This is a genomic window from Sorangium sp. So ce321, from assembly GCF_051530195.1.
Taxonomy (GTDB): domain Bacteria; phylum Myxococcota_A; class Polyangia; order Polyangiales; family Polyangiaceae; genus Sorangium.
Genome location: NZ_CP150329.1, coordinates 1,613,104 through 1,668,418, shown reverse-complemented (window position 1 = coordinate 1,668,418; position 55,315 = coordinate 1,613,104). Strand labels below are relative to the sequence as shown.

Here is a 55,315-nt window from a genome sequence, read left to right as displayed (position 1 = left end):
AACGACGTCGCGGCGGCCGCCGCCAACACGGCCTATGCGGTCCTGCGCGTCGATCCGAGCGTGGATGGCGCGGTCGAGCTGGCGCGGAGCGCGATGGCGGCCATGTCGCGGCTCGCGGCGGGGCTCCTGGCGCGCGCGCCGGGCGGCGCGGTGGCGTGCAGGGCGGGCTGCGACCATTGTTGCTATCAGGCGGTCGGGGTCACGCCGCCGGAGGCGCTCGCGATCGCCGATCACCTGAAGACGACCTTGCCGGACGCGGAGCTCGCGCGCGTGGCTCGGCGTGTGTCCGAGCATCACGAGCGGACGCGAGACATGCCGTCGGCGGAGCGGTTCTCGCCGGACCACCCCTGCCCTTTCCTGGCGTCGGGGCGGTGCTCGATCTACGACGTTCGGCCGCTCTCCTGTCGAGGCATGAACTCGCTCGACGCGGGAGAGTGCGCGACAAGGCTGCGGGACCCGGAGGCGCGGGCGGCGTTCCTGGCGAGCGGCGTGGGGGGACGCTCGTTCATGGAGCCCATCCGCGCCTTCCATGCCATCAGCGCCGGCCTGCAGCTCGGCCTCTCCGAGCTCTTCCGCCTCGACATGCGCCCCCTGGAGCTGACGGCGGCCATGCACCTGCTCCTGAGCGGGCCGGGATCGCTCGCCGACGCGTGGCTGCGCGGGCAGCGCCCCTTCGAACCGGCGCGCGGCGCCGACCAGGGGAAGGACCCCGGCCTTGGCGAGCCCAGCGCGGCGCTGGGCCTCGCGCCCGGCCGGGATCCGTGAGCGCTCAGGCCTTGAGCTCGGTGAATTCGCCCGGCTTGGTGATGCCGGCCTCCGCGTCCCTGCTATCGAATTGACCCCACGTCTCGACGGGCCCGCCGTCCGGCGCCTTGCAGCCGACGGCGTTCATCAGCGTCACGTAGAGCTTGTTGATGGGGACGTTGCCTGTGTTCGAGCCCGTCCCGAAGCCGACGCTCGTGTCGTCGCCGGTGCAGTCTGCCTCGCTGTTGCCTGTGCCGAGGTTCCTGCCCTCGAGGTTCACGACCTGGCCCTGCTTGAGGTACCCGCCCGCGCTGCCGGCGATCACGATCGGCAGGTTGTTGGTGTTGTGGGCGTTGCCGTCGGCCAGCTCCGGGAGCCACATCGTGGCGGTGTTGTCGAGCAGGGTGCCGTCGCCCTCCACGATGCTGTCGAGCAGGGTGACGAGCCGCACGTACTTGCTCGCGTACCAGGCGTCGATCTCGGCGATCATGTCGAGCACGCCGTTCTTGCAGGTCCCGCCCACCTCGAACGACCCGTTCCGGTGCGAGAGGCCGTGGTGGTCGGCGTCGTGCTGGATGCCGTCCCAGCCGAAGGTCACGTAGCCGGGATACACGAGGATGATCGACCGGTTCATGTCGCAGATCATGCTCAGCGCGATGAGGTTCATCATCATGTCGCCGCCGGCCGTGAACGACTTTGCGAGGCCCCCGCCGAACCCGCCGCCCGAGCTGGCGGCGTCGACAGCGCTGGCCGTGACGCCGTTCGCGGTCGCCGTCGCGTCGTTGCACGCCGCGGGCGTGAGCTTCTGCTCCGTGCTGCGGAGCAGGTCGAGCCAGTCGCTGACCCGGCGCTGGTCGGCCTTGCTCATGTTGAGCGACTGGTAGCTCCGGAGGTCTTCCCTCACGAGATCGATGGCGCTCTCCCCGCGCTTGACGCGGTAATCGCCCTCGGTCGTCGCCCCGCCCCCGAACAGCCCGGTGAGCTGGTTGTACACCGTCTTGGGGTTGACCACGGCCGGGAAGGCGGTGTTCGGCGCCGAGAAGGAGAGCACCTCCTTGATGTTCGTGCTCGCCGAGCCGACCGAGAGCACCAGCGGGCTCGTCCCGCCGGGGTTGATCTGCTTCGCGATCTCGTGATCGAGCGAGTGGGACGTCGCGTACCGCGTCTTGTCGTCGTTGATCAGCGCGCAGGTGAGCTTCGAGCCCATCGCCTGGTCGTGCGGGTCGATGGTCTGGATCTCCGCGTAGGAGTTGAACATCTTGAGGCCGCGCGGGAACAGCAGCTTCGACGCGAAGGGGGTCAGCCCCGCCAGCGTGGTGCCTGCGAGGTGCTCGGCCGTGAGGGGGCCGCTCTCGATCTTCGGGAACCAGCGGTTGGTGAGGCACCCGTTGTGCGTGTAGAAGATCACCATGCGCTTCGGCGCCGGCGCGGGCTGCGCCTTGACCTCCTGCTCGTGGAGCGAGCTCAGGAACGGAGCCGCCAGCGCGGCGCCTGCAACACCCTTCAGAAAGACTCTGCGCTTCATGGGCCTACTCCAGTTCTACGGCTCGGGTCCGGAACGACTCGGACTGCGTGAGGTCCGTGACGAGATCGAGGATCGTGTATCCTCCGGCGGTGATCTTCGCGGACAGGTCGCTCACCGTGCACGAGTCCAGCGGGTGACCATCGCGCTCGTAGGCATACGAGACCCACTTCTGCGCGTACTGGCGCTGCGCGTTCGGTGAGGCCGCGAGCTTCGCCATCAGGTCGGCCGGGTTCGCGACCTTCACGGGCTGCCCGTCGATGAGCACGTCCGCGACCGTGTCGATGGGCGCGCCGGTGGACGCCTCGTGCGTCTGCCACCTCCCGACGGCGTCGTACGCCTCCATCACGAAGCCTGGCGGGTTGATGAAGTTGTGGTGGCACGCGGCGCAGGCGGCGCCCGCCGTCTGCGCGTCCACGCGCTTGCGGTTCGTGTCGAGATCTGCCCCTTCCGGCAGCGGTGTCTCGAGCGCGCCGGGGGGTGGGGTGCCCGGGTCGATGCCGAGCACGTCCTTGGTGATGAACACGCCGCGGAGGATGGGCGAGGTGCGGTTGTACGACGAGTACGTGTTGAGGAAGCCCACCCGCGTCAGGAACCCCGGCCGCTGGGTCGGGTCGAGCGTGACCTCCTGGAGCTCGGCCCCGAAGTTGGCGGGGTCGAGCCCGTAGAGCGGCGCCGTCGCGGCGTTCACGAAGGCGGTCGTGCTGAGGAAGAACTCCTGGAACGTGCCGCCGCGCGTGAAGACCACGTGTTCGAAGAACCGCTCGGTCTCTTCCGCCAGGATCGGGATCAGGGAGCGATCGAACACGGGGAACAGCTTCGTGTCCCGCTGCGCCGAGTCCCAGCGCGTGTTCGCCCCGAGCTCCAGGTAGTACCGGTGGAAGCCGGCCACCATCTGCTGGGCCCTCGGGTCATCCAGCATCCGCTGGGCCTGCGCCAGGATCTGCTCCGGGGTCGAGAGCTGCCCCTGGTCGGCGGCCTGGTTCAGGGCGTCGTCCGGGATCGTCCCCCAGAGCATGTAGGAGAGGCGAGACGCGACCTCGTGGCTCGAGAGGGCGAAGCGCCCGGCGGTGTCGGGCGCCTCCGTGATCTCCGCGCGCTGGATGAAGGAGGGGGAGATAAGGAACATGTACAGCAGCGCCTCGGCGACCTCCTCCGGAGCTCCGTTGGGGGTGATCTCGGGGCCCTTTGCGGCGATGGCGTCGAACCTCGCGACCTCCGCCTGCGTCAGCGGCCGGCGGAAGGCGCGCCGGCCGAACTCGACGATGGTGTCGTGCAGGCACGCGGCGCTATCGGCGGTGGGGGTGCACTTCAGGAAGTTTCTCTTGAGCGCGGGATCCGCCATCACCTGCGCGGCGATCATCTCGGCCACGGACGTGTAGGCGCTCCAGCCGAGGTCCGTGAGGCTGCCTGCCTGATCCGTCGCCAGCAGCGTCGAGGGCGCCGCGTCGCCAGAGGCCTTCAGCGCCGTGACGCCGAGGAGGTCGCGTACCGTCCTGTCGTACTGCGCGTTGGTCAGGCGCCGGATCTGGGAGGTTGACGCGATTCCGGGCGTGCACTGCGTGCCCCCGTTCGGAGAGCCCGGCGAGCCCGGCTTGCCGCCCGTGCCTCCGGTGGAACTTTCCCCGCCCGGCCCCGTGTCGACGGGGTCGTCGCCGACGGAACCTATGCATCCAGCCGCGAACGTTGCGGCGACGATGATGCCGCTCCTCCAGGTGTACATGGCGCTCACCTCAGGTGTTATGTCCGGCTCCAGGAGCCGGACAGAAGCAGCGAGGGCGGTTTTTGCGACCAGCACGAGAAGGCTGGTTGAGACCCTGCGCCTCGCTTGAGCATTGTCTCATTTCATCATGATGAACGGCAATGCCTTATCGGGGGAGGGCTCCCGTTTTTTGAGCGAGACGAGCTGGTGCCTCCTCGAGAGATCCGGGGACATTTCGGCGTTCAGCCTTATTTGGCGTTCAGCTCAAGAGATATCCGGGGGACATTTCGAGGTTCACCCTCAAGAGGCATAGGGGGACGTCTGGACGTTCAGACTCATGATGGGACCCACTCTGCGCCTGCGCAGCGCCGTCTTGCGGGCGCTGTCGTCCACGACTCGGTCCCTGACATCGGCGACGGCGACCCGAACCTGGATCGGGTTGCTCACGACGGTCTAACGAAAGAGTTCAGCTGCGCGGCGGCCCTCGCCGAGCCCTGCGCTGCCAGGATTCCCGAACCGCCCCGTCAGCTGCAGCGATTCATTGGATGGCCCGCTCGGGAGCGCCGCCCGGCATCGCCAGCCGCTTCCGATGCGTGGCCGTCCCGCCCAGGGCGACCACCTCGTACCCGAGCCGCTCGTAGAACAGGGCCGCGGCTGAAGTATCCGTCCGCAGCACGAGCTCAGCGTACCGCCCTGTCGCGTGCGCCTCCAGGGCCCGCACCAGCTGCTGCCCAATCCCCTGCCGCCGCATCTCGGGGAGCACGTAAAGCCGGCGCAGCCGCCCCACGCCGGGGGCGGCCGTGTACGGGTCGGCGGTCAGGCCACCTACTCCCACGAGCCGCCCGGACACGTAGACGCCGACCAGCAACTCCCCGGGCCCGTCGAACCGCGTCGCGCCCGCCGTCCACTCGGCCACGAGCCGTGCCACGAACCGGAACCCCTCGCCGGCGCTCGCCTCGAGCAAGGGCGCGACCGCGTCCGGGGACAGCTCGCGAATGGAGCGAAACTCCGGTGTACTCGGATGCATGTGACCATCCAACGTACCGCCGTTCAGCAGCGGCCGCATCAGGAAAGCACCAGGCAGCACGTGGCGATGAGAGGCAGGACACTGCAGTCTACGACCAGGCGCGGCCGCCTGCTGCAACGGCTTGCTGGGCGGCGCCCGCGCGCTCTGGGCTGCCAGTCGACGTTCAGCGAAACAACTCTGGATTGTGTGCTCGGAGGTCAGTGAGCCTTGAGTGGATGTCTTCCGGAAAGACCTGATCCGTGGTGTGGGCAAGATCCTCGAGAGTCCACCAGCGAAGCGCCCGAATGCCCTCGCGATCGTGCTCAACGATCTGGTGGTGAACGACGTCAGGTTGAACGCCATCGACCACCAGGAAGAACTGCTCGAACTGGCGGATCGGGCGCCCACGTGCTTCGTACTCTGTCGTCCGCTCCCAGAGGGGCTTCAGGACGACCTCAGCGGCGCCGAGCTCTTCACGGGCCTCGCGGGCGGCTGCTGCTTCGAAGTCCTCCCCATGGTCAAGACCTCCACCGGGCGTCGCCCACCAGAGACCCCTGTGGTCCTGGTAGTGAAACAGAAGCAGGCGCCCCGACGAGTCGAAAACGATGAGGCGCGCAGCTCGACGAAGCATAACATCCACCATGCTTCCTCCACGGCCGCCCAACGACACGGCGGTGTGCGGCAGCGCCGCAGGCGAGGTCAGCACCACCAGCGCCCTGTTGGGCAGCTCAAACTTTCTCGATGCGCTTGACCCCTTTGAAAATGTCAAGAAGCCTCTCCAAGTCAGACGGATCGCTCGTGTAAACGATATCTCCTCTGCTGGACGCAGAAGCCATTACCAAGGCATCGATGGTGAGCTTCGACCCCTTTCGTTCCGTATCTTCGCCCAACGCCGCGAGTGCTTCACCTGCCGCTTTCGCCTGTGCATCCGTGAGCGGATCTAACCGCACTGATCGTAAAATTTCAGCTCGATGCTTTGACCATCCGCGCCACCACTCCGCAAGAACAACCTGCGGCACGAAAATGAGCTTGTCGTCTGCTGTGGCAGTCGCGACGATCCTCAACAGGTTTGCGCGGCGACCTTCCAATGCGATGAGCGCACCAGAATCAAACGTAAGATTCGGGCCCATGTTACGATGCCCAGCTCTTGCGGATTGCCTCCATCTCCTCCGGCGTCACCGTCGCAGCGAATTCACCGAGTAGCTCTTGGCGGGCTTGCTTCTCGGAAGAGGACGCGGACACTTTGAGCCCAAGGGCTTCGATCAGCGGTCGTGCGCTCGACGTGTAGTACTCAACTGTTCCGTCTGCGCGAAGACATTTCGCAATTTCTGCATCGTTTTCAACCAACGAGATGAGCTCGGCAGGACTGACGAGCGTCAAGTGAAGCTTGCCCACTAGCAGAAGCTCGGGGGATGAAACGAACTCCGTCTCGAATGGGGCTTCCCCTGGCTCCCCCGGAAATCCTTCGAGCACCTCCAAGAGGTGCATATCACGATCATCGTGCTTGTACCGAACCGCAAGCACAAGCGGCTCGTCAAAGCGCGTAGCGTGCGCAGCGATCAGCCTCCGAAGCGCCTGCTCGTTGATCTTGGCGATATTTGCGGCGTTCATGGAGGAAGCATACGACGATGGGACCTTCGGCGCAACATAGGTCCGCCGGGGACGGCTGCCTGCTGGGTGCGTCCTCGCGCGCCTCGTCGAGGTCGGCCTTCTGTCTGGTGATTAGGGTCCTAAAATACTAGTGACATGTGAGCTCCTCGGGAACGGGTGCCTGCCACGTCCTCGTGAAGACCGGCCCTGTGCCCAACGTCGCAATCAGCTGTGATGCACTACGCAACTCGCGCCCGCCCCGCGCCGATAAGGGTCAGTGCGGGTCCGACGAACCGCCCCTACGCGCGCAGGACCATCCATGACCCTCATGCCCCACGCACTGCGGGGGAAAATGCCAAGAGCAGCCACTCCTGCGTTGGTCTCCTTGACAAGGCGGGGGTCGCCGTCAGGTACGCTACCTTTCCACGATGCGTGGGTGCGGCACGGACACATCCAGCGCGTTCGCGAGCCTGACGAGCGTGCCAAGGCTCATGCTCTGCCGCCCAACCTCGATCGCCTGCATGGTCCGCAGTTCGATCTCGGCGGCTTCCGCGAGCTGCTCCTGAGTGATGCCGCGCTGCTAGCGTAGACGCCGACTGGCAGCCGGCAGGTCAAGGAAATCCGATCTGCTGGATCATTATTCCGAACCCGCAGGTGCGCTAACACCTCGGGCGGCGTGGCCGAACCCCGCGCAAACGAGGTCCGACATGGAAACAGTACGTCTACGACCCGACGGGGGCCATGAGATCGATCCGCCCTCCCGCCGCCGCCCCCGCCCCGCTGCTCGCAGCCGGCTCGCCCGCGGCCCGCACCAGCCACCTCAGCCCGCCGTCTACCTCGACGCCCCCGCGCTCCTCGAACAGCGCCCGCTCATCCGCAGCACCCTCCGCGCCCGCGGCGTCCTCCCCGCCGATCTCGACGACCTCACGCAGGACACCCTCCTCGGCGCATGGCGCAGCATACGCGCCGGCCGCTTCCGCCCCTCCCCCGCTCTTCCCCCAGCCGACCCCCTCCGCACCTGGCTCGCCGGTGTCGCCTCGCGACAGGCTCGCCGGCCGCTTCTCCTCCGTTTTCCGCCGCTGACGCCGGTCCAGCCCGGTTGCCGGTCGTGCGCCACGCCAACCACGGCGCGGATGCCGGACTGTCCTCGACAAGGCATCCGGCGTTGCAAGCTTCTCGTTGCGCTCCCTGGCAACATGCAGGCGTCCGCGCACCGTGCGCTCCTGAAGCTGCGGGAGCAGACCGACGTCGATCACCACGCTAACGCAGCGTCCGTCAACGGCCACGAGCTCACGCCCAAGGCAACGAACCAGGTGCTCGACGGAGCTCGGATCCGTACAATGGGTACATGCACATCGACGACCTCATGGCGCGGATCCGCCGGCTGCCATGGTCCAAGCGGAATAAGCTGGATGAAATGGTACGCGCGCTGGAAGAGAACCCGAACGAGACGGCTTCCGCGACGGAGCAGCAAGCGGCCTCGAGCACTGCGCTTCGACCGGTGCGAGGACTCCTGCGGGATCCTGGTCCAGCTCCCTCGGACGAAACGATCGACGAGGCGCGCCGCGAGCTCTGGGCCAGGTTCCCCGTCGTCAAAGGCTCGTGACCTGACAAGCACGCACTGGCACGAGACCGCCGATCCTCTGGATTTCCTCGGGAAGCTCCTCGTTGCTCACGGGTCTGCCCAGATCACGCGGACATTGTATGCCCCATGAGCCGATCGGCGGTGACGAGGTGGATGTCCTCGACCTGCGCCTGCGCGACCAGGATTCGACCGAAGGGATCCCTGTGATGTGGCGGAAGCCCGGCGACCTGGAGGGCGTGCCGTTGCTCGATGGGCAGAGAGCGGTGGTCGAGGGCAGCCATGCGCGAAGGGATGTACTCGGCCGGCGGCACGGGAAGCGAGAGCTTTCCGAGCGCATGCTTGATAACAATTTCCCAGGCCGACGCAGCAGAGACGTAGACGTCGTTGTCCTCTGCGACGAGCATCTCCACCACGTCACGCCGGATCCTCTCGGGTTCGGCGACGAGCCAGAGCCAGCAATGCGTATCGAGAAGCAACCTCATGTCTCGCCGTCGAACGCCCGCTGCAGGTCCTCCGGTAGCGGCGCGTCGAAGTCATCGGCGACCTGGACCTTGCCGCGATCCATGCCAAGCGCAGCGCGTCTGTCGCGTGGCGCAGCCTTCTGCTGGGAGGTGATGAGCACGATCACCTCCGCCGGCCCTTCTGGAAGATCGGCGGGAAGCTCGAGCTCGACGCGGCGATCCGCGGGGATGACAATGGCGATCTTCGCGGCTTGCATGATACTTCCTCCGGCTCCCTCGCGGCTGCGGTCAGTCTAGCGGCAACGCTCCCCGACGTCACCCGCCATGCCCGAGGTGGGCCGGTCTCCACCACCGGTGCGACTCGAACCTCCCTGAAGATTCCGCGCAGACGACGGCCACACGCTCGTCGACGTACCCACCGCCCCGGAGGCCACGCTCGTCGACCTGGTGCTCGGCATCCCCGGTGCGACCTCGCCGCGCGATCGCGCCGCGCGACATCGCCCGCTTCTTCGAACCCATGCTCGCCCACCTCGTGCACGAGGAGCTCTGGATGGCGGCGCTCGACGTCCACCACCGCGTGCGCGGCGTCCGCATGCTCTCCCGCGGCGGCCTCGGCGGCACCCTGGTCGAGCAGGCCGACGTGCTGCGCGCCGCCCTCGAGATGGCCGCCACCTCGTTCGTGCTCTGCCACAACCATCCAAGCGGCGACCCCAAGCCCACCGACGAAGACGTCTTCCTGACCAACGCCGTCGAGCACGCCGCCCACCTCATCGGCGTAACCCTCGACGATCACGTCATCGTCACCCCCGCCGAGCGCTTTTCCTCCGTCTTCCTCCGCTGACACCGGTCCAGCCTTCGGTCCTGCGCGACGCCAACCAACGCGCCGGTGAAACAGCCTGTCCCCGACTGGGCATGCTGGCGCTGAAGCTTCGTGCTGCGCTCCTTCGCGAACAGGCAGGCATCCGCGCACCTTGCGCTCCGCAAACTCCTACGGGCCTGGGATGGGCCCGCCCATTTCTACAGCATCTCGGCTGGCCGTATGCTGTGTGCGGGTATCCATCCCCGATCGAGGCGATCGGCAGTTTGCCGCACGGCGTGCGATTCGTTGTTGCACCACACCCTCAAACGAGAGCCGAGGGCCCCTTGGTGGGTGAGACCTGTAAGTATCTTGCGACGGCAGGCAGACGCTGAGACGCGACTTGGCCAGGCGGTGCGCCGGCACAGGCAGGTGACGGCTATTCCTTCTCGATCTCCTCCAGACGCAGCCGCCGGTGTCCCTCGAACACCGTCAAGATCCGGATGTCGTCACCGGCGACGCGGTAGATGATTCGATAGGACCTCAGGAAAACGTCGCGGACGTTGTTGCGCCCGAGCTCCGGCACAACGCGCTCCCCGACCGGCGCCATCGCGACGAGCTCCGCCTGCTCGAGGAGGCGCGCGATCCAGCGCGCAGCAGCCTTCCGATCATCGCGTGCAATGAAGTGAAAGACGGCAACCAAGTCGTCGCGTGCTCGTTCCGTCCAGACTACGGCCACGCGATCGGCCCAACCTCGCGCTCCAGCGAGTCCATGAGCGCCTTCGTGTCCATCACCCGGCCCGCGGCGTCATCGGCCAGCCCCTGTGCAACGGCACGAAGGAGGCGCACGCGGTCGTCCTCGTCGGTACGTGAGGGATCAGCCTGATCGCTCCTCGGGGTGGTGCGCTCCATGAGGTACAGGGTAGCGCGCAGGCCCCTGCATGAGCAAGCGGCGCCCCGCAGCACATCCGCCCACGCGCCCGCTGCGGCGAGTGGCCGGCCCCCCCGCCGCCACGCTCGTCGACGTGCCGACCGTTTCGGAGGCCACCCTTGTCGACCTGGTGCTCGGCATCCTCGGCGCGGCCTCGCGCGTGCTCGGCATGCACGGCCTGCTCGAGCTCGGGCGCTTGATGCCCCACGCGCTCACGCAGCGGACCGAGCTCACGCTCCACGACGCCCGACGGCTGCTCACCGCCCTCGAGCTCGGCCGCCGCGTCCACGCCGCCGCGCGCTCGCGTCGCACAAGGCGCCTGCGCAGCGGCGCGTCGACGCCACGCTCCCAAACGACCATCGCTACCGCTGTGCGAATGAGCTGGTCGAGTGTCGAACCATGTTCATGCTTCCCGAGCGGCGAAAGATCGCTCGGGCGCAGGCAGATGTGGAGGCTTAGAGCGCACCAGAGATCCGCGACCCCTGCGGCGCCTCACGACGTCTCCCCCGGCGCCACGCGACCAGGCCAAGGCCGAGCAGCGCGGCGAATTGCCAGCGTTCCGAAGAAGCACGAATGACGCTGCAGGAACAACCCGAACTGCCCTGGTCCGTGGTGCCACCATCCGCGCCCCCCGATCCACCGGAGCTGCCCTCGGACCCGCCGCCAGTCGATCCGCTGCCGGTCGCTCCGCTGCCCGCCGATCCGCTGCCAGTCGCTCCGCTGCCGGTCGCTCCGCTGCCAGTCGCGCCGACGTTCTCCGAAGACGAGACGGTATCGCACAGCTTGCCAGTTCCAGGAGGGGGCTCGCATACGCCGTCGTCCGGGATGGTTTCACCCGCCGTCCCAGCGAGACGGAAGTAGATGCCGTACCTATCTTCGTATCGCTGATAGTGGGGAGTGAACTTCAACGTGCTATCGGAGTCCGTGTTCCGCAGCGTGAACTCCGCCTTACCCGGGGTTTGAACCAGGTTGTTCTTGATGTCGGCGATCCACTCGTTGATCGTGATGCCGTTGTTGATGCCGATGGTGTCTTTGATGGTAACACCAGGGGGAATGGTAGCCTTCGCAGATGCCCACTGGGGCTCCGACAGCATACTTTCCGTCCCGAGACCGGCGCTCAAGACGACCGGTCCGTAGACGAACGCCACCGCATTGGGGTTGTCGGGGAGCCTCGACACCTTCACCTCCATCGGCAGCGTGATCTCCACCTTGTCTCCGGGCTTCCAGGTGCGACCTACCGTGAGATAGCCGTCCGCTTCCGTCGCGTCGCACGCCTGACCGTTGACCGTGATCGTCACGGGCTGGCACGAAGCAACCCAGGAGGGCTTTCTGAAGTTGATCGTGACCGCATCGGCCGGGGCGGCGGTGATCTCGAAGACTGCCTTGTTGGAAAGAGGGAAATTCGAGGTCTGTTTCAACGACAGACCCCGCGCGGACCAGGTCAACGTCGAGCTGAGGAACATGTTGACGTACAGATCCGTGTCGTTATGGAAGTACAAGCTGTCATTGAGCTTGGTATAGTTCTCCATACCGGTCCCGTTGCAGCACCAGAAAGTGTCCTCCGGCTTGCCGAACAGCTTGAAATACCCTGTTCCCATGGGTTTGAAGTAGGTCGTCATTCCGTTCGTCGGATTGACGGCAGACATGATCTCGTTGATATGGGTCTGCTCGTAGTAGTCGGCGTACTTGACGTCCCCCGTGGCCTTGAAGAGCCCTCTCGAGAGCTTCAACATGTTGTACGAGTTGCACGTCTCGTTGTTTACATTGTCCCTCTGCGCGTCCAGCTTCCCGGGTTCGTGAAAATGCTCGAGCTGGCTGTTCCCACCGGTGACATAGGTGTGGTCCCTCAACACGATGGTCCAAAACTTCTCTGCCGCGGTGTAGTAGAAGTTCTCCGTTTCGCCCAGCGTCCGGTAGCGGTTCAGGGCGCCGATGAACTTGGGGATCTGCGTGTTGGCATGCTTGCCCGGCAGGACGTTGGTGCCTTGAGAAATCGGGGTGAAGAGCGAGTCCTCGTCGAAGATGTGGGCTGCCGCCAGGTGGTTGGCGTTGTTCGTCAGCCTGTACAGGTCGTACAGGCAGTCGTTCATGCCGCCGTACTCGACGCCCAGGACCTTCTTTCGAAGCTCCGCGTTCCAGGCCGAGCTGCGATTGTAGGTCCAGTCCCCCAACTTGCTCGCGATCTCGAGGGCTGTTGCATTTCCTTCGAACTCGTAGACGTCGATGAGGCCTGCGATGATCTTGTGCATCGTGTACCATGGCGCCCAGCTGGAGCCGCTGGCCTTCCCCTCGACGACGTCGAAATGCGTCTCCGGCGACGCGAACAGGTATCCTCTGGGGCTCGCGTCTTGAAATGACTTCAACTGGCTGATCGTGTAGTCGAGCTTCTGCGCGATGGCGGCGCTTTGCTCCGGGTCGGAGCTCTTGAGCTGTTGGTACGCTCGCGCCATGGCGGACATGTAGTGGCCTACCGTGTGCCCGCGCAGAAGGCTCCAGCCACCCTCCCACCCGCCGTAGAGATTGAGGCCCGACGAGCTCCCAGGGTCCTTTCCTTGCGACACCGCCTTGAAGCCCGCGACAAGTCGGCTGGGGTCGAGGCTCATGATGTACGCGAGCTCTTTCGAAGAGATGTTCTGGTAATACGTGTCGGTCACGCTCACCTCGTCCAGCTCGAACTCCTGCAGCTTCTCGACGGGGTCCGAGGCGGACGCCACCCCTGGAGTGAGGGCTCCAAACAGAAGCGAAACAGCCAACGCGGTGGCGCCCGAGAGCGAGCGCCGGTACTGCAAGATTCTCTTGCTCATGATAGCTCCTTTCAGATCCAGATCTCGAATGCGTTGTATCAAGAAAATTAAAAACGAGACCACGCCGCGCCAGACAGCGACGAGGCCTCCCGTTGATTCACTCGGCGACCGTCGCACCATCGCGCTCGAGCACTGCCCAGACCGCTCTCCGGGGTTGGTAAATAAATCATGGGATCGATGCCGATGGGCTGCATGCTGACGAGGAACGCCGCGCCGCGGGCGAAGGACATGCCCGCGAGCGTCACCAGGAACGGGGGCAGAGAAGACCGATGGATCAGGTGCCCCGTCATCGCGCCGAGCGAGACTGACACCGCGAGGCCGACACAGGACGCCAACAGCGGGTGGCAACCACCGGCTACCAGCGTGCCCACGAGGACCGTCGTGAGCGCGACGACGGAGCCGACCGATAGGTCGATACCCTCGACAGGATGACGAAGGTCATGCCCACCGCGCCGAGGCCCATCGCCGCGTCACCCTTGATCAGGTCGACCAGGAAACGCAGGCAGCGCGCCGCGTCATAACAGACCAGCACCCCCGAGTAGAGCGCGATCTGGAGGGCCGCGGTCTCCATGAGCGGCAGAGCCCAGGATGGCCAGGGACATCCTCCGTGACACGTGGCTCTGAGGGTTCATGCTCCTCAACACAGATTACGCCGTCCCCGAAGGTTGTGATCCGGCCACGTCGCCAGCACCGCCGGATCTTTGAAGGAATCATCTCCGGTGAACAGCACTCGAGATTTCACCACAGCCGCCGAACGAGCGCGGCATGCCGTGTTCTCTGGTGGAGCCCCCTCGGCCCGATGCCAATCCCCATCCTTCAGCGGATCGCTCCCGCGACGACCGAGCGAACAGAGTTGGTGCGAAAAATAGATCAGACGACGATGGCCTCGGAACGCGTGGCGACCCGAGCAAGACGCAGCAACGAGGATAACCCTCGGCGCAAATGTGAACGATCACATGGCGACCGTCAATTCCAATCGACAGGTCCGTAAACTACCTCGATCCCGGGGAGCACGAGGCAGGCGGGCTCGTCCGGAGCGCCGCGGCAAGAGGGGCGGGCGCCTTCCGCGATCATCGCCGGCCCGATCGACGAACTCGAGGCCGAGCAGCGCATCGGCAGCTGGCGCGCGAGGCGGCGCGTGGCGTCCGCATCGCCCGATCGAGGCCGCGCCGCCGCGCGCCGGTGGTGGCGGCGCTGCATCGCCTGTGTGACCGCGGCCCCATGCCCGCCCCTCTCGACGCGGCGCCCCGGGAGGAGACCTGTCTGCCATCGGGGCGCGAGGGCGGTCGCCGGCGGTCGTTTCGAGTTGACATCGCTTTTGTGAACGTTCACATTTCGTCTCCGGGCCCCGCTTCGGCGCTGCCCAGGACTGGGGTCGTCATGCTGAGGCAGGAGCAGCGGCGTAGGGCTGCACGGCCACGGCGCGTGGGCAGCTCGTGGCGGATGGTCGGGGGGCCGCGGCGCGGCCGCGAGGTCGGGCCGCGCGACGCCGGGCGAAGGCCGCCCCTCGGTTCTGACGCGGGCGCCGGCCGAGCGGGTGCGGAGGGCCGGCCCCGCTCTCAGGCGGTGTGGCTTCGCGCCGGGGCGGCCGCGCCCCTGCGCGAGCGTGCCCCGGGCCCCGGCAAGGTGTGAGGCTCTCGGACGTTGAGCTTTCTGCCGACCTCGACGATGGCAAGGAGCGCGGGCACCAGCTCCTGGCCGAGCGGGGTGAGCTCGTACTCGACCGAGGGCGGCGAGGTGGGCATGACGCGGCGGCTGACCATGCCCTTGGCCTCGAGCTCGCGCAGGCGCGCGCTCAGCACCCGCGCCGAGATCTGCGGGATGTCGACGCGCAACTCGCCGAACCGGCGCGGCTGCCCGCTGAGCGACCAGATGACGTTCGGCGCCCAGGCCCCGCGCAGGAGCGCCATGCACACCGTCAGCGGGCAGAGGGGCGGCGGGGGGACGCGATTTTTTCGCACCGGCAGTGCCATGGGTAACCCCGAAGATACCCCTTTTTCAGGTATCTCGCACCTGGCTAGTATCCAAGAGTAACTTCGCGCGCTAGCTTGCTGGTCTCGATGGCGCCGGCCCCGAGCGATCGGGGCTGGCGCGCCGCGGCCCTCGCCGAAGCGACGGGCTTCGCCGGAGCGCGCGGGGGCCTTCGCCGACCCCCGCGCCCGCCCGGCCCTCGCCGCCCCGAACGCCCGGGGGCGCGTCGCGGTGGCGGGGTCGTTCGGGTATCTCAACAACACCACATGATTCGAGGGATGCTGCTATGAAATTGTATTTCTTTCCCGGTGCCTGCTCGCTGTCTCCGCACGTCGTCGCCCGCGAACTCGGCATCGAGCTGACGCTCGACAAGGTCGACCTCGCGTCCAAGAAGACGTCGTCGGGCCGTGACTTTTTGGCCATCAACCCGAAGGGGTACATCCCCGCGCTCGAGCTCGACGGCGGCGAGGTCTTGACCGAGGGGCCGGCCATCGTTCAGTACCTGGCCGACCAGAAGCCCGAAGCGAAGCTCGTGCCGCCGCCGGGCACGATGGCTCGCTACCGCGTGCAAGAGACGCTCGGGTACATCAACTCTGAGCTGCACAAGACCTACAGCCCGCTCTTCAACCCGAAGACCTCGCCCGAGCAGCGGCAAGAGCGCGAAGAGTACCTGCGCAAGCGCTACGGCGTGATCGAGGCGGCGCTCGCGAAGGGTCCCTACCTGTTCGGCGAGCAGTTCACCGTGGCCGACGCCTACCTTTTCACGGTCACCAACTGGTCGAATTTCGTCAAGGTCGACCTGTCGGCCTTCCCCAATTTGCTCGCGTACCAGCGGCGGGTGGCCGCGCGCCCCGCGGTGCAGGGGGCGATGCGGGCCGAGGGGCTTCCGGTCGACGGCGGCAAGTAAAGGGGGCGCCGCGCGGGCCGCCTCCGGCGGCGGCGCGCGCCGCGAGCGCTCAAGGCGGGGGCGCCTCTCTGGCCTTCTTCGGCCCCGCGCAGGCGGGGGCGTCGCAGGGAGGCGCGCCTGCTGGTGTCTGTCGCCAGCGGACGCCACGGATTTGCCGGGCGCAGCAATGAGCGGCTGTCCCTCGGGTTCCCATCCGCGTAGGATTCGGCAGCCGTGATCGGCGCTGGCTGCCTGGTGCGGCCCTGCGTCAGATCGTTTACCCTACAGGAGGAATGGTCATGAAACGCTGGCTCGGACCGCTATCGGTATGCTTCGGCCTCTGCGCGTCGGGTTGCGCGGCGGGACCGGCGTGGGAGCCCGGGATCGACGAGAAGGAGATCCACGAGGAGCTCGCCGAGCTCGGCACGAGCGCCGATCTTTGTGGCACAACCCTCCTCTTCGAGGAGGATTTCTCGGACGACGCGGCGGGCTGGACTCTTGGCACGGGATGGGAGATCGGCCCGACCAAGGTGTCGACCTGCCAGCACCCGAGCACCCCCTCCGACCCCGCGTCCGACCACACGCCCACCGACGACAACGGCGTCGCGGGCGTGTACCTCGGCGGCTGCCCGCCCATCGCGGCCTCCACGTTCCCCTACCATTATCTGACCAGCCCGACCCTCGACACCGACGTTGACGGAGCGGTCACCCTGTCGTTCTGGCGATGGCTGAACACGCTCAGCCGCAACCATGTCAAGATCGAGGTCTTCGACGGGACCAGCTGGGTGGGGATCTACCAGTCAACGCTAGGCGCCGGGAGCAGCGTCCTCGATTCCAGCTGGACGAAGGTCACGTATGACCTCACGCCTTACCGGAATCCGAACCTGAAGATCCGGTTCGGCTGGCGGGTCTTCGTCCACTTCGGCGGCGGGTACTCGTCCGGCTGGAACATCGACGACGTGCAGATCACCACGGACGCCTGCCTCTGATAGAGGGTCGACGGCCTCGCGGTCCTCAGGCCGCGCCAGCGACCTTTCGCCCCTCGCGACGTGTACCGCGGTGAACGGCGCAGCCCTCGGGGCGTGCTCGACGCGACCAGGTGCCAACGGCGATCACCATTTCACAGGGAGGCGGGGAGCGAGAGACGGCGAGACGGCGAGATTCTTTTTTTTCTTCCTCCCCGCCTCCCCGCCTCCCTGTGAAAATTCTCCGGGTTTCAACATGATTGATTGGTGTTCTAGGTCCGGTCCAACCGGACGTAGGTGTTCATCCAACGGGCCGCCTCGCGCTGGGCTTCCGGCGGGGGCGGCCCGATCGGCCGGTTCAGGCGCTCGCCTTCCTCCCGCGCGGAGAGCTGGTGGCGCAGGGCCCAGCCCATCGGCTCGAACCAGGCCGGCCCCCCTTCCGGTGCTAAGCGGGGTCGGCTCTCGGCGTCCGCCCCCAGCCCCTGCCAGCGCTGCAGCACGATCGGCAGCAGGGCAGGGTGCAGCAAGTCCGTGAGCCAGGTGCGGATCGCCGGGACGGCGGCCAGGTCGCGGGCCAGCTCCGCGACGACGTCGGCCTCCAGGTACAGCAGCAGGGCCTCCGTCAGCACCAGGACGCCCTTCGAGGCCTCGCCGACGTCGGCCAGCAGGGCCCGGCGCGCGTCGGGCTGGGAGAGATCAACCGGGTGGCGCTCGACATGGCACCTCGGCCTTTCGCTCGCGAGGACCTCCTCCTTGTAGGCGACCAGCCCCGGCAGGTCGGCCTCGATCCAGCGCAGGGCCGCGGGCAGATCCAAGCGGTAGGGGCGGGTGTCGAGGCCCGCGGCGAGGTTCAGGATCGTGTCGATGCCGCCTTCCGCGAGGCGCTCCAGCAGCAGCCGGTCGAAGGAGACCGTGCGGGTCACCAGAGAGGCCACGGTGGAGCCGCCCATGGCGGCTTCGATGGCGGCGCCGCGCTCGCCGGCCAGGACCCGCGCCAGGGGGTCGTGGAAGAGCGCGTCGGCGCGATCGCCTCGCCTCGACTCGCGTTCAACGCGCCGCGGGCACCGGCTGCCCCTTCACGGCGCTGCGGGTTGCGGCCGGCCCGAAGGGCACGGTGCTCGTGCGCGGCGTGCCCCTCGAACCAGCGCGCGTCCGCGGCGGCGATGGTGAGGGGCACTCTTCGTCGTGACCTGCTCGGCCGCCGTGGTATCGGTCGAGCTCCGCCTGGAGCGCATGACCATGATTGAGCCGAAGCTCGTTCACGTGGGCCCCTACCCCCTTCGGCTGACCGAGTTCTGGTACGAGGAGGGGGACGTCCGCGAGAAGCCCGGCTTCTTTGGGTACAACGCCGTCGCCCTCGTGGGGGTGAGCTTCGACTTCTACGTCATCGTCGGGCGAGGGCGGGACGAGGAGGAACGACGGCGGCACGTCGACGGATTCGTGAAGGGTAAGGCGCCGCTGCGTCACCTCCGCGAGAGCACGAGCTGGCAGGGCGTGGCGTTCGAGCAGCACCGATTGGAGGAGTGCACGAAGCTCGCCCCCGGGGCGGTGTACGAGCTGTTCCTCTGCGAGGCCTACGGAGACCTGCTTCTGTTCGGTTTCGGCTTCGTCGCGCCGCTCGAACAGGAGGAGTCCCTGCGGATGCTCTTCACGACGATGGTGAGCGGCGCCATCGTGGAGCGGGGCTATTCGCTCGACGGGGAGGGCGCCGGGAGCGATGGTGATGGCGGCGCTTCACGCGCCGCCGCAAAGCCCAAGCGAAGCTGGTGGACCCTGTTCCGGTGGCGGTAGCAGCGGTCATCAACCACCTACCGTGAAGCGTGGCGCCTCCGTGCTCCCGCGACCGGGAGCGCCGATCACAGCAGAAACGCGTAGCTGAGCGTCAAGCGCATCTGCATCCCCCAGCCGCCGCGGCCCTCGCGGCCGTCCGGGCGGGGCAGGTCGTCGAGGCGCGTCACGCGGAAACCCAGGATGTCCATGGTGATGATCCCGTGCTTCGTCATGTTCGCGTCGAAGCCGAGCCCCGCGTGGGCGCCGAGGTACGAGCGGTCTTCGCTCCAGCCCTCGCCGAGCATGATGGCGGTGCCGATGTTCGCGCCGAGGCGCAGGTAGGGCGACATCTGCGAGTCGAACGGGTGGATCGAGAGGTAGGGCCACGCGTAAAACTCGTGGCGGTACGCCTCGAGCTCCGGCGGTAACGGCTGCCCGGAGTTCATTTCGTCGTCGGCGCCGACGGTATAGGTGCCATCCACGCCGAAGCCGACGTAGGCCCAGGGCTGGAGGCGCACGCGCGCGCACTGGAGGAAGCGGATCTCTTCATCGGCAATGCCCAGCTGGAAGCCGATGCACCCGCCCACGCCGAGGTACGGGCGGAACCGGTAAGTCCAGCTTTCGCCGCCGCCGCCGCCGGAGTAATGCGGAGTCGGGACCGGGGTCGGCGCGGGCTGGATGGGAGGCGCGGGCTGGATGGGCGGCGGCGGCGGTGGAGGCTGCGGGATCTGGCCCTGGGCGTGGCCGCTGGCCTGGCCCTGGGCGCCGGCGCCGGCCTGGCCCTGCCCCTGGATGACCACCTGGGGGATCCATTTACCCGTCCAGGGATCCCACACCACCGTACCCCGCGTGCCGCCCTGAGCGCCGGCGCCGGCGTTGCCACCCGCGTTGCCTCCGGCGCTGCCTTGCGCGGGCCTGGATGGAGGGCAGTTGGTGCCCCAGCAGAGCTGCGCGCGGGCTTCGGGCGCAGCCGCGAGGAGCGCCGCCAGGGCAGCGGCAGAGAAGAGCCTGGCGCGGAGGCGCCGACGAGAAGAAGAAGGCGTGGTGTTCATGAGGTTCAGCGCGGAAGAAAGCGTCTGCTTCATGAATACGCTGCCGATCGCGAAAGCTTACCTCGAAACCGCCGCCGCTTCGCCGGCCGCGAGGTCCCGGTCGGCCCGGGCGAGGCGCGAGGCGGTGCTCACGGCAGGATCGCGACGCGCCGAGGCGGGCGTCGGGCGTAGCGGCGGTCGATCGCGCTCGGCGGGGAGATGCGTCTTTCAGGTGCTGTAACCGAGCCAGCGGTAGCGAGGGAGATCCTCACGCAACCTGGACTGCCGCTAGGAGCTCCGGAGTGCCGAGCGCGCGATCCCACCGACGGGATGACCTGGTCCGACGGGCCCACGTGCGCAGAGTGAGGCATCGTGCCTGAGCCGCGAGTCGACCCGGAAAGCGCAGGCCGTGCTGTGAGTACGACGTGCGCCGGCACGCCGCGCGGCTGAGGGCTCTGCATCGCCCTGCCGGGGCGAAGCCGGGCCGTTTTGGACGAGCTCCCGCAGACTGTGGAGTGAAGGCGGCCGCTTCGATGCATAGATAAATTATTGATATAGCGTCGTTTTCCCAGGAGGGCCGGATCGCATAGAAGAATGTTCTTGCAACCCAGGGCAGGTCCCAAAGGTGGGGCTTGACGTCTCCGAAACCCTTACACTTCCTTCTCCCTCCGTGATAGCGTGGCTTCATGGTGGCACGGTGGAAGGTTGGCTCGAGGTTGGACGCAACAAAGGGAAGCCGTGATTGGGCTTCGGCGGGCTGGTTGAGCTTCGTCGCTGCTCTTTCGTTCGCGTGTGGCGGCGCTGATGGCGCGACGGAAGGAACGGCGGGGGCGGGCGCGGCGGCTTCGGGAGGATCCACCTCCGCAGCTGGGGCAGGCTCAGGGAACGGTGGGAGCGCGAACGGGGAGGGGCCGATCGATGACTCTCCAAATCCGAGTTGTCAGGGGCTGCCGCGAACCTGCGGAATCAACGGTGACGCCAGTTGCTGCGAGTCCTTGCCCGTGCCCGCCGGCAGCTTCAATCGCTTCAATAACGCTGACTACCCAGCAACGGTGAGCGACTTTCGACTCGACACCTATGAAGTCACCGTCGGTCGCTTCCGAAGGTTCGTCGATGCGTACGCGCAGGACATGATCGGAGCCGGGTCCGGAAAGAACCCTAACAATCCGCTCGATACCGGCTGGGACGTCATTTGGAATGCCAATCTGCCGGAGGATAAGTCGAGGCTCATCGAGCTCATCACCCAGTGCAGTCTCGTATACAGCACCTGGGCGGGTGAAGACGATAAGCGGCCTATGAACTGCATCACCTGGTACGAGGCCGCGGCTTTCTGTGCCTGGGATGGGGGACGTTTGCCCACGGAGGCGGAATGGAGCTACGCGGCGGTCGGCGGGGACGAGCAGCGGCTGTTCCCGTGGGGCGGCACACAGCCCGGACCAAACGCCGACTTGGCGGTCTACGATTGCTTATACGGCTCGAACGGGTGCGACTTGGACTCGATTGCACCCGTCGGCTCGGTGCCGGCAGGCAAAGGCAGGTGGGGCCACTTCGACTTGGCGGGAAACGTGGCCGAATGGGGGTTGGACGCGCATGGCCCCTTTCCGGTGCCATGCACTGACTGCGCGTACCTCGAGCCGAAGCTCAATCGTGTGCAGAACGGCGGGAACTGGTTCAGCGTCCTCAGCAGCTTGTTTTTGAGCAAGCACTACAATTACACTTCCACGATTCACGACAGTTACATCGGCGTGCGCTGTGCGCGTGCCCGTAACTGACGCTCTGCTGAAGCTGACGTACCGCAGGGATTTCTTACCGCTCCTGCCGGTGTCTCGGTCGCGGGCGCGGATGACATAAGCGATCGAGGGCAGGTGGTGAGAACGAGCGTGTGCGCTGCGGGCGTGGATACGTACCTGTGGTCGGCGCGCAGCGGCTTCACCACTTTGGCCAGGTTGTCGGGCGCAACCATGAAGACGGCGGTGGCCGTGAACGAGCACGGCTAGCGGCCATGGGCGGTCCGTGCGCGGGAACGTTGTTCAGATGGCGGGCATGAGGTACGTGGTCTACACACGCGGGTACGGAGCATGCCAACAGGTTTGAGACAGGCCGGACGAGAATCCTATGAGTGGATGGCGCTGAGGGGCGCGTTCCGGCTCTGAGAGACGAGCGGTTCAGGTCCCTTCGTCGCCGGCATGATCCGACGCTCGCGCACCATGTCCATCCAGTCGCTGACCGCGTGGGCGCGCGCCCTCTTCGCCTCCCGCATCCGTCGCGGCGAGCCGCTTCCAGTCAGATGCCGGCCCCGCGCACCAGAAGGACCATCCCCGTCCCCATCACGGCGGCGCCGGCGTAGCGCAGCCCCCGCGACAGGGACTCTCGACCGGCGGCGAGCTCGCCGAGGACGAGACCGCAGAGATGAAGCGCGGTCGTGCTCAGCAGAAAGCCCATGGCATACAGCGCCGGGCTGACCGCACGAGGCATCTCCAGGCCGTGGGCATGTCCGTGAAAGACACCGAACATCGCCACGCATCCGGAGAGCAGGAACGGTGAGGAGCCACGGGTCGTGGTGACGATGCCGAGACCGAGCGCCGCGACCGACGCCGCGATGCAGAGCTCGCCCAGGGGCATGGGCCATCGCGCCATTCCCAGGAGACCGCCGACCAGCATCGCGGCGACGAACGTGGCGGGGATCCGGAGGAGGTGCTTTCCGCCGAGCTGCGAGCTGACGACACCGACGCTCACCATCGCGAGCAGGTGGTCCGCGCCGAACACCGGATGGAAGAGGCCCTTCAGAAATCCCGCATCGGCGCCGCCCGGGTGCGCCCAGCTCACGGAGGGCCACGAGACGAGCGTGGCGACGAGCAGGGCGCGCGCGCCGGGACATGAAGCCCGTCCCATCGTCTCTTGGATCGTGGATTTCATGAAGCGCCTCTCCTCGTCAGGCGTTCGCCACGCGCGCTGCCGTCGATGCAGGATCGCTGTGGAAGAGCTTGTAGGCGAGCGCCGCGAGCAAGAGCTCGGTACCTGCGATGAGCACGTTCGGGTAGAGCGGGACGCCCGCGACGACCGGGAGCGGCACGTCGGGTCCCGCGAGCAGGCTGGTCCCCGGGATGAGCCACGTGATGTAGAAGAAGGGCGTCCAGATGATGACGACGATCCAGGCCGCCACGTCGAACCCGACCTGCGGCTCCATGGACCGCCGCCACATCATCCACAGTCCGACGATCGTCACGCCACACAGGATGAGCAGCATGAGGGCGCCATGAAAGCGCGCATGCTCATGCCATGCAGGGTTGAACAGGTGGGTCTTATTCCAGTCCGCGCCGACAGCGGCGATGGCGCCGCTCGCCAGAACGAACGTGAGGACGACTCTTCCCAGGGTACTTCGGTTCATGGTGATAGGCTCCTGACTCTCGTTGGTGTCGCGGGTGTCCACGACGGTCACGTCCTGATGAATCACGGTGCCGGAGCTGACTTTCTCCGAACCAGGGTCTTCGCAGCTGCACAAAGCCAACGTCCCTGAGATCGATGCGACCGACATGGCCGTGAGCCCGAGCTTCTCCTTCCGAACATGATGATTCATGGGCTCTCCGCGGTGAATCGTCAAGACCATAGCCGCCCATTCACCAGAACAACAATATATTGATCCACTCGATCGATTTGATCTGCTGATTGGTCCATGGTACGGTCGAACGTCGTGGATCTACGACACCTTCGCTATTTCCTGGCCGTCGCCGAAGAACGCCATTTCGGCCGCGCCGCGCAGCGACTGCACATCGTTCAGCCGGCGCTGAGCATGCAGATTCGGGCGCTCGAAGACGAGATCGGCGGCGCGCTGTTCGTGCGGACGAGCCGGCGCGTGGAGCTGACCGAAGCCGGCGCATTGCTGGTCGTCGAGGCGCAGCGGGCGGTCGCGCAGGCGGAGCGGGCCAAGGCGATCGTCCAGCAATCGCTGCGCGGCGACATCGGCAAAGTTCGCATCGGTTACGCGGGCAACGCGATCTTCACTGGCAAGATGACGGACCACCTGCGAGCGTTCCGCAAAGCCCATCCTGCCGCGGAGGTCGAGCTGGGCGAGATGCCACCTTCGAGGCAGGCGGAAGCCGTGTTGACCGGCGAGGTTGACGTCGGCTACTGCCCGGCGTTCACTCTCAAGGCAGATCCGCGGTTGAGCGTCCAACCGATCGGCGCTTGGCCGCTGGTGGTCGCGATGGCAGAGGAGCACACGCTCGCGGCGCACAGGCGCGTGACGCCGAAGATGCTCGCCGGAGAGCCGCTCATCATGTTCCCATCGGAAGAGGCCGGTGGCGACGTGCTGAAGAGATTGATTCTCCTGATAGGGCGCGAGCCGAGCCGGGTCCACCGCGCCGACACCACCTTGAGCATGCTGTCGTTGGCCGGCGCAGGCCTGGGCGTGGCGCTGGCTCCAAAACCGCTGATCCAGGTGAAGGTTCCCCGCGTCGTCTATCGTCCGTTCGTCGCGCCGAAGGACGTCTTCGCCGAGCTGTTCCTGATCGGCCGCGCTGACGAGACCGCCGGCGCTGTACGCGCCTTCGTGAAGCTAGCATCCGGCTCCTCGGATCGGGCCACCTCGCGGTCGTAAGCTCCCTTTCGTCGATGTCGTCATGCACGCACAGAATGGATTCGATATCCAGCATATCCCGCGAGCGATGGACCGCCGCATCCTCCCGCTCGGGATGCAGGGCCGGCGCGGGGTCTCAGAGCGCCGAGAGGAACGCGACGAGCGCCGCATTGTCGGACCCATCATGAAAATAGGGGCGCCGGACCGCCAGGCCGCGCAGGCCCGGGACCTTGAAGCGGTTCATGTCCGCCCAGCGGCCGCTGATGAGCGCCCGGCCTGGATCCGTGGTCTTCACGAGCGCGCCCGAGCTCTTCTCCCGGAACGTGTAGAGCGGCAGATCCGCGGTCCGGCGCGACGCGTCGCTGACGCCGATATCCATGAGCCGGCCCTCCGAGTTGGTCCCGACGTTCGGGGTGTTGTGGCAGCTCGTGCACGTCGCCACCACCTCGGCGCGCCCGAGCTCGTCATTGAAGCCGGACACGCCGCGCATCATGACCTCGCGCGTGTTGAAGAGGCGCTCGCCCGCGGCGATCCGGGCGCGCGCCTGGCCCTCGGTCGCGCGCCACAGCCCGTCCGCCCCGCTCCGCACCGCGTCCACGGTGAAGCCCTCGGCCGCGAGGCCGCTCGCGATGGCCTGCGCCAGCCGCTCCTCGTCTTCGACCAACAGCACGCGCATGGCCCCCGAGGATGCCAGAGGATCCTGAGAGCTTCCTGAGAACTCGGCCTCTGCGGGAGGTCGAGCGCCGACGCTGCAGCTGCACCGGCGGGCTCGGCGGCCCGTCGTTCGGCCCCTTTCACCCGAGAAGCAACCCATCGGGTGGATCACCCAGGGGTGGGAGCCTCCACCGCGTGAGCCGCTACCGCCAGCCGTGGATCACCTCGAACAGCTACAGCATGGCTGTACGAGACGCGAGCAGCAGCGAGGGCTTGACTTCTCGGGAACCGTTGGCTGGTCCTGGCCCCCGCTCCTCGAAGCACATCCAGGAATGTGCGTTTGAAGGTCCCCGGCTGCCCAAAAGGGCCGCTGCACACCTCCAGCGCAGTGCTTCCCTGACCAGGCTGCACTATCCTTGGGCTTACCGTGAACCTGCTGTGGCAGTCGTTCCCCATGCCCGAAGGTCGACGCGCCCACGCCTGGCGATATCATCCCGCCTACAGGCGACCAGCCCATTTTCACGACGAACCGGAGTTCAATCTCGTCGTCCGCGGAACTGCCATCTTCCGCGTGGGGCACCGTCGCGTTCTGATGGGTCGCGGATCGCTGTTCTGGTATCCGCCCGGGCTGGATCACTATCTCGAAGACGCCAGCCCAGACCTCGAGCTCCACGTGGTAGGGTTCCGGCCCGAGCTGATCGATGCGTTCGCGCGCGAGCACGGCTGCGCGCCGAGCTTCTCTCGGCCTCAGCAGCGCCTTGACGGGGCCGCCTTGTCGGCTTGTGCAGACGCCATGGCCCAGGTGCCCAGCAGCCGCGACAACCCGGCTGTCGAAGGACGGCTGCTCGATTTGTTTGCAGCGCTGGCCCAGATGACACCTCCTCCGCAGGTGAGCCTTGGCCACCGAGCTGCGGCCCTGCTGCTCGAGGCGCCGAGCCTCCGCCGCGACGAGCTGACCCGACGCCTGGCCAGCAACCGCGGCGATGTGAGCCGCAAATTTCGCCGCGACCAGGGCCTGTCGTTGACGGAGTACAAGAACCGGCTGCAAACGCTGAAGCTCCTCGAGCTGCTCGAACAGGGCTGCAGCCACTTGACTCATGCGGCGCTCGAAGCCGGGTTCGGCAGCTACACGCGCTGTCACCAGGTGATCAGAGGGCTGCTGGGCATGGCGCCCAGCGCGCTCCTCGACCCAGGCACCCGGAAGCTGCTCGCCGACAGGTTGGAACCGTTGAGCGCACAGCACGATTGCCGAGATCCCGCGTAGCTCGCGCACCCGGACCCATCGTTTCCGGCACCGCTGCTCCGCGAATCGGCGTTCAGGCTGGGAAAACGCACAAAACTTGATGCTGGCCGTGCGGCGGCTGAGTACTCGCTCGGCATGCGAAGTCGATCAGCCCTTGCCTTGCTCGCGCTCCTGGCTCTTTCGGGGTGCTCCAACGACTCGCCGGATCCGGGCTCCTCCCCTGCCGCTGGTGGAGCTCCCCCCAGCACGGCGACGGGTGGTGCTGCTGGCGGCCCCATGACCGGTGGCAGTGGCGGCATGCCGCCAGAGACATCCACGACCGGTGGCGCCGGTGGTACGGGCGGCGCAGGGATGGGCGGCGCAAGCTCCGGTGCGACGAGCAGCGCAACTGCAGGCGGCACGGGTGGCGCCGCTGGGGGTGGCGCTGGGGATGGCAGCTTCGAGCTCGCCTGGGAAGATCCGTTCGACACCGTCGATCTCACTCGCTGGGAGCTGATGACCCACAGCTGGGACGGCAACCTCGCGCAGTTCACCGGCGAAAACGCCGCGGCCAGCGCCGGCATCCTGCATCTTTCGCTGACGGCAGCCAACGATACCAGCAAACCCTTCCGCGGCGTGGAAATGCGCTCTCGCGAGGCGCTGACCTACGGGAAAATAGAAGCGTCGGCTCGGTTTGCGCAGGGCTCCGCAGCCGTCTCTTCTCTGGTGCTCATTTATACCCCATGGCCCCCCGACGACTGGAACGAGCTCGACATCGAGTTTCTGGGCAAAGACGCCGATCGCATTCAGTTCAACCACATGGTGAACATCCCGCCCGCCGATCCAGCCACCGGCCACCTCCAGTTCCCCGAGCTCGTCACGTTGGACTTCAACCCCGCAGCGGGCTTTCACACCTATGCCATCGAATGGGTGCCCGGCGAGGCGCGCTTCTACGTCGACGGAGCGCTCATGCACACTGCCACCGAGGAGATGGGACGCATGGTCCTCCCTCAGAACATCCTCTTGACGATCTGGGCTTCTGGGTCGCCAGACTGGGCAGGCCCCGTGGACAGCAGCACCGCCCCCACGCGCGCCGAGTACGAATGGCTCCGCGTCTACCGCTACGTCGGTCCGTAGGTGCTTCGTGGGTTCCGAGCCGCTGAAAGCGGCTCGGACGCGCGCAGCTCATCCGAGCTCGCAGACGCCAGCGCGTGGACATGCCGACGGTCCCGCCGCCCCCGCCGCCGGTCGATCCGCCGGCCGAGGAGCCCCCGCCGGCGGCCGATCCGCTCCCGCCGAGGGCTTCCGCCCGGGTGATCGGCAACCTGTCTGTCTCGGCCACGCTGCCGGCGCGCGAGCTCGGACGCCCGCTGAACGCTCGCCGTGGCACGACTCGTGAACTGACGAGACGGCGCCTCACGCGCCGGCGAGCGAGGCGTGCGGCGATCCAACCCTCGAATCCCAAAAAGAAGAAGAAGGAGGAGGACGAGATGTCGACGACAGCTCCTCGAACACAGCCTTCCATCGGGCGCTCCGGTGAGAAGCGGATGAGCAATGGCCCAGCAGCGAGGACCCACGACCGCCGGGAGAGCGGCATACGCCGGCAAAGCACGCTGGGCCGTGGAGAGCGGCTCGCTCGGGGCCTGGGGTGGCTCAGCCTCGGCCTCGGGCTCGCGCAGGTCGCCGCGCCCCGCGCCGTCGCGAGGCTGATCGGCCTGCGCGAGAGCCCGCGCAACCGCCGGACGATCCGCGCGATCGGCGCGCGCGAGATCACGGCCGGGCTCGGCATCCTCTCGCGCCCGCAGCCCGCCGGCTGGCTGTGGACGCGGGTGGGATTCGACGTCGCCGACCTCGCGCTGCTGGCCTCGGCGCTGGGCGCGAAGCGCACGGAGCGGAACCGCGTCGTCGCGGCGACCGCGGTCACGGCAGGGTTTGCCCTCCTGGATACGCTCGCTGGGCTGCAGCTCCGCCGGAGCGCGGCTACCGGGGCTCCGGGCGCGCAAAGAGAACGAGCAGCGCAGGTGATCAGGGCAATCACGGTCGCTTGCTCGCCCGAGGACGCTCACCGCTTCTGGCGCGATCTCACCAACCTGCCGCGGTTCATGACATACCTCGACTCCGTGCAGCTCATCGACGAGCGGCAGTCCCGGTGGTTCCTGAAGGCGGCGGCAGGACCCGCGATGGAGCTCGACGCCGAGATCCTCGACGATCGCCCGGGAGAGCTCATCTCCTGGCGGGCGCTCGCCGGCACGAAGGTCGTGACCTCCGGCTCGGTGCGCTTCCGGCGCGCGCCCGGAGGGCGCGGTACGGAGGTCCGGCTCGAGATCGACCAGGCGCCGCCCGGCGGCCTGATCGGCGCCGGCGTTGCCCGGCTCGCGGGCGGGGCGATTGGCCTGCAAGCGGAGTCCGACCTGCGCCGCTTCAAGCAGTTGATGGAGATTGGCGAGGTCGTCCAGTCGGACGCCAGCGTCCACTGGGGCCCGCACCCGGCGCAGCCTCCCGAGGGCCGGAGAGAGCCCGAGCCGTCCAGGCAGAGCGCCTTCTCGAGCACCGAAGGAGCCGTCCGATGAGAGCCAATTGCTGGATTGAACCGAGGAAGGTCCGCGTCAAGGACGTGCCGGATCCGAAGATCCTGAATTCGAACGACGCCATCGTCCGGGTCACGTCGACCGCGATCTGCGGGTCCGATCTCCACCTCTTCAATGGCTTCGTCCCCACGATGGAGAAGGGCGACGTGCTCGGTCACGAGTTCATGGGCGAGGTGGTCGAGGTGGGCTCTTCGGTGAAGAACCTGAGCGTCGGCGACCGGGTGGTCGTCCCGTTCCCGATCGCGTGCGGGAGATGCGCCATGTGCCGGCAAGAGCTCTTCTCGGTCTGCGAGAACTCCAACCCGAACGCCTGGATGGCCGAGAAGCTCTGGGGCCACTCCCCGGCAGGCATCTTCGGTTACTCGCACATGCTCGGCGGCTACGCGGGCGGTCAGGCCGAGTTCGTGCGCGTGCCCTTCGCCGACGTCGGGCCGCTCAAGGTGCCGAGTCACCTCACCGACGAGCAGGTCCTCTTCCTCACTGACATTTTTCCCACGGGCTACATGGGCGCCGAGATGTGCGACATCCGGCCGGGCGACGTCATCGCCGTCTGGGGCGCGGGCCCGGTCGGCCAGCTCGCCATCGCCAGCGCCCGCCTCCTCGGCGCAGAGCGGGTGATCGCCATCGATCGCTTCGAGTACCGGCTCCGCATCGCCAGAGAGCGAGCGGGCGCGAGCGATACCATCAACTACGAAGAGGTGGATGTGCACGACGCGCTCGCCGAGCTCACCGGCGGTCGAGGCCCGGACGCGTGCATCGACGCCGTGGGCCTCGAGGCGCACGGACACGGCCTGATGTTCGCCTACGACCGCACCAAGCAGGCCTTGAAGCTGGAGACCGATCGCCCGATCGCGCTGCGCGAGGCCATCCGCGCCTGTCGCAACGGAGGCACGGTGTCCGTGATCGGCGTCTACGGCGGCTTCATCGACAAGTTCCCGATGGGCTCGCTCATGAACCGCTCTCTGACCCTCCGCACCGGCCAGTGCCATGTGCAGCGCTATCTGCGCCCGCTGCTGGAGCGCATCGAGAAGGGGGAGATCGACCCCAGCTTCGTCATCACCCACCGCATGCGGCTCGAGGACGCGCCGCAGGGGTACGAGCTGTTCGTCAACAAGCAGGATGAATGCCTGAAGGTCGTGCTGGCGGCGTGAAGGCTCGCCCCGTCCGCCGCGCGCGCGTACGCCGCGCGTACGCATGGACGCGGGCCAGCTCTGGATCCCATCTGTGCGAGCATGCGCGCCCTTCAACCCCTCTCGCTTCTCCTCGTCTTCCCGCTCGCCTCGGCCTGCTCCGGCACCGGCGCGAGCGGGGATGGCGTCGGCGGCAGCGGCGGCTCCCCGAGGACGGGCGCGGGCGGCTCGACCAGCGTCGGATCGACGTCCGATGTCAGCAGCCACTCCGGAGGCGAGTACAGTAGAGCGTAACCGCTGAGCCCAACAGGACACGCTTACCCGCGAACGTTACCAGGGTTTTCTGGATGGCACGGTCACGTCGTGGTCGTGCGATGATCTCGACCGAACGTCGGGGCGAGTGGTCACGTGCCTTCACAAAGGCGTTTGGCCCCCTACCCGCTCGAACCGACCTTGCCACCTCGGCGACGCTCGTGATAGTGTGATATTCCTGATGGCGATGATTGCGATAGAGACACCGCGCCTTCGTATCCGCCCCTTCACGCTGGAGGATCTCGAGCGTTGCCACGCCATCCTCGACGCCGGCCCGGACGGCGACTCCCTGGAGCAGCGCCGAGCGTGGTTGGAGTGGACGATCATGAGTTACGTTCAGCTCGAGCGCCTCTACGAGCCGCCGTATGGGGACCGGGCGATCGTCTGTGCGGACACTGGCGAGCTCGTCGGGGCCTGCGGGCTCGTGCCGTCGATGGGGCCCTTCGCGCAGCTGCCGGGAGAGGGCCGCGGGGCCGCGCCGCGCCGCGCCCGGTGCTCGCCTGAAGTGGGGCTCTACTACGCGCTCGACGAGGCGCACCGCGGGCGAGGCTTCGCCACCGAGGCGGCCCGAGGGCTCATCACGTGGGCGCGGGAACGGCTTGATCTCGGCCGAATCGTCGCCACGACCACGTATGATAATGAGCGGTCGATCAAGGTGATGGGGCGGCTCGGGATGAGGATCGAGCGCAACCCGTTTCCCGAGCCGCGCTGGTTCCAGGTGGTCGGCATCCTCGATCTCTAGCGCGTTGTCCCCTGTAAGCGTCTTCCCTGGAGCGCGGCGCGCGGCCGCCGCTCCTCGAACGCGATGTACCAGCGGTCGACGATCGTGACGAGGACGGCCGCGAGCAGGAACGACGTCGCCGCGCCGCTCGACACCGCCATGCCCGCGGCGGCGAGGCCCATCCCGAGGCACATCGAGCACCAGAGTCTCGACGAGCCAGAGCTTCCCGCCGAGCGGCCCTGTCACGACCACGCTGAAGGTGACCACAAGACCTGCTTGTGTCCCTCTTCATGTGAGCGCCGGAGGCGGAGCTATGCCTGCGGAGGCTGAAAACCTGGCTCCCGTCAGGGCATCGGGTACACGAGCGAGAGCCCGGCGACGCACATCTCGTCGAACGTATTCCCCTCGCCGTAGGCCACGTCGATCGTCGAGATCATATTCGCCTCCTTGAGCGCCTTGACCACGTACGGGTTCTCCGTCGAGTTATTGTACGTGCACCGGATCTGGAGCACATCGCCCGGCTCGAGCGTCGGGAGCGTCTCGATGGGCGCGTCGTACGAGTACGAGCGCTGCCAGGAGAACTCCCACTTCGGCGCGTGCGCCAGGCACTCCTCCTTGGGTTGATCGGGTGAGCCGTTCGCCCGCGTGACCGTCACCTTCTCGTCGAAGCCCAGGTAGTGCATGTGCAGAAATTCGCCATAGACGCGCGTGCCCGGCGGGAACGGCATCTCTTGCGATCCGGGCGAGTCCGGGGCCGGGACCGTGAACTGCTCCGTCTCCACGTGGTCCTTGCTGTCCGCGGGGATCAGGAACTCGACGCCGCTCTTGTCGCCCGGACCCGGTAGCAGCCCGAAGCCAAGCTGGCCGACCGGATCATCGAAGTTGCCGATCAGGTGGTACAGGAAGCCGTACTTCGGCTTCTCCTTGGTGAGCCTGAGCTGGATGCGCGTCAGGTCCGGGTCGGCCGTCGTGCCAGCGGGGTGGTAGTGGATCTGCATCATGAGGAGCGACCCCTTCTGGATCAGCTGACCTACCCCCTCGGGCAGATCGACCGGGTCGGCGCCGGGAGCCCAGGCTGTGAGCATCTGGAGCGATCCGATCTCCACGCCATTCGGGACCTCGCCGGCGCCACACGGAAAGCTCCCGTCGGGGCCGGCCAGGCTCGCGGACTTCCCCTCCGGATCGATGGCGATTATCCCGTGGTGAACGACCTTGTGGTTGCCGGGCACCATCTGTAGACCATTCAAGTACTGGTCCTCGGTGAGCCCGGGATCGATGATGAAGCAGCGGAACTCGTCCTGCTCACCGGAGGTGACGTAGGGCTCGTTCGGATGAACCTCGAGGGTCATGCCCGGCAGCTCGGGGCCCTTCGGCACGAACGAGGCGGGCGCGTCCTTCGGATCACCCTCGGGGGTGCCGGCCTTGCTCCAGGCCTCCAGCGTGCTGATCTCCTCGTCGGAGAGGCGGATGTCGCCCTTCCACGCGTGACGGGTCGAGCACTCGTCCGTGTCACGCACGGCGAAGGGCGGCATCGTGCCCGCCTTGGTCGCCTGGACCATGAGCGCCGCGACAGCCTTGGCCTCGTCGTACGCGGTAAGGCTGAAGGGCGCGATATTGCCCGCGGAGTGGCAGCCAATGCAGCTCTTCTGCAGGATGGGCTCGACGTCTTTGTGGAACGTGGGGCTACTCCCGGTAGCCTGGGGCTCCGTGGGCTCGTCGCCCCCGGAGCAGCCGGTCAACGAGGCGGCGGCTGGCAGGGCGAGGGCGAGGGTGAGGGCGGACAGCGAGACTCGGGCGACGGAACGCGAACGTACTGGAGCAGGCATGAGACCTCCGGGCAGCCGGATCCTTCACGAGCGGAGGGTCCGGGCGCTTGGCAAGGAGCCACGTCTTGTTCGACTGCGCTTCGAATATGTGTACTATGCATATAGTCGTCCCTTCCGGAGCGTCAAGAAATTTGTGCAAAATACACGGATCACAAAAAGGAAGCGCCGCGAGCTCCACGGAGCGCCGACACGCACGAACCCGATCGGTCGGGTGTCGCCTGCAATGACGTGCGCTCGCTGGAACGGCTGCGTTGGGTCCTGCTCCGACTGCGGAGTTCGCAGGTTGCCGGGACGCTGGCACAGAGGGGGGAGCTCGCGGCGCGCGTCGACGATCTGCCGGGTGGTAGCTCTGCCCAGTCTTACGAGCCCGTCGACGAGAGCAACGTCTACGCGACGGCAGCGCTCGATCTGGGCCTGCGCTTCTGAAGGAGAAGGCATCCCAGGGATGTCGCCCGGTTGATGTATCCCTGCAGGCCCGCGAGCCAGGCGGGATCCTGGCGCGCCTCGCGCCCAGGACGAGCCCGAGATGCTCGAGGATGGCGACGAGAACCTCGCGCTCGGAGATGCATCAGGCGGACTCGAGGATGAGGTTGCCGTACTGGGTGGTGTCGCCGGTGCGGATGAGGCCGATGGCGTGGGGGACGCGCTTCTTGAACGCGACGTGGGGCTCGAAGCTGATCGACAGGCCGGTCAGGGCGGCGAGGTGGCGTTCCAGTTTGTTGGGGGCGTTTGCGCCTTTGACCTCCTCGGCGGCGAAGACGCGGCCGATGACGAAATTCTCGCGCAGGGCGGTGACGACCTGCGCGACGGTAGGGACGTCGTCCACCAGCGAGAGATCGACAGTCTCGATCTCCGGCCAGAAGGGGAAGCCACGGTCGGCGATGACGAGGGTGTTGGTGTGGCGGACCCGGGCGAGGAGGCTCAGGACCGCCGGATTGAGGATTCCGGTCTTCAGCATGGCGGGGGTTGTTCGCGGATGCTAGCCGGGCGCGGGCGCGGCGCGCAATGGCCGGGCTGGGGGGAAGCGGCTTGCAGGCCGTGATGCGGGCGGCGTACTCGGCGTCATCGATGAGCAGGCTGATGGTGTTCTTCACCGCGTCGATCTCGATGAGGTCGCCGTCGCGCACGATGCCGATGGGGCCGCCGCGCGCGGCTTCGGGCGTGATGTGCGCCCAACGGGACACGCTTACCCGCTGAAATTACTGGAGTTTTCTGGATGGCACGACCACGTCGTGGTTGTGCGATGATGTCGACCGAACGTCGGGGCGAGCGGGCACTTGCCTCCGCAAAGGCGTTTGGACCCCTACCCACCCCGCCCACGGCAGGAGCAGGCGAGCACGTCTCGGAGGAGGACGCGGCGCAGGATCGGCGGCAGAAATGATCGTCGCTGATCACGCGGCTTTGGTAACATCGAGCTCATGCACGACTGGGACGGCGCGCGGGCGCGATGGGACAGCGACTTCGGCGTGGCGCACCGGCGCGCTCGGGCGGCGAACGCCGCCCTGCTCGTGACCGCGGGGGTGGAGGTCTCCGGGATCCTCGTCATGGCGTGGCAGATTCACCTCCTTGGCCAGATCGACAGCGGCGAGGTCTCCATGGCGACCCGCTCGCTCAGCGACTCTCTGCTTCAGGCCGGGAAGTTCGCCGAGCTCGCGATGCGCGTGGTCACGGCAGCGCTGTTCTTGCGCTGGCTCTGGCATACCGTGCCCTTGGCCGGATCCATGAGCGCCTCGAGGCTGCGCTGGACGAGCCGCGACGCACTCTGGAGCTTCTTCATCCCGCTCATCAACCTCGTGCGCCCGTACCAGGTGATGCGCGATCTGCACGACCACCTCTCGCCGGATGGCGTGCCCGAGCCGGTCCCGCGCCCCCGTATGGACGGCGCCGGAGGATACCGTCAAGTCGCGATGGAGAGGGCCCCGCCGCCGCGAGCATTGCCCCACGCCTCCATCGGCGCCTGGTGGGCGCTGTTCCTTCTCCCTCAGCTCCTCAGCAGCATGGTCACCCCCGTCCGCACCAACACCGTCGCGGAGGTGATCACGAACCGTTATTGGGCCATCGCGGTCTGCCTGGCCACCATCTGCGGCGCATTTCTCGCGGTGATGATGGTGCGGACCGTCCAGAGCCGCTTTGCGGAGCGGTATCGCCGGGTGCGGCACGCCTCCGACGAGGAGCTCGCGAGCTGGAAGATCCGGGGCTGAGCCCGTCCTGGCGAATCCCGTGATCGTCGAGCCGGAGCTCGTCCTCCCGGTATGGCGCAGGAGCAGGCAAGCGAGGGTAAGCCGATGACGACAGACACGTCCACCGAGCTCGTTGCCACCGCGCTCGTGGATCATGCAATGTTCAAGCACGTCGCGGCAGAGCTCGAGCGGCGTGTGCCCGATGCCGACGCCGCCGGCGCTCTGATAGATGCCTATCGGGTCGGAGCGGCCCCACCCTGGTTGGTTGCGCATCTCCTCGGCTGCATCGGCCACGAGGTTGGCTACGCCCTGGTTCGCGAGATTCTGTTGAGCGCGCCCGGAACGCTCGCCGAGAGCTACGCAGGTCCCGCGCTTGCGAAGATTCGTGGAGAGCATGCTCTCTCGGACCTCTGCGCGCTCCTTCGCGATGCCCCGGAGCAGGCGTCTCGCGAAGGTGCCGCCTGCGGGCTCGCGCGCCTCAGGTCGCCGATCGCAGAGGCGGCTCTTCTCGAGGCGGCCAGCGCTGGGCGCGTTCGTTGGCTCATCGCTGCGAACGTTCTCGCTGGTATCCCCATCGCGCCGTCGCGTCTGCGTGATCTGCTCCGCTCGGGCGAGGTCGAGCATCTGCGGCTTGCCACTGAGATTGTCTGGGTGGCACTTGGTCATGCCGAAAGCGGTCGGAGCACGTGGGTATACGATGTTGCGGCAGAGGTGGGACCCCTGGTCCGCGAAGCGCTCGCGAATCCCGCTCTAAGCATGGCTCCACGAAAGCGGACGCGACTGAAAGCATGGGTGTCCCATGCATGACGGCGCGTTGGACATGCTGAGCGACGAGCGGAAGTAGCATGGTGAAGGATGCTTGAAACACTCGGAAACACTCCCTGGGCATCGCTGGCGCCTGGCCCTCACCCCGGGGCCTGCTCACGTCGCGGCTGGGTCCGTATCCGCGTTCCGCTTCGGCTTCGCGGCACACACGAGCGAGGAGCTCTCGAGGGCCTGCGACACGCTGGAGGCGTGTCTGCAGCCCGGCTCCGGCTGAAGCGCCGGTGACCCGCGTGCGGGCGCGCGCGACGCTCCCCGAGCGGAGGGCGCGGCGGTGCTCGGCCGGCCGTGGCTAGGCCGCGAGCTCCGCGATGGACCGGCAGACGCGGCGGAGCCGGTCGCGCAGCCATCGGTGCGCGGGGTCGGCGTCGAACCGGGGGTGCCACGCCTGCGCGATGGTGATGGCCGGCGTGGTCACGGGCAGCGGGAACGTGACGAGATCGAAGCGCGGCGCGGCATGCGCGAGCCATTTCGACGGGAACGCGCCCACGAGGTCGGAGCTGGCGAGGAGGCACAGCGCCGCGTAATGGCCCGACGCCACGGCCGCGGTGGTCCGGGCGAGCCCTTTCTTCTTGAGGGCCTCGTCGATGGGGCCCCAGGTCTTCCCGAGCCTGGAGACGCCGAGGTGGGCGTGCTCGACGAACCGCTGCAGCGTCACCTTGCCGGACGCGAGCGGGCTGCCGCGGCGCACCACGCCCACGAAGCGGTCCCTGGCGAGCGCCTGCACGCGGATCTCCGGGCCCATGTCACCGATGATGCCGACGTCGAGATCGATCCGGCCCTCCCGCAGCGCCGCCACGTCCTCGTCGCCCTCGGGGAGGAAGCGGACGGTGACGCGCGGCGCCTCGGCCCTCAGCGCGTCGAGGAGCGGGGCGCCGACGAGCCCGAGCATGCCGTCGCTGGTCCGGACGGCGAAGCTGCGGGTGAGCGCGGCGACGTCGAGCGCGCCCCCTTCGCGGAGGACCGCGCTGGCCGAGGCGACCACCGCGCGCACGCGCGGGCGCAGCTCCGCGGCGCGCGGCGTGGGCACGAGCCGCCGGCCGGCGCGCACGAGGATCGGGTCGCCCACGGCCTCGCGGACGCGCGCGAGCGTGCGGCTCATGGCCGAGGGGCTGAGGTGCATCCGCTTCGCGGCGAGGAGCACGCTCTCCTCCTCGAGGAGCACGTCGAGCGCGACGAGCAGGTTCAGATCCATGGAGTGCATGGGACGCAACGATACCTTACCGACCATGCACTGGAAGTCATGTCTCTTCGGGCGCAGGCTCCGGGTCGAACAGGGCAGCAGCGAGGGCAACAGCGCCGTCGCCGTGGCCTGCCCGGAGGAGCTATCCATCATGAGCAGCACGCTCGATTCACCGCGCGTTCAAGGGACCCTCGACCGCCTCTTCCAGGACGCCGACAGCGGCGATCCGCGCATCATCGCCCGCGTCCGCGCCGACTGGGAGCGCCGCGGGGCCGAGCGCGACCCCGAGAAGCTCGCCGAGCTCCTCGCCGACGCCTACCTGCCGGTTTCCCGCGAGGTCGGGCGGCTGCTCCACCTCCTCGCCTTCGCGGCGAGGGCGCGCACGGTGGTGGAGTTCGGCACGTCCTTCGGGATCTCGACGGTGTTCCTGGCCGCGGCCCTCCGCGACGGCGGCGGCGGGCGGGTGATCGGCAGCGAGATGCACCCGGAGAAGGTGCGGCGAGCGCGGCACAACCTCGACGAGAGCGGGCTCGGCGATCTCGTCGAGATCCGCGAGGGAGACGCCCTGGTGACGCTCCGGGACGTGGAAGGGCCGATCGATCTCCTCCTGCTGGACGGCTGGAAGAATCTTTATTTGCCGGTGCTCCGGATGCTCGAGCCGCGGCTGCGGAGGGGCGCGCTCATCGTCGCCGACGACCTCGACATCGCGCCCGATGACCTGCGGCCCTACCTCGACCACGTCCGCGGCGCAGGCAGCGGTTACGGGTCGGTGGAGATCCCGCTGGGCGACAAGCTGGAGGTCTCCTGCTGGCACGGACGCGAGCGCGAGACCTGAAGCGGCGATCCCGACCCGACCGGATCCGGCGCCTTATGGCACTTGGCCTCTCCTCCTCGTGGTGGGTTCGTTCACGGCGCCCACGAGCGTACGGATGAGGCCGATCTGCAAGCTTCACGTTCAAGTATTTGGAATTGCTGGTGTTCCCGAATCAGAATCGGCTATTTAGATTCCAACCTGAGCGTCAACGGCGCGGCGAGCAGGGCTACACTCCCAAAGCAAAGCTTCATTTCCACTGTATTCACTCTCGCGGTGAGCCGATCCGAGGGCGAGCCGCTACTGCCTGACGAGTGCTCCGCAGGCTCTCGCTCTCGCTCATCCCTCCCCATCAGTCCGCCGCCAGGGAGCGGCGCGCTCCCGTTCATTGGGGGTCAGATCGGCGATGGCGCGCCCGCCGGAGCACAGCACGCCCCGAGATGATTTCATGATTTTCTCACTGGATCATTGATCAACCCGGGGTTGACACGGCCGAGAGCGCTATGGTTTCCAGTCCGCGCTGCGGATGATTGAATCGAATTAGAAGGGATCACGAATATGTCGATCGTTACGAGCACGAAGAACGGCGTCCGGATGGGGTTTGGAGCATTGGCATTCATCGGCAGCTTGCTCGGCAGTGCGCTCGACGCAAATGCGGCCACCTTCACCATCAATGACAACCTGGAATCGGGCGGCTGGGCATCTTGGGCCAGCAATCCTGCCGAAGGCGCGGGGTTCTTCGCCTCCTGGGCTTTGGCCCGTTCACCTTCGACGATAGCCTACTTATCGTATTCGCCCTCGGCCGGCGCGTCAGATTGGCTTCAATTTTCCAAGGGGTTCACGACGACGGTGACCCCGACGTCGTGCTCGGCCAGCGTTTGGCTTCGGGGCAACGGCTATTCCAATCATGGTTCGGTCGAGATGCTCGACACCACGGGTTGGACCTATATCGGTTCGACGCCATACTCGGGCGTGGGCACTGCGGCTTGGGTCAAGTACACGGTCAACAATACGTACGCGTGCACCAAGAACATCACGGTGCGCGTCACGCTGGGGGCGAACCCGGGAGTGTGGGAGCAGGTCTACGTGGACGACGCTTCGATTAGCTGGAACTACTGAGCGCCGCTCGAGGCAGGCCCGGAAGCGAGCCTCGTCCGATTGCGCAATCTGGGACGAGTGGGCACTTGCCTTCGCAAAGGCGTTTGGACCCCTTACCCACCCAACCGGCCTCGATCTCTCCGCGCTGCTCGACCAGATCGAGGCGGAGATGAAGGCGGCGCCGGGCCCGAAACAGTGGTCGATGAGCCACTGCCTCGCCGAGATCGGCATCCACGACCCCGGGTCGCGCGCCCGCGCGAGGTAGAGACGATCGGGATCGGCCTGTCTTTCGCTGACACGACCCCGTCACACTGGCGATGGGCGAGCGACGCGAGTACAGCGAGATCGCATAAAGTGAATCCCGGCAGATCCGTTGGGCGATCCGACGCAGCCGGTGCAGGTCGCATGGCAGAGAACGTGGGTCGATTCCCTTCACGCGACGACGCGATGGGGTGACGAGCAAAGCTCCCATTCGTCGGAATCTCAAGGGCTCACGTGGCATCTGGCCGCAAACACGGCCCCATCGTCTCGACAGCCCAATGCGGCAGTGCTACCAATCATGCGTGTCCGGCGCTGGGGGAGGACATGTCGTTACATCACGGCCTGCCGCCGATGCACGCAGGAAAGGGTCGTCATATGCGCATCAATCGAATCCGAGCTCTGCGGGCAGCTCAGCTGGCGATCGGGTCCGCGTCTGCTGGGGCAGCCTTCTCCTTTGCAGCGTGCTCGGCCGACGTGGCCCCCACGGCCGAAGACCTGGGCGACATGGACCAGAATCTTGCAGCCTGTTCGTATGCGGTCACGACGAGCTCGTACGAAGGAGCCCCGGAGTACTGGGGGACGATCAAGGTCAAGAACACGGGCGCGAGCGCGCTGCAGAAGCCGACCATCGCTTTCGACGTTCCGGGCGGCGTCGCGTGCGATTATCACGAGCCGGGCTGGACCCACTCGCAAGCCGGCTCCCGATGCACCTATTCGAGGACATCGAACGTCTCCATCGCCCGCGGCGCGTCATTGACACTCAATTTTTCCACCAATTCGATGTCGTCGTTCAGCCCGTCCCGCGTCGAGCTCCGCGACACCAGCTGCTCCAGCGGCGGCAGCACGACGGGGGGCGGCAGCAGCACGACGGGCGGTGGCAGCACCACGGGCGGCGGCAGCACCACGGGCGGCGGCAGCACGACGGGTGGCGGCGGTAGTGGCAGCTCGGGCGTGGTGTGGCAGACGGCCAGCCTGACGGAGTTCGAGTCTTACCCCGACCCCGGCAGCGAGGAGTGCATCGAGTACAACGGGTGCACGTGGGCCGGTCAGTTCGCGGCCCTCGACGGAAAGCAGCCGGAGAGCTGGGTCAGAGAGAACAACATCGCCGCGGTGCACTCCAAGGATTTCGAGAGGTACAAGCTCAAGACCCTGCGCCTTCGAAAGAATGGCAAGGAGATCGACGTCAAGGTGTATGACATGTGCTCCGACTCCGATTGCAGCGGGTGTTGCACGCGGAACGCGCAGCCGTCGGGGTACCTGATCGATATCGAGAAGTACACCGCTCAGCGGTTCGGGGTCTCGGCGTCTGGGCAGGTCGAGTGGAGGTGCCTCGACTGCGATTGACGTCCGTCTCGTCCGGCCCGTGGCTCGGGCGCTGCCTTGCTCACCCGCCAGCACGCGCGGCGAGCGTTCCAGGGCGGCATGGATGGACGCGCCCCCGGGCCGCGTCGAGCAGGAACGCGCTCCGAGCTCGACCCCACGGCGAAGCCGCTCGTCAGCGGGTTCTCGACAGGAGACTTTCCGCTCCGCCTCTTCCTGGTCAACGGGAACCTGGTCTACGAGGAGACGCACAACGCCAAGGAGCCAACACACCCGGTCGGCCAGCAGCACGACGTGGTGCCGCGCTTCACGATCCAGCCGGGCGAGGTCGTTCGGTTCAGGTTCCTGAACGGCTGCAGCGACAACATGATCCCGCTCAAGGTCGAGGGGCACCCGATGCACCTGCTCGCGATGGACGGCGTCAACTTCCCCGCGCCGCGCCAGCTCGATCAGCTCGTCCTCGGTCCGGGCAACCGCGCCGAGTTCCTCGTCAAGGGAAGCTCAACCCCGGGGCTCTATGGGATCTTTCAGGAGGAGCAGCACATGCAATTCCTCGTCAGCGACGTCAAGAGGCTCGCCGAGATCGAGGTCGCCGGGGATCCGGTGGACATGGCGCTCCCCACGAAGCTCCCGACCTCACCGCGGCACTACCCGCTCCTCCCGGAGGGGAGCTACCCGCAGCGCACCATCGTCTTCGGCATGAAGGGACCGCCGGCCTCCTACAACAAGGTCGTGGGCATCGATTTCTTCATGACCACCGACGAGAAGCTGGCCAACGACTTCGACGAGCTGGAGGTCCCGGCGACGTGGGAAGAGACTGACCGGTCCGCAAACCTCGGGCTGGCCTACGTGGACGAGCGCGTGGACCTGGACGGCCTGAAGGTCGGCGCGATCGAGGAATGGACCATCGAGGACAACAGTCACCTGTCGAAGAGCGGATCCGCGGAGGGGCACCCGTTCCACCTGCACGAAACCTCGTTCGAGGTGATCGAGAGGAACGGAACGAAGCTGCCCGCCGAAGAGATCACCATTCAGGACACGGTCTGGGTGCCCCACATGGAGTCGGTGAAGATCCGCCTGCGCTTCGGCGAGAACGCCGTCGGCAAGTCGGTGATGCACTGCCACATCATCCCGCACGAGGACTCCGGGATGATGATGAACACCTTGATCGTCCGCTGAGGTTGCACGCCGCCGCGAGGTGCCGGACGAGGACATCACGGCAGGTGACCGGCATCGGGCCTAGGGCACCCCGAGTTCGTACCCTTCGTGCTCGACCGCTGAGTCCTCATGGCCGCCCTCCAGATGCTCGCCGCCCGGCTCGCCGGCATCGACGTGCTCGTCTTCCACGCGTTCGACGCCGACGGCCCCCGATGCCTGGACCGCCGCCCGCCCCCTGGTCGACTCCCTGATAGCCATCCATCCCGTAACCGCCCACTCATCGCCATGGTCGTGGCCACTTGCGGCTCTCGCCGGGGTCGACGATGCTGGGCGCGGGGCAGCGCCTACCCACGGCCCGGTCGGACCTGGGCGGGCACGAGGGGACCGGCGAGGTGCTCTGCCCCGCCGGGTCGAAGATCGAGGTCGGCGTCGATCAGGATGCGCCGGCGTCGCCAGCGGCCGGAGACGCGAGAGACGCTCGCGCCCAGGCGGCGGGCAGCAGTTCGTCCAGCCGTTCGCGCGGCCAGCCCGCCTGCAGTTTGCCGATCACGTCCGTCCCCCAGGCGAGCGGGTTGGTTCCATGCATCCGGCACGAGCCGAAGATCGTGTAGCCGACCGCGAGGCGTTTCGCTCCCTCGTCCGAGCCCGCGAACAAGTAGTTTTTTCTTCCGAGCGCTACACGTCTTAGCTGCCGCTCGACTTCACCGTTGTCTATCTCGAAGCGCCCATCGGTGAAGCAGCGCCGCCACGCCGCCTCATGGTTGATGGCGTACTGAGTTGCGACGTAAAGTGGCGTATTCGGCACGAGCCGCAGATGCAGCTCGTGAATCCACTGGTACAGCTCGTCGACCACGGGCAGCGACAGCTCCTGCCGTCGCGCCAGGCGTGCCTCCGCGGACAGCGCCTCAGCCTTACAGGCCGCCTCGATGCGGTAGATGGCCTTGAAGTACGCAAGCGCGACAGCGGCTCGCGCGTCGCCGCCCTTCGCTGCCTTCTCGAACTTCGCGCGGATGTGCATGCCACAGCCGAGCCGGCGCTCCTCGGGCACGATCCTCTCGCCGTCGTCGCCGTCGTCGCCGCCGCGCAGCATCGCGGCGTAGCCTGCGTAGCCATCGCCCTGCAGATGGCCAGTGAAGCCCTGCAGCAGCGCAGCTGGGTGCTTTGGCTGCCAGTCCGGTGCGTACACGAACGTCACGAGCTCGGCCCCGACGAAGGCCCAGATATGGCCTCGCCTCACCCCGGCCGGATGATCCCGATCCAGCACGCGCATGCCCGTGTCGTCGGCGCGCACGTAGCACGCGCCCAGCACGCGCTCCTGGATCCTCTTGGCCACGGGGGCGAGCACGTCGAGCGCGAAGGCCGACCACTCTCCCAGCGTCGAGGGCGACAGCGACACGCCGAAGCGCGCGTACTGCTGCGCCTGCCGGTAAAGCGGCATCGCGTCCTCGAACTTCTCCACGATGATGCTCGCGAGCAGCCCCGGACCCGGGCGCCCACGGTCCATCACCTTCTCGCTGTCGGCCGTCGTCACTCCCTGCTCGGGGCAGCGCGGACAGGCGAGCTTCTCCCTCTGCTCCTCGATGATCCGGAACTGCGCAGGGACGAACTCGAGCACCTCGCTCGTACGATGGCCAATGCACTTCCTGTCCGCGCCGCACTGCGGGCACTTCCGCTCGGCCTCAGGCACGGGCACAACGCGCGTCTCGCGCGGAAGATGTGCGGGAAGCGGCGCGCGCCCACGGTGCCCCCGCAGCGGCTTCGGCGGCTCAGGAGGTTGCGGCACAAGCCCCTGCTCCGGCTGCGGCGGCGCTTCGGCCCCGGGCTCCGATGAGAGCGCCGACCCAGCGGCTCCCTGCGGCGCCTCGTCCCCGAGCTCGGCGAACAGCAACATCAGCTGCTCGGTCGAGACCTTCTGGCTTTTGCGGCCGTACAGCTCGCGCAGCGCGCTGGCGAGCCTCGCCGACAGCGCCGTGTTCTTGTCGCGCAGCTGGACCAGAAGCCCGAGCACCAGCTCGATCAGCTCCGGGATCTGCCCGGCTGCTGCGAGTTGCTCAAGCTTCCGTCGTACATCCGCCAGATCGGCAGGGAGCGCTGCTCGGGGCTGCGGGGGAAGGCTCACGAGGCGCGCTGGATACGCAGGCATCGCGCATCCATCAAGCCTTGCTTTGAGGCGTCGAGATTTCTCCCGCCGGGCCTCCAGCGCTTGCGCCGTACGGCTTGGGACAGGTCGAGCCCCTCGAGCATCAGCGACAGCTCGGCCGCCTCGACCTCGACGTGGGTCGCGCCCTTGGGCAGGTCGCGGGCGAGGTGAAACCGGCCGCGAGCGAGTTTCTTGGCAAAGATGACGTATCCAGTGCGGTCCCAGAACAAGACACGTATCTGGTCGCCTCGCCGATTCCTGAACACGAACAGATGCCCACAGAGCGGGTCGGCTCCGAAGCGCTGCGCGACCAGCGACGACAGACCATCAAAGCTCTTCCTCAGGTCAGCCGGCTCGGCCGCGACGTAGACGCGCACCGACGGCGGCAGCGTCAGCACGACGTCTCCTCGGCGGCCAGCGCCAGCACGCGCTCGAGCGTGGCGGGGTCGAAGCCCGGCCGAACGCGAACCACCCGCCCATTGGGCAGCGCGATCTCGATCGGCTCGGTCACGACCGGCGACACGTCGGCCACCACGTGCACCGGCAGAAATTGCGGTGCCTGCGTCGACGACGTCGACGGCTGCGAGGTCCCCTCAGCCCGCAGCTTCCAGCGCCACCAGTACAGCTGCTTGGCCTTGTACCCCTCGCGTCGCGCGAACTTCTCGGCACTCAGCCCGCTCCTCTCCCATCGCCCCACCCGCTCGGCCCACTCCACCCTCGTCGCCATCGCTTCCTCCTTCGCGATGGGGAGAGGTAACCGGCGCCGCCCGGACGGTCACGATGCCCTTGGCTGGGCGGATACTCCATCCCTCCACGGCGTCGCTGCTCGACGCGAGCGAGGCCCAGGGGTTTTCATGGGGTTACAGGGAGCGCTACCATGGTATCGCGCTCACCGCGGCTGGAGCATCCGCTGCCTGTGGGGCGCGCCGGCGACGGAGCCGGCCAACACGCGGGCGTGCCGCCGCACCTCATCGGCGCCGAGCGGCCCTCCGTGGCCCAGATAGAAGGTCTCCACCCCCTCTTCGACCAGCCGCTCCAGCTCGATGCCGACGGCGCGCGGGTCCAGCTCGAAGGGGGGCCGGATCGCGTGGCCCAGCCGTGCCAGCCCGCCCAGCATCAGCCCCGAGGCGACCAGATCCCCGACCAGCGCCTCGCGCGACTCGAGGACGACCGAGAGCGAACCGCGGGTGTGCCCGGGCGTGTGGCGCACGCGACCCGCGACCCCGTAGGGAGCCAGGTCGAGCGTCTCGTTGCCGTACAGCACGAGGTCGGGCGCGACGGGGGCGTAGCGCTCGTGCACGAGCGGGGCCCGGACGAACAAGCGACCGAACCAACCGGTCGGGCAGAAGGTCATCGGGGCACTGCCGTCGAGGTGCTCGACCTCGGCCTCGTGGGCGACGACGAGCGCTCCGGATCGCTCGCGCAGCTCGGCGGCACCCCCGGCGTGGTCGACGTGGGCGTGAGTGACCACGATCAATTTCAGGTCGGACCAGGCGCGGCCCGCGCGGGCCAGCGCCTCGCCCACCCTGGGCGCCACGCCCGGCACGCCGGCATCGACCAGCACGCAACCTGCGGCGCCGACGAGCAGGTGGGCGTTGAGCATGCGAAAGGGTAAGATGGGCACGCGAATGATCTGGGCAGCAGACATGATGTTCCTCCAGGGCCGAACGTCTGGCGCCAGCGTGGGGTGCCGCGGCGGGTGGCGCCTGGCCCGATTCGACGCGGCGGATGGTCCACGATGGAACTGACCCACGTGGCGGTGCCTCCGGACTCGATGCTCGAACGCGCGGTGCGGGCCGGCCCGGGCGAGCTGCTCTGGCTCGGCGCCGCGCCGTTCGAGGTCCGCTGCGAGCCCACAGGGGCCACGGGGCTGCTCAAGCTCGTCGCCCTGGCCGAGGGCGAAGGGGTCGTCGCGCAGGCGGGCCGCCGGGCAATCCTGCGCGAGGGGACGTTCGCCTGGGTCCAGTCGGACGCCCCCTTCGAGCTCTCGATGAGCCGGGGGCGGCGGCTGCTGCTGCGGCTGCCGGTCTCGGTAGTGCAGCAGCGGCACCCGGGGGTCGACCTCCGGACGGCCGTCGCGCGCGGCGAGGAGCACGCAGGCGAGCGGGTCGTGGCGGGGCTCTTGCGCCAGATCCTGCGCGAGAGCTCGTCGCTGTCGCAGCGCGACTGCGCAGCGGCCCTCGGCGTGGTGCTCGAAGCGATCGGAATGTGCAGCCGCGCGCCCGAGCTTTCGCGGACTCGAGTCGAGCGAGCGCTGGCCGAGATCGAGCTGCGCCTCGGCGACCCGGCGCTCCAGCCAGCGGACATCGCGCGGGCGCAGGGGGTGAGCCGCCGTTACCTCGACGGCGCGATGGCAGAGCAGCTCGGCAGCACGCTGGCCGCGCACATCCGGCGGCGTCGCCTCGAGCGGGCGGCGAGCGAGCTCTCGACCCGCCCGGACGACGCGGTGTTCGAGATCGCCGCGCGCTGGGGCTTCCGCGACACGAGCCACTTCACGCGCCTGTTCCGGGGCCACTTCGCCACGACGCCCGCGGCCTACCGGCGCGCGGCGCTCGACGGCGCGCGCGCGGGCGGGGGCAGCGGCGGGCGGGTCCGCGACACGGCGTAGCGGGCCCGGCGACTCGTGCATGATCTCGAGAAGGTGACGATCAACGCGGGCGGCATGAAGGCGGAGATCGAGCGGTTCAAGGTCTGGCCCACGAACGCTGACCGGCAGGTATTCCGGGACGTGACCACTGCCCGCTCGAGGGCCAAGCTCGACGAGCGCTTCCCGCCGCTCTTCACGGGCACTCGAGCGACCTTCATTACCATGAAGCTCGCGAATGGTCGCACGGAGACGTGGATCTGCGACCGAACCGGGCACAGATCGAGCGGTCAGATCCACCACGACAAGCGCGCCGCGCGTAAGGTCGCCGAGCTTGGGCTGGGCGACTTTGCCCCCCCTGGACGAGGCCATCCTCGAGCTGAGAGGAAAGGGCGGCTCGGTACCAACGGCCGGGCGGTGTGCCGGCCGTCGCGAAGCGCCCGCCGGCACCAGCGCCGGGCTGGGCGGCAGCACCGTGATGCGTCATCAAGACGCTCTCCTGCCAACAAGGATCCTGGCAGTTGCCCGCGCGTCGATGACCCCAGGGATGTGCTGCAGGGCTGACGCGACGCGCTCGGAGAAGGCATCGAGAGCCTGCGCGGCGAGACGCACCGCACGCTGCAGAATCTCTGGCTTGACCACGAACTCTCTTGGCTGAGCGGGTATGCCGCCTTCGGGTTCCTCCCGTACGTGAAGCATCGGGGCATCATGCCAGGCCATCAGCCATGGGTGACCGATCCAGAGCATCTCGGGGGATTCGGACAACCGATGGGCGGCTTTCCGCCAATTTTCGACATCGCCCAGATCACCACAACAGGTCGGTAATAAGAGAACATCGACGCCGTCAGCGAGCGCGAGCCCACCGCAGAGGGGCCCAAGCTCATCGTCAGCTGGAACGCTGTCGCCGAGGTGTGCATGCAGGGCCTTGATCAGCGCGTCCTGGGACGTAAGCGCATCAATCGCAACGAACCACGAGCCGGGCACGACGGGATCAACACCGACGAGGCCGCCCGCACGAAGGCACGCCCGCCAGTAGCCATCGCTCTCTGTTGCGGTCCACGGCCCCGAAGCCGGATGGGGCGCGGAACCGAAGCGGCCGGGATCAAGCTCCACGACGGGCATCAGCGAAAGCGCGTCCGTCGTGACGCGAATGTCAGGCTGCTTGTCTGATAAGCGTCGGTCCATGTCCACGCTCGCTCTCGCCCGCCCAGCGTCGCCGCTCACGCGCCGCGTTCCTTGACGCGGTCGCGTGCAGCGGCTTGCTGGGCATGGCCTACCCTGACCATTGGGGATTCCAGACAACCTCCCATAGATGACCATCTGGATCTTGAAAATAACCTGAGTATCCGCCCCAGAACGTGTCGTGGGCGGGCCTGACAATCACAGCCCCTGCGGCGCCTGCCTTTGTCATGACGGCATCGACGTCTTCCTTTGAATCGACGTTGTGTCCCAGGGTCATCTCGGTGGGGCTGACGGGACCTAGCGCAACCCCGCTGTCGTGGCTGATGCTCTTGCGGGGCCACAGAGCGAGCCGCAAACCGGGCTGCATCTGAATGAATACAACAGCACCATGCTCGAACTCTTCACCGATGATGCCCTCGGTGGGAAACCCCAGGCCATCGCGATAGAATCGCAGCGCCGCTTCCAGATCGTCGACGCCGATGGTGATGACTGTGATCCTAGGCTTCATTTATGTCCGGCTTTCCTTCAGGCGAGCGGCGTGTCCGACAACGTGCCATCGTGGGGAGCGGTTAGCTCCTCCATCGTGCAGTTGCCACGGAGCCATAGTGCAAACTGGTGGTTCAGCCTGCGCAGCTCCCGGAGATTCGCGAGGCCGAGCTCGCACATCTCCGCGGTTGCGGTCCGGTCCGAGATGTCTCGTGTCGTGATGGCAACGATCCGTGGTGTCGACGCCTGCGGATCGGGCCGGCTCACCACGTTCATGAACGTGTGCGCTCCCGGCTCTACCCAACCCATGAGGCTGACAGTCGAAAACGTCAGCGACGGCTCCTCGTGGCTCACGACGCAGCTGGCGTATTGCGTGTACTTCGGCGTGCCCTCCGCTGCCCAACGGCAGCGCCCATGAGGACGGGGACGGCGGCGACCAGGCGTCGAATCCGTAGAATTTTGCCCCGTGAGGATTCAGCGGCTCGTTGCGTGGCTGCATCAACGACGCTCCGGGACCGGCTTCTTCGAGCGGCCCCCGTACTTCTTCAGGACGAGCAGGAGGAGAATAGCCGACATCATTCCGAGTATGTTGGCGGAAACTGACGAGCCCCCCGAGGCCTCGCGCCCTCCGGATGTGGCTGCGGCTGACTCCTCGAATCGAGGCAGGTACTCGTCGAACCGTGCGGGTTCTGTCTGGTACGTGAGAAGAGCGACGCGCGGACCGTCGGGAACCAGGTACATGAGTGTCCGGACGTGCTCACCGCTGGCCGCCAGATCGAAGACGACACGTGCCCCGTGGACACCGGCGATGGTGACCAGACCTCTCTCACGCACATCGAAGGTCGCCCCTGTGCGAGCCGCCGACTGGCGCGCAGCCGTGATTGTCCGCTCGACGTAGCCGTCCGTGACGGGCCCGTCGAGCGGGTCCTCCTTGACGGCGAACCTGGCTCGCACGTCGCTCGGGCAGCGCACATCCACAGCATAGGCATGGAACCCCGCCGCGCGCGCGCGGTCGGGTTCGTCTGGCGGCACGCATCGGGCAACTGCGTCGGAAGCAAGGGCGTCCACGAATCCGTTCGGGGCGACGAAGCGGAGGCTCGTCTCCGCGGACACGGGCAACGCGCCGAGCACCAGCGACGCGTACGTCAGCAAGAGCAACGAGAGCGCGCGCATCATACAATCATTCCTCCTCGGGGCTCGTCAATAGACAAGCAGCCCGGTCCCGACGTGGTCGCGATGAGAACACGCGATGGTGGAAGGGTCCAGGCTGAGCAGCCCAGCCAGCTCCAGGAGCGTCGATTCGTCCGGGAGACGGTCCCACAGATCATCGTCAGCGTCCGGGTCGCCGAGAACATCGTCCATGTAGAGGAAGGAGAGCTCCTTCTCCTGTGCGAGCGGGAGTCCGAAGTCCAGCACTGCTGTTCCATCGCAGTGAGCATATGCGCGGAGCAGCTCTCCCTGTTCGGCGACGGCCCACGCGACAGCGGACACCCCCCGATGGCTCTCGAACATGCACACGCGCCCGCCGAGCTCTCTGCTCACACCTCCGAGCACGAGCTGTAAATGACTTGCGTCCCACTTGTTCCGCTTGAGCGGCATGTACTCCACAACGAGCACCTTCCCGTCCAGAGGCGGGCTGAAAAAGACGCCAGCCGGTCGCGCTTGCCGGAGCGCAGCAGCGATGCCGTGCTCCCAGTTGCAGGACGCCACGCGACGGTTTGCGAGCCCGGCATCGAACGAGCTCACTGCGTGCAGCACCGCCTCCGGGGCGCTGGCTTCCGCTGCAAGCCATCCGACCTTGTATCCGAAGGCCCTCGGAGCGTCGGGGGTGTCCGGAACCCGCGGGGTGACCAGATTCTTGAGCCAACCGATCATGGGATGCGCTCCATCTGCGGGGTTTGCCACCTGGGCGGAGATCCGCCGAACGCCTGACATCCGACGCGTGCGTCTCCGCACGTCGTCTGCATGGCCTCGTCGTGCGCTCCTTCGCTCTCGTCGACAGGCGGCATGCTCACCCCTGAGGCCGGAAGTGGAGCTTGAAACCTGCAGCGCGCAGCGCCTCGAAGGCTTCAACGTCGTCCTCATAATCAGGGTATCGCCGGCCGAACTCTCGAAGGCCAGGAACATCGACGCGCGAAGGGTCTATCTCGTGCTGGTTGAAATCCCACGGATCCATGATCCCCAGGAGAGCGGCAAACTCACGGCTCAGGCTCGACCCCTCGGAGATGCCAAAGAGCCTTCGTGTAACTACAGCGCCCTCGCGCGTCGTCGCATAGAAACCGCGGTGGTAGTCGAGGAAGTCCGCGATCCCAGCCGAGTACGAGCCTACAGCGATGATCTCAGCACACATACCCATGCCTTGGCACCTGATATCCGGGCGATCAGCGGCGATGGACGGGGTATCCTGCGGCTCGTCCGCTGCATCGCTCGTTGCGAGGCTTCCGGGCCATCGCGGCGCGGGACGAACGAGCCGTGGTCTGTGGCGCTGTCTGCCTCGAGGCGCCGGAACGCCTCGAACAGCTCGTGGACGTCATAACCACGCTCCTTCGCAAGCTCGCCGCCATCGCACGGACCTCATCGACGGGAGTGTACCAGACCCAGGCCCGCGCGCCCAGGTCGTCCCGCGCGAGCCGTTGCTTGTCGCGGGACGATCCCGACGCGATCGGGCGGCTCGCTTCGATCACGGCCTCGACGAACAGATAGCCGGGGGGCAGTTCGACCGCCCGCGGGACCGAGTTCGGTGCCAGGAGGCGGTTCGACCGCCCTTCCAGGACCGAAATCGGTGCTCTCGGACCGGTTCGACCGCCCTTCCAGGACGAGCACCGTCGCGCACGCCGCGCACTTGCTCGGTGTACCCATCGCCGATCACGTTATCGTCCCCCCGCCGGCCGCTTCTCCTCCATGTTCCGCCGCCGAGACCGGTCCGGCCGCCCGACCTGCGCGACGCCAACCAACGTCCACGACCGCCGCCCTCGCGGGTATCCCCTCTCCGTTGGGGCACCCATGTAGCGTCCGTTCCCCCAGGCGACCGGAAAAATTCACGCGACCGACAACGATTCCCGCACAAATGGCTACCCCCGTCGGTAAGCGATTTTGGTTTCATAAGGTATTACGTGCACAGCTCGATGATCGCGGCGATTTATACGATTTTTAATCGGCTTCTACGCACCAATTCATGGTGGCGCATGCCGCCATGATGGATCAGAGTCGCGCCCCGATGCACAACCGCTCCGACCAGTTCGCGAAGAGCTTGCTGCGCGACGGGCTGAGCCTCGTCTCGGCGGCGGAGACCGAGGTCGAGGTGCTGGCGGCAACCCAGAAGGTCGATGTCTACAGCGTGCCTGATCCCGCGCGGGAGGCAGAGCGCGCCGGGATGGGTCTGCTCGGCGAGCTCGCAGCGGAGCCGAGCCTGTTCGAACCGTTCCACAGCACGCCGAGCCTTCGTCAGGTCCGGCGGTGCCTGCGCAAGCAGCTCACCTGGCATCACGAGCTCGAGCGCCGCGCCCGCTCTGCTGCTGGCACCGTCGTGCCGGACGAGGACGCCGACGCGCCGCTGCAGACGGCGGTGGATTTTCCTGCGCTGGTCGTCATCAGCCCGGGGCGTCCCGAGACGGTGCTTGACGCCTACCGCTGCGAACCGGCGCAGGCAGGCGTCTACCACGCCGTGCCGGGCCTGGTGATGCGCGTGGTGGTGCTCGCGGAGCTGCCCCGGACGCGCGCGACGCTGCTGCTGCGGCTGCTCGGCTCAGGCCGCCTCCTGCGCGAGGCGGTGGCGGATCTGGTGGCGCTGCCGGACGATGCCTGGGAGAGGAGCATCGCCACGCCGCTGCTGGTACACTTCCGGCTCGGAACCCAGGAGCCGACGACCGACGAGGAGGACGATGTGAGCGCAGAGATCCGGGCGTGGTTCGAGGAGTACCAGCAGAAGCTTCGGGCCGAGGCACGGAAGGAGGGCCGCACGGAGGGCCTCAAGGAGGGACGCACGGAGGGACGCACGGAGGGACGCACGGAGGGACGCACCGGGGCTGCCGCGCGTGCCGTGCTGACCGTGCTCCGGGTTCGCGGCATCGCCGTGCCGGACGCCGCGCGGGAGCGCATCCTGGCCGAGAAGGATCCGGAGACGCTGGAGCGGTGGCATGAGCGGGCCATCGTCGCCGCGTCGCTCGCCGAGGTGCTCGACGGGCTGAGCTGAGCGAGCCATTCAGGACGGGGCCCGAGACATCCTCTCCTTCGCTCTCGAAGTGGGCTGAAGCAGGCTGCGGCGAGGGCCCGCGCGCTGCCTGGCGAGCTACCTCGCGAACGCCGACAGGCGGCGCATCACCCCGGAGAGCTGCGGATACACGTCCCTGTAGATCCCCAGCAGCTCCGCATACCGCCGCCGGCGCTCCGCATCGGGATGGAACGTCGCAGTCGCCGTCCCGCGCATCGCCTTCGCCGCCGCCTCGATGCTCCCGGCCAGCCCGGCCCCGGCGGCCGCGCACATGGCCGCGCCCAGGCACGCCGCCTCGACCGTCTCGGACCGCTGCAGGACCACGCCCGTCGCGTCGGCCATGACGGCACACCACAGATCGCTGGCCGCGACGCCCCCGACCGCGGCGAACTCCGCCACCTCGATCCCTGCCCGACCGCGCATCAGGTCGAGCACCAGCGCCTGCTCCAGCGCCACGCCCTCGATCAGGGCGCGGTAGACGTGCCCGCGCCCGTGCGCCTCCGTCAGGCCCAGGATCGCGCCGCGGGCGTCGGGGTCCCAGTGGGGGTTCATGGCGCCTTCCCAGTAGGGCAAGAGCAGCAGGCCGTCGCTGCCGGGCGGCAGCGACGCCGCCTCCGCCTCGATCGCGGCCATCGCGCCCCTGTCGCGCGGCTCGACGCCCAGCAGCCGGCGCAGGAACCAGTCCGAGAGCAGCGCCCCGCTGCGCAGGCTGCTCTCCAGCACATACCCGCGGCCCGAGGCGCTGACCATCGTGCGCCAGGCCGGGTCCTGCCGCGGCTCCGGGCTCCAGACGCCGAACACGACGGCCGTCCCGAGGTTCAGGTACGCGCGCCGCGGGTCCAGCGCGTCGACCCCGAGCCCGGCCACCTGGCCATCGCCGCCGCCGGCCAGCACCGGCGTGCCCGCGCGCAGCCCGGTGGCCGCCGCCGCGGCCTCCGACACGGCGCCGAGCAGCGCGCCGGGGGCCAGCGCCTCCGGCAGCCGGTCGGGCGCGATGCCGACGGCGCCGCAGAGCTCCTCCGACCAGCGGTGCGCGACGATGTCGAACAGCGCGAGCGGGTCGGCGCTCGCCCAGCTGGTGCGGGCGCGCCCGGTCAGCGCCTGCACCAGGTAGGCCTGCACGTCGCAGAAGAGCGCCGTGCGCCGGTGGATCTCCGGCTCCTCCTCGGCAAGCCAGGCGATCTTCGGCAGCGCCGGGCCGAAATCCGCAGCCTTCCCGGACACTTCCCGCAGCCGGTCGATCCCGATGCGGCCGACCAGGGGGCCGAGCTGCCCGCGCGCGCGCCCGTCCAGCCACAGCATCGCGGGGCGCAGCGGCTCGCCGCCGCTGTCGAGGCAGGCGAAGGTCTCGCGCTGGTGCGCGATCGCGAGCCCCGCGATGCGGCCCGGGTCCACCGCGGCGGTGACCTCCGCGACCGCCCGGCACAGCGCGACCCACCAGTCCCGCGGATCCTGCTCGAACCGCTCGGGCGCCGGCCGCGCCAGCGAGAGCGCTGCCCGGCCGGCGGCCTGCACGCGCCCCTGGACGTCGAAGGCGACCGCCTTGGCGGCGGTGGTGCTCAGGTCGATACCGAGGACGAGGTCGGCTCGCATGGCGCGCGTCAGCGAACCGGAGGGCAGGATTGACAAGCGATCACGGAGGCAGACTACAGTGCGAATCGCGCCGGGACAATTGTGCAGCCCGGAGCGGCCGGGCTACCGGCGCGATGGCGAAAGGGGAGTCCGAAACGGTGCAAGCGACCTTCATCCACGGCATCCGGGACGTCCGGCTCGGCGAGGTAGAGCCTCCGCCGCCGCAAGAGGGCATGGTGACGATCCGGGTCGCCGGCTGCGGGATCTGCGGCAGCGACCTGCACTACTACCTGGAGGGCGGGATCGGCGCGGCGCAGATCCACAACCCCTTCGTGCCGGGGCACGAGCTCGCTGGCTGGGTCGCCCAGGACTATCCGGCGCTGGGCCTGTCCAAGGGGCAGCTCGTCGCCGTCGACCCCGCGCACGCCTGCGGCCACTGCGAGTGGTGCCATCGCGGCCACGTGAACCTCTGCCCCTTCGTGCAGTTCCTGGGCGCGCCGCCGCTCCACGGCGCCATGGTGGAGCAGCTGTCGGTGTACCCCGATCAGGTCGTGCCGGTCCCCCGCGCCTTCTCGGTGCGCCGGGCCGTGATGCTGGAGCCGCTGGGCGTCGCGGTCCACGCGATGGACATGGCGCGGCCGCGCCTGCAGGAGACCGTGGTGGTGCTGGGCTGCGGGCCGATCGGCCTGTGCCTGGTCCAGCTCGCGCGCCTGGCGGGGGCCGACCGCGTCTTCGCTGTCGACCCCGTCGCCTACAGGGCGGAGGCCGCGCGCCGGCTGGGCGCGCACGACGTGGCGCCCACGTTCGCGGCCGTCTCGGAGTGGACGGGCAAGCGGGGCGTCGACCTCGTGCTCGAGGCGACGAACTCGCCCGAGGGGTTCCACCACGCGGCCGAGGCCGCGCGCATCGGCGGGCGGGTCGTGCTCGCGGGCATCCCCGAGGGCGACCGCTACTCGGTGCCGGCGGCGCTCTGCCGCCGCAAGGGGCTGAAGATCAAGCTCTCCCGGCGCATGGGGCACGTGTACCCGCGGGCGATCCGCCTGGTCGCCGAGGGGGCGGTGGACGTCGACTCCATCGTCACCCACCGCTTCGACCTGGCGAACGCCGCCGAGGGCTTCCGCCTGCAGGCGGACTGCCAGGACGGGGCGCTGAAGTCGATCATCGTCCCGGGAGAGGGCGACTCGCCCTTCTGATCCTGAACATCCCGCGCGGGGAGCGCGGGCCCGCAGGCGGCGCGCTCAGCCGCCCAGCACGACGCGGAAGATCTTCTCGTTGCTGTTGTTCGGGGTGCTGTCCTTGTCCCCTGTATTGGTCGTCGTCAGCCAGAGGCCGCCGCCGAGCCTGGGCTCGACGGTGCGGAGGCGACCGTAGGTCCCCACGAAGAGCTGCTGCACGCTGGTGAGGCTGCTCCCGCTGATGACCGCGCGGACCATCCGTGTCCCCCGCTGGCACGCGGCGTAGAAGACGTCGTTCACGATCGCGATCCCGCTGCACGACCCCTCGGAGGTCCGGTAC

Annotated in this window: 58 protein-coding genes and 3 pseudogenes (2 of these 61 running past the window's edge); 23 read left to right on the top strand and 38 right to left on the bottom strand. The window is 67.7% G+C overall.

The window, feature by feature from the left end; genetic code table 11:
• Positions 1–765, top strand: partial view of a YkgJ family cysteine cluster protein gene (locus WME89_RS06595; RefSeq protein WP_438008383.1) — the 3' portion only. Its footprint begins 165 nt before the window's first position; the window shows 765 of its 930 coding nt (coding positions 166–930); the start codon falls outside the window, past its left edge; it ends in the stop codon at positions 763–765.
• Between the two features lie 4 nt (positions 766–769).
• On the opposite strand, the gene WME89_RS06590 is transcribed toward WME89_RS06595, so the two are convergent.
• From WME89_RS06590 to WME89_RS06560, 7 genes are all read right to left on the bottom strand, one after another.
• Positions 770–2,269 (bottom strand): DUF1552 domain-containing protein, encoded by a 1,500-nt coding sequence (locus tag WME89_RS06590; protein ID WP_438008382.1) that lies wholly within the window; start codon positions 2,267–2,269, stop codon positions 770–772.
• A 4-nt stretch (positions 2,270–2,273) separates the two neighbouring features.
• Complete coding sequence (locus tag WME89_RS06585; protein WP_438011907.1) at positions 2,274–3,785, bottom strand: DUF1592 domain-containing protein; 1,512 nt, start codon at positions 3,783–3,785, stop codon at positions 2,274–2,276.
• A gap of 721 nt (positions 3,786–4,506) precedes the next feature.
• On the bottom strand, positions 4,507–4,995 hold the full coding sequence (locus WME89_RS06580) for a GNAT family N-acetyltransferase (protein WP_438008381.1): 489 nt from the start codon (positions 4,993–4,995) through the stop codon (positions 4,507–4,509).
• A gap of 163 nt (positions 4,996–5,158) precedes the next feature.
• Positions 5,159–5,743, bottom strand: a complete 585-nt coding sequence (locus WME89_RS06575; RefSeq protein WP_438008380.1) for an NUDIX domain-containing protein — start codon at positions 5,741–5,743, stop codon at positions 5,159–5,161.
• Positions 5,703–6,104, bottom strand: a complete 402-nt coding sequence (locus WME89_RS06570; RefSeq protein WP_438008379.1) for a PIN domain-containing protein — start codon at positions 6,102–6,104, stop codon at positions 5,703–5,705. Before WME89_RS06570 ends, WME89_RS06575 begins: the two co-directional genes overlap by 41 nt.
• Before the next feature lies 1 nt (position 6,105).
• Positions 6,106–6,585, bottom strand: a complete 480-nt coding sequence (locus WME89_RS06565) for a hypothetical protein (RefSeq protein WP_438008378.1) — start codon at positions 6,583–6,585, stop codon at positions 6,106–6,108.
• A gap of 394 nt (positions 6,586–6,979) precedes the next feature.
• Positions 6,980–7,135 carry a helix-turn-helix transcriptional regulator gene (locus WME89_RS06560; RefSeq protein ID WP_438011906.1) on the bottom strand — a complete coding sequence of 52 codons (156 nt, stop codon included), beginning with the start codon at positions 7,133–7,135 and terminating at the stop codon, positions 6,980–6,982.
• A 136-nt stretch (positions 7,136–7,271) separates the two neighbouring features.
• Between WME89_RS06560 and WME89_RS06555 the strand changes: the two are divergent.
• Both WME89_RS06555 and WME89_RS06550 read left to right on the top strand, forming a co-directional pair.
• A pseudogene (locus WME89_RS06555) lies at positions 7,272–7,559 on the top strand (sigma factor); the annotation flags it as partial.
• A gap of 353 nt (positions 7,560–7,912) precedes the next feature.
• Positions 7,913–8,170: a hypothetical protein gene (locus tag WME89_RS06550; RefSeq protein WP_438012101.1), complete on the top strand. Its 258-nt coding sequence runs from the start codon at positions 7,913–7,915 to the stop codon at positions 8,168–8,170.
• Positions 8,171–8,253: 83 nt separating this feature from the next.
• On the opposite strand, the gene WME89_RS06545 is transcribed toward WME89_RS06550, so the two are convergent.
• Positions 8,254–8,562, bottom strand: a complete 309-nt coding sequence (locus WME89_RS06545; RefSeq protein ID WP_438008377.1) for a type II toxin-antitoxin system VapC family toxin — start codon at positions 8,560–8,562, stop codon at positions 8,254–8,256.
• Between the two features lie 65 nt (positions 8,563–8,627).
• A complete protein-coding gene (locus WME89_RS06540) occupies positions 8,628–8,867 on the bottom strand; it encodes a hypothetical protein (RefSeq protein ID WP_438008376.1) in 240 nt (79 codons plus the stop codon).
• Between the two features lie 206 nt (positions 8,868–9,073).
• On the opposite strand from WME89_RS06540, the gene WME89_RS06535 reads away from it, so the two are divergent.
• Entirely contained in the window at positions 9,074–9,451 is a 378-nt protein-coding gene (locus tag WME89_RS06535) for a JAB domain-containing protein (RefSeq protein WP_438008375.1), read from the top strand.
• A 394-nt stretch (positions 9,452–9,845) separates the two neighbouring features.
• Here WME89_RS06535 and WME89_RS06530 read toward each other — a convergent pair whose 3' ends face one another.
• The 6 genes from WME89_RS06530 to WME89_RS06505 all read right to left on the bottom strand — a co-directional run bounded on the left by WME89_RS06530 (position 9,846) and on the right by WME89_RS06505 (position 15,114).
• The gene (locus WME89_RS06530) at positions 9,846–10,145 is read right to left on the bottom strand and encodes a type II toxin-antitoxin system RelE/ParE family toxin (protein WP_438008374.1); all 300 of its coding nucleotides are present in this window, start codon (positions 10,143–10,145) and stop codon (positions 9,846–9,848) included.
• Positions 10,136–10,318, bottom strand: a complete 183-nt coding sequence (locus tag WME89_RS06525; protein ID WP_438008373.1) for a hypothetical protein — start codon at positions 10,316–10,318, stop codon at positions 10,136–10,138. The genes WME89_RS06530 and WME89_RS06525 overlap by 10 nt, the downstream gene beginning before the upstream one ends.
• Before the next feature lie 474 nt (positions 10,319–10,792).
• Positions 10,793–13,141, bottom strand: coding sequence for a beta-L-arabinofuranosidase domain-containing protein (locus tag WME89_RS06520; protein WP_438008372.1), 2,349 nt, complete (start codon positions 13,139–13,141; stop codon positions 10,793–10,795).
• 47 nt (positions 13,142–13,188) lie between these two features.
• Positions 13,189–13,512 carry a hypothetical protein gene (locus WME89_RS06515; RefSeq protein ID WP_438008371.1) on the bottom strand — a complete coding sequence of 108 codons (324 nt, stop codon included), beginning with the start codon at positions 13,510–13,512 and terminating at the stop codon, positions 13,189–13,191.
• Entirely contained in the window at positions 13,497–13,712 is a 216-nt protein-coding gene (locus WME89_RS06510; protein WP_438008370.1) for a hypothetical protein, read from the bottom strand. Before WME89_RS06510 ends, WME89_RS06515 begins: the two co-directional genes overlap by 16 nt.
• 988 nt (positions 13,713–14,700) lie before the next feature.
• Entirely contained in the window at positions 14,701–15,114 is a 414-nt protein-coding gene (locus tag WME89_RS06505; RefSeq protein ID WP_438008369.1) for a winged helix-turn-helix transcriptional regulator, read from the bottom strand.
• Positions 15,115–15,398: 284 nt separating this feature from the next.
• On the opposite strand from WME89_RS06505, the gene gstA reads away from it, so the two are divergent.
• Both gstA and WME89_RS06495 read left to right on the top strand, forming a co-directional pair.
• Positions 15,399–16,019 carry a glutathione transferase GstA gene (gene gstA / locus WME89_RS06500; protein ID WP_438008368.1) on the top strand — a complete coding sequence of 207 codons (621 nt, stop codon included), beginning with the start codon at positions 15,399–15,401 and terminating at the stop codon, positions 16,017–16,019.
• 278 nt (positions 16,020–16,297) lie between these two features.
• A complete protein-coding gene (locus tag WME89_RS06495) occupies positions 16,298–16,987 on the top strand; it encodes a hypothetical protein (protein WP_438008367.1) in 690 nt (229 codons plus the stop codon).
• Positions 16,988–17,235: 248 nt separating this feature from the next.
• Here the strand turns inward: WME89_RS06495 and WME89_RS06490 are convergent.
• Positions 17,236–17,988: pseudogene (locus tag WME89_RS06490) on the bottom strand (class I SAM-dependent methyltransferase); the annotation flags it as partial.
• A 208-nt stretch (positions 17,989–18,196) separates the two neighbouring features.
• Between WME89_RS06490 and WME89_RS06485 the strand changes: the two are divergent.
• Positions 18,197–18,754, top strand: a complete 558-nt coding sequence (locus WME89_RS06485) for a hypothetical protein (RefSeq protein WP_438008366.1) — start codon at positions 18,197–18,199, stop codon at positions 18,752–18,754.
• A gap of 65 nt (positions 18,755–18,819) precedes the next feature.
• On the opposite strand, the gene WME89_RS06480 is transcribed toward WME89_RS06485, so the two are convergent.
• On the bottom strand, positions 18,820–19,818 hold the full coding sequence (locus WME89_RS06480) for a hypothetical protein (RefSeq protein ID WP_438008365.1): 999 nt from the start codon (positions 19,816–19,818) through the stop codon (positions 18,820–18,822).
• Between the two features lie 947 nt (positions 19,819–20,765).
• Between WME89_RS06480 and WME89_RS06475 the strand changes: the two genes are divergently transcribed.
• Positions 20,766–21,536, top strand: coding sequence for a formylglycine-generating enzyme family protein (locus WME89_RS06475; RefSeq protein ID WP_438008364.1), 771 nt, complete (start codon positions 20,766–20,768; stop codon positions 21,534–21,536).
• A gap of 511 nt (positions 21,537–22,047) precedes the next feature.
• Here the strand turns inward: WME89_RS06475 and WME89_RS06470 are convergent.
• Together WME89_RS06470 and WME89_RS06465 are read right to left on the bottom strand one after the other, a co-directional pair.
• Positions 22,048–22,680 carry a HupE/UreJ family protein gene (locus WME89_RS06470; RefSeq protein ID WP_438008363.1) on the bottom strand — a complete coding sequence of 211 codons (633 nt, stop codon included), beginning with the start codon at positions 22,678–22,680 and terminating at the stop codon, positions 22,048–22,050.
• Between the two features lie 16 nt (positions 22,681–22,696).
• Positions 22,697–23,152 carry a DUF6640 family protein gene (locus WME89_RS06465; RefSeq protein ID WP_438008362.1) on the bottom strand — a complete coding sequence of 152 codons (456 nt, stop codon included), beginning with the start codon at positions 23,150–23,152 and terminating at the stop codon, positions 22,697–22,699.
• Positions 23,153–23,455: 303 nt separating this feature from the next.
• Here WME89_RS06465 and WME89_RS06460 point away from each other — a divergent pair, with 303 nt between their 5' ends.
• A complete protein-coding gene (locus WME89_RS06460; protein ID WP_438011905.1) occupies positions 23,456–24,361 on the top strand; it encodes a LysR substrate-binding domain-containing protein in 906 nt (301 codons plus the stop codon).
• 115 nt (positions 24,362–24,476) lie between these two features.
• Here the strand turns inward: WME89_RS06460 and WME89_RS06455 are convergent, their stop codons facing one another.
• Complete coding sequence (locus WME89_RS06455; protein ID WP_438008361.1) at positions 24,477–25,016, bottom strand: hypothetical protein; 540 nt, start codon at positions 25,014–25,016, stop codon at positions 24,477–24,479.
• Positions 25,017–25,421: 405 nt separating this feature from the next.
• Here WME89_RS06455 and WME89_RS06450 point away from each other — a divergent pair, with 405 nt between their 5' ends.
• From WME89_RS06450 to WME89_RS06430, 5 genes are all read left to right on the top strand, one after another.
• Positions 25,422–26,258, top strand: coding sequence for an AraC family ligand binding domain-containing protein (locus WME89_RS06450; protein WP_438008360.1), 837 nt, complete (start codon positions 25,422–25,424; stop codon positions 26,256–26,258).
• A 255-nt stretch (positions 26,259–26,513) separates the two neighbouring features.
• Entirely contained in the window at positions 26,514–27,353 is an 840-nt protein-coding gene (locus WME89_RS06445; RefSeq protein WP_438008359.1) for a family 16 glycosylhydrolase, read from the top strand.
• Positions 27,354–27,763: 410 nt separating this feature from the next.
• Positions 27,764–28,786, top strand: a complete 1,023-nt coding sequence (locus WME89_RS06440) for an SRPBCC family protein (RefSeq protein ID WP_438008358.1) — start codon at positions 27,764–27,766, stop codon at positions 28,784–28,786.
• Positions 28,783–29,955 (top strand): zinc-dependent alcohol dehydrogenase, encoded by a 1,173-nt coding sequence (locus tag WME89_RS06435; RefSeq protein WP_438008357.1) that lies wholly within the window; start codon positions 28,783–28,785, stop codon positions 29,953–29,955. The genes WME89_RS06440 and WME89_RS06435 overlap by 4 nt, the downstream gene beginning before the upstream one ends.
• Before the next feature lie 472 nt (positions 29,956–30,427).
• Positions 30,428–30,988 carry a GNAT family N-acetyltransferase gene (locus WME89_RS06430; RefSeq protein ID WP_438008356.1) on the top strand — a complete coding sequence of 187 codons (561 nt, stop codon included), beginning with the start codon at positions 30,428–30,430 and terminating at the stop codon, positions 30,986–30,988.
• Here the strand turns inward: WME89_RS06430 and WME89_RS06425 are convergent.
• The 4 genes and pseudogenes from WME89_RS06425 to WME89_RS06410 all read right to left on the bottom strand — a co-directional run.
• Positions 30,985–31,149 carry a hypothetical protein gene (locus WME89_RS06425; protein WP_438008355.1) on the bottom strand — a complete coding sequence of 55 codons (165 nt, stop codon included), beginning with the start codon at positions 31,147–31,149 and terminating at the stop codon, positions 30,985–30,987. The genes WME89_RS06430 and WME89_RS06425 overlap by 4 nt on opposite strands.
• 162 nt (positions 31,150–31,311) lie before the next feature.
• Positions 31,312–32,706, bottom strand: coding sequence for a hypothetical protein (locus tag WME89_RS06420; RefSeq protein WP_438008354.1), 1,395 nt, complete (start codon positions 32,704–32,706; stop codon positions 31,312–31,314).
• A 655-nt stretch (positions 32,707–33,361) separates the two neighbouring features.
• Complete coding sequence (locus tag WME89_RS06415) at positions 33,362–33,751, bottom strand: RbsD/FucU domain-containing protein (protein ID WP_438008353.1); 390 nt, start codon at positions 33,749–33,751, stop codon at positions 33,362–33,364.
• A gap of 64 nt (positions 33,752–33,815) precedes the next feature.
• Positions 33,816–33,962 (bottom strand): annotated as a pseudogene (locus tag WME89_RS06410) (hypothetical protein); the annotation flags it as partial.
• A gap of 249 nt (positions 33,963–34,211) precedes the next feature.
• On the opposite strand from WME89_RS06410, the gene WME89_RS06405 reads away from it, so the two are divergent.
• Both WME89_RS06405 and WME89_RS06400 read left to right on the top strand, forming a co-directional pair.
• Positions 34,212–34,994, top strand: a complete 783-nt coding sequence (locus WME89_RS06405; RefSeq protein ID WP_438008352.1) for a DUF4328 domain-containing protein — start codon at positions 34,212–34,214, stop codon at positions 34,992–34,994.
• Between the two features lie 84 nt (positions 34,995–35,078).
• The gene (locus tag WME89_RS06400; protein WP_438008351.1) at positions 35,079–35,780 is read left to right on the top strand and encodes a hypothetical protein; all 702 of its coding nucleotides are present in this window, start codon (positions 35,079–35,081) and stop codon (positions 35,778–35,780) included.
• A 307-nt stretch (positions 35,781–36,087) separates the two neighbouring features.
• Here the strand turns inward: WME89_RS06400 and WME89_RS06395 are convergent, their stop codons facing one another.
• Complete coding sequence (locus tag WME89_RS06395; RefSeq protein WP_438008350.1) at positions 36,088–36,999, bottom strand: LysR family transcriptional regulator; 912 nt, start codon at positions 36,997–36,999, stop codon at positions 36,088–36,090.
• Between the two features lie 25 nt (positions 37,000–37,024).
• Here WME89_RS06395 and WME89_RS06390 point away from each other — a divergent pair, with 25 nt between their 5' ends.
• The 4 genes from WME89_RS06390 to WME89_RS06375 all read left to right on the top strand — a co-directional run bounded on the left by WME89_RS06390 (position 37,025) and on the right by WME89_RS06375 (position 41,647).
• Positions 37,025–37,813: an O-methyltransferase gene (locus WME89_RS06390; protein WP_438008349.1), complete on the top strand. Its 789-nt coding sequence runs from the start codon at positions 37,025–37,027 to the stop codon at positions 37,811–37,813.
• 534 nt (positions 37,814–38,347) lie between these two features.
• Complete coding sequence (locus WME89_RS06385) at positions 38,348–38,908, top strand: hypothetical protein (protein WP_438008348.1); 561 nt, start codon at positions 38,348–38,350, stop codon at positions 38,906–38,908.
• 744 nt (positions 38,909–39,652) lie between these two features.
• Positions 39,653–40,492, top strand: a complete 840-nt coding sequence (locus WME89_RS06380; protein WP_438008347.1) for a hypothetical protein — start codon at positions 39,653–39,655, stop codon at positions 40,490–40,492.
• Positions 40,493–40,528: 36 nt separating this feature from the next.
• A complete protein-coding gene (locus WME89_RS06375) occupies positions 40,529–41,647 on the top strand; it encodes a multicopper oxidase family protein (protein WP_438008346.1) in 1,119 nt (372 codons plus the stop codon).
• Between the two features lie 60 nt (positions 41,648–41,707).
• On the opposite strand, the gene WME89_RS06370 is transcribed toward WME89_RS06375, so the two are convergent.
• The 5 genes from WME89_RS06370 to WME89_RS06350 all read right to left on the bottom strand — a co-directional run bounded on the left by WME89_RS06370 (position 41,708) and on the right by WME89_RS06350 (position 45,414).
• Positions 41,708–41,884, bottom strand: coding sequence for a hypothetical protein (locus tag WME89_RS06370; RefSeq protein ID WP_438008345.1), 177 nt, complete (start codon positions 41,882–41,884; stop codon positions 41,708–41,710).
• A 175-nt stretch (positions 41,885–42,059) separates the two neighbouring features.
• Positions 42,060–43,769, bottom strand: a complete 1,710-nt coding sequence (gene tnpC / locus WME89_RS06365) for an IS66 family transposase (RefSeq protein ID WP_438007159.1) — start codon at positions 43,767–43,769, stop codon at positions 42,060–42,062.
• Entirely contained in the window at positions 43,742–44,164 is a 423-nt protein-coding gene (gene tnpB, locus WME89_RS06360) for an IS66 family insertion sequence element accessory protein TnpB (protein WP_438007158.1), read from the bottom strand. Before tnpB ends, tnpC begins: the two co-directional genes overlap by 28 nt.
• Positions 44,158–44,493 (bottom strand): IS66 family insertion sequence element accessory protein TnpA, encoded by a 336-nt coding sequence (gene tnpA, locus WME89_RS06355; RefSeq protein ID WP_438007157.1) that lies wholly within the window; start codon positions 44,491–44,493, stop codon positions 44,158–44,160. Before tnpA ends, tnpB begins: the two co-directional genes overlap by 7 nt.
• 162 nt (positions 44,494–44,655) lie before the next feature.
• Positions 44,656–45,414 carry an MBL fold metallo-hydrolase gene (locus WME89_RS06350; RefSeq protein WP_438008344.1) on the bottom strand — a complete coding sequence of 253 codons (759 nt, stop codon included), beginning with the start codon at positions 45,412–45,414 and terminating at the stop codon, positions 44,656–44,658.
• A gap of 90 nt (positions 45,415–45,504) precedes the next feature.
• On the opposite strand from WME89_RS06350, the gene WME89_RS06345 reads away from it, so the two are divergent.
• Positions 45,505–46,374, top strand: a complete 870-nt coding sequence (locus tag WME89_RS06345) for a helix-turn-helix transcriptional regulator (RefSeq protein ID WP_438008343.1) — start codon at positions 45,505–45,507, stop codon at positions 46,372–46,374.
• Positions 46,375–46,836: 462 nt separating this feature from the next.
• Here WME89_RS06345 and WME89_RS06340 read toward each other — a convergent pair whose 3' ends face one another.
• The 6 genes from WME89_RS06340 to WME89_RS06315 all read right to left on the bottom strand — a co-directional run bounded on the left by WME89_RS06340 (position 46,837) and on the right by WME89_RS06315 (position 50,374).
• The gene (locus tag WME89_RS06340; RefSeq protein ID WP_438008342.1) at positions 46,837–47,574 is read right to left on the bottom strand and encodes a hypothetical protein; all 738 of its coding nucleotides are present in this window, start codon (positions 47,572–47,574) and stop codon (positions 46,837–46,839) included.
• Between the two features lie 49 nt (positions 47,575–47,623).
• Complete coding sequence (locus WME89_RS06335) at positions 47,624–48,040, bottom strand: VOC family protein (RefSeq protein ID WP_438008341.1); 417 nt, start codon at positions 48,038–48,040, stop codon at positions 47,624–47,626.
• A 17-nt stretch (positions 48,041–48,057) separates the two neighbouring features.
• Positions 48,058–48,372 (bottom strand): hypothetical protein, encoded by a 315-nt coding sequence (locus tag WME89_RS06330; protein ID WP_438008340.1) that lies wholly within the window; start codon positions 48,370–48,372, stop codon positions 48,058–48,060.
• Positions 48,373–48,516: 144 nt separating this feature from the next.
• Positions 48,517–49,194, bottom strand: coding sequence for a hypothetical protein (locus WME89_RS06325; protein WP_438008339.1), 678 nt, complete (start codon positions 49,192–49,194; stop codon positions 48,517–48,519).
• Positions 49,195–49,218: 24 nt separating this feature from the next.
• Positions 49,219–49,893, bottom strand: coding sequence for a hypothetical protein (locus WME89_RS06320; protein WP_438008338.1), 675 nt, complete (start codon positions 49,891–49,893; stop codon positions 49,219–49,221).
• A 136-nt stretch (positions 49,894–50,029) separates the two neighbouring features.
• Entirely contained in the window at positions 50,030–50,374 is a 345-nt protein-coding gene (locus tag WME89_RS06315) for a hypothetical protein (RefSeq protein ID WP_438008337.1), read from the bottom strand.
• 837 nt (positions 50,375–51,211) lie between these two features.
• Between WME89_RS06315 and WME89_RS06310 the strand changes: the two genes are divergently transcribed.
• A complete protein-coding gene (locus WME89_RS06310) occupies positions 51,212–52,210 on the top strand; it encodes a hypothetical protein (RefSeq protein ID WP_438008336.1) in 999 nt (332 codons plus the stop codon).
• 96 nt (positions 52,211–52,306) lie between these two features.
• On the opposite strand, the gene WME89_RS06305 is transcribed toward WME89_RS06310, so the two are convergent.
• Positions 52,307–53,821 (bottom strand): xylulokinase, encoded by a 1,515-nt coding sequence (locus tag WME89_RS06305; protein ID WP_438008335.1) that lies wholly within the window; start codon positions 53,819–53,821, stop codon positions 52,307–52,309.
• 137 nt (positions 53,822–53,958) lie between these two features.
• Between WME89_RS06305 and WME89_RS06300 the strand changes: the two genes are divergently transcribed.
• Positions 53,959–54,993, top strand: coding sequence for a zinc-dependent alcohol dehydrogenase (locus WME89_RS06300; RefSeq protein WP_438008334.1), 1,035 nt, complete (start codon positions 53,959–53,961; stop codon positions 54,991–54,993).
• A 45-nt stretch (positions 54,994–55,038) separates the two neighbouring features.
• On the opposite strand, the gene WME89_RS06295 is transcribed toward WME89_RS06300, so the two are convergent.
• Positions 55,039–55,315, bottom strand: the end of a protein-coding gene (locus WME89_RS06295; RefSeq protein WP_438008333.1) for a lectin. It continues 1,838 nt past the right edge of the window; only the last 277 of its 2,115 coding nucleotides appear in the window; its start codon lies beyond the right edge, outside the window — the gene reads right to left on this strand; it ends in the stop codon at positions 55,039–55,041.

Excerpts from the sequence above, each read along its gene's own strand:
- WME89_RS06590 (WP_438008382.1), bottom strand. The coding sequence starts at position 2,269 with ATGAAGCGCAGAGTCTTTCTGAAGGGTGTTGCAGGCGCCGCGCTGGCG.
- WME89_RS06580 (WP_438008381.1), bottom strand. The coding sequence starts at position 4,995 with ATGCATCCGAGTACACCGGAGTTTCGCTCCATTCGCGAGCTGTCCCCG.
- WME89_RS06570 (WP_438008379.1), bottom strand. The coding sequence starts at position 6,104 with ATGGGCCCGAATCTTACGTTTGATTCTGGTGCGCTCATCGCATTGGAA.
- WME89_RS06565 (WP_438008378.1), bottom strand. The coding sequence starts at position 6,585 with ATGAACGCCGCAAATATCGCCAAGATCAACGAGCAGGCGCTTCGGAGG.
- WME89_RS06550 (WP_438012101.1), top strand. The coding sequence starts at position 7,913 with ATGCACATCGACGACCTCATGGCGCGGATCCGCCGGCTGCCATGGTCC.
- WME89_RS06540 (WP_438008376.1), bottom strand. The coding sequence starts at position 8,867 with ATGCAAGCCGCGAAGATCGCCATTGTCATCCCCGCGGATCGCCGCGTC.
- WME89_RS06525 (WP_438008373.1), bottom strand. The coding sequence starts at position 10,318 with ATGGAGCGCACCACCCCGAGGAGCGATCAGGCTGATCCCTCACGTACC.
- WME89_RS06520 (WP_438008372.1), bottom strand. The coding sequence starts at position 13,141 with ATGAGCAAGAGAATCTTGCAGTACCGGCGCTCGCTCTCGGGCGCCACC.
- WME89_RS06510 (WP_438008370.1), bottom strand. The coding sequence starts at position 13,712 with ATGGAGACCGCGGCCCTCCAGATCGCGCTCTACTCGGGGGTGCTGGTC.
- WME89_RS06505 (WP_438008369.1), bottom strand. The coding sequence starts at position 15,114 with ATGGCACTGCCGGTGCGAAAAAATCGCGTCCCCCCGCCGCCCCTCTGC.
- gstA (WP_438008368.1), top strand. The coding sequence starts at position 15,399 with ATGAAATTGTATTTCTTTCCCGGTGCCTGCTCGCTGTCTCCGCACGTC.
- WME89_RS06495 (WP_438008367.1), top strand. The coding sequence starts at position 16,298 with ATGAAACGCTGGCTCGGACCGCTATCGGTATGCTTCGGCCTCTGCGCG.
- WME89_RS06485 (WP_438008366.1), top strand. The coding sequence starts at position 18,197 with ATGACCATGATTGAGCCGAAGCTCGTTCACGTGGGCCCCTACCCCCTT.
- WME89_RS06480 (WP_438008365.1), bottom strand. The coding sequence starts at position 19,818 with ATGAAGCAGACGCTTTCTTCCGCGCTGAACCTCATGAACACCACGCCT.
- WME89_RS06470 (WP_438008363.1), bottom strand. The coding sequence starts at position 22,680 with ATGAAATCCACGATCCAAGAGACGATGGGACGGGCTTCATGTCCCGGC.
- WME89_RS06465 (WP_438008362.1), bottom strand. The coding sequence starts at position 23,152 with ATGAACCGAAGTACCCTGGGAAGAGTCGTCCTCACGTTCGTTCTGGCG.
- WME89_RS06455 (WP_438008361.1), bottom strand. The coding sequence starts at position 25,016 with ATGCGCGTGCTGTTGGTCGAAGACGAGGAGCGGCTGGCGCAGGCCATC.
- WME89_RS06445 (WP_438008359.1), top strand. The coding sequence starts at position 26,514 with ATGACCGGTGGCAGTGGCGGCATGCCGCCAGAGACATCCACGACCGGT.
- WME89_RS06440 (WP_438008358.1), top strand. The coding sequence starts at position 27,764 with ATGAGCAATGGCCCAGCAGCGAGGACCCACGACCGCCGGGAGAGCGGC.
- WME89_RS06435 (WP_438008357.1), top strand. The coding sequence starts at position 28,783 with ATGAGAGCCAATTGCTGGATTGAACCGAGGAAGGTCCGCGTCAAGGAC.
- WME89_RS06430 (WP_438008356.1), top strand. The coding sequence starts at position 30,428 with ATGGCGATGATTGCGATAGAGACACCGCGCCTTCGTATCCGCCCCTTC.
- WME89_RS06425 (WP_438008355.1), bottom strand. The coding sequence starts at position 31,149 with ATGGGCCTCGCCGCCGCGGGCATGGCGGTGTCGAGCGGCGCGGCGACG.
- WME89_RS06415 (WP_438008353.1), bottom strand. The coding sequence starts at position 33,751 with ATGCTGAAGACCGGAATCCTCAATCCGGCGGTCCTGAGCCTCCTCGCC.
- WME89_RS06405 (WP_438008352.1), top strand. The coding sequence starts at position 34,212 with ATGCACGACTGGGACGGCGCGCGGGCGCGATGGGACAGCGACTTCGGC.
- WME89_RS06400 (WP_438008351.1), top strand. The coding sequence starts at position 35,079 with ATGACGACAGACACGTCCACCGAGCTCGTTGCCACCGCGCTCGTGGAT.
- WME89_RS06395 (WP_438008350.1), bottom strand. The coding sequence starts at position 36,999 with ATGCACTCCATGGATCTGAACCTGCTCGTCGCGCTCGACGTGCTCCTC.
- WME89_RS06390 (WP_438008349.1), top strand. The coding sequence starts at position 37,025 with ATGCACTGGAAGTCATGTCTCTTCGGGCGCAGGCTCCGGGTCGAACAG.
- WME89_RS06385 (WP_438008348.1), top strand. The coding sequence starts at position 38,348 with ATGTCGATCGTTACGAGCACGAAGAACGGCGTCCGGATGGGGTTTGGA.
- WME89_RS06380 (WP_438008347.1), top strand. The coding sequence starts at position 39,653 with ATGGACCAGAATCTTGCAGCCTGTTCGTATGCGGTCACGACGAGCTCG.
- WME89_RS06370 (WP_438008345.1), bottom strand. The coding sequence starts at position 41,884 with ATGGCTATCAGGGAGTCGACCAGGGGGCGGGCGGCGGTCCAGGCATCG.
- tnpC (WP_438007159.1), bottom strand. The coding sequence starts at position 43,769 with ATGCCTGCGTATCCAGCGCGCCTCGTGAGCCTTCCCCCGCAGCCCCGA.
- tnpA (WP_438007157.1), bottom strand. The coding sequence starts at position 44,493 with ATGGCGACGAGGGTGGAGTGGGCCGAGCGGGTGGGGCGATGGGAGAGG.
- WME89_RS06350 (WP_438008344.1), bottom strand. The coding sequence starts at position 45,414 with ATGTCTGCTGCCCAGATCATTCGCGTGCCCATCTTACCCTTTCGCATG.
- WME89_RS06345 (WP_438008343.1), top strand. The coding sequence starts at position 45,505 with ATGGAACTGACCCACGTGGCGGTGCCTCCGGACTCGATGCTCGAACGC.
- WME89_RS06335 (WP_438008341.1), bottom strand. The coding sequence starts at position 48,040 with ATGAAGCCTAGGATCACAGTCATCACCATCGGCGTCGACGATCTGGAA.
- WME89_RS06325 (WP_438008339.1), bottom strand. The coding sequence starts at position 49,194 with ATGATGCGCGCGCTCTCGTTGCTCTTGCTGACGTACGCGTCGCTGGTG.
- WME89_RS06320 (WP_438008338.1), bottom strand. The coding sequence starts at position 49,893 with ATGATCGGTTGGCTCAAGAATCTGGTCACCCCGCGGGTTCCGGACACC.
- WME89_RS06315 (WP_438008337.1), bottom strand. The coding sequence starts at position 50,374 with ATGGGTATGTGTGCTGAGATCATCGCTGTAGGCTCGTACTCGGCTGGG.
- WME89_RS06310 (WP_438008336.1), top strand. The coding sequence starts at position 51,212 with ATGATGGATCAGAGTCGCGCCCCGATGCACAACCGCTCCGACCAGTTC.
- WME89_RS06305 (WP_438008335.1), bottom strand. The coding sequence starts at position 53,821 with ATGCGAGCCGACCTCGTCCTCGGTATCGACCTGAGCACCACCGCCGCC.